The sequence below is a fragment of the Nitrincola alkalisediminis genome (assembly GCF_009821115.1).
Lineage (GTDB): Bacteria > Pseudomonadota > Gammaproteobacteria > Pseudomonadales > Balneatricaceae > Nitrincola > Nitrincola alkalisediminis.
This window is the reverse complement of sequence record NZ_VYTY01000007.1, coordinates 173,015-230,685: the sequence shown is the minus strand read 5'-3', so window position 1 is coordinate 230,685 and position 57,671 is coordinate 173,015. Positions and strand designations below refer to the sequence as shown.

General features: G+C 45.9%; 41 protein-coding genes and 1 pseudogene (1 of these 42 cut by a window edge). 18 read left to right on the top strand and 24 right to left on the bottom strand.

Annotated features, from left to right (window positions below; all coding sequences use genetic code 11):
* Window positions 1-778, top strand: the 3' portion of a protein-coding gene (locus F5971_RS12640; protein WP_193495177.1) for a carbon-nitrogen hydrolase family protein. The gene continues 2 nt to the left of window position 1, outside the view; 778 of the gene's 780 nt are visible here — the last part of the coding sequence; only part of the start codon is in view: it crosses the left edge, with 1 base visible at window position 1; its stop codon occupies window positions 776-778.
* Between the two features lie 16 nt (window positions 779-794).
* Entirely contained in the window at window positions 795-2,450 is a 1,656-nt protein-coding gene (locus tag F5971_RS12635; RefSeq protein WP_036509018.1) for a flavin monoamine oxidase family protein, read from the top strand.
* Window positions 2,451-2,457: 7 nt separating this feature from the next.
* On the opposite strand, the gene ggt is transcribed toward F5971_RS12635, so the two are convergent.
* Window positions 2,458-4,275: a gamma-glutamyltransferase gene (ggt, locus tag F5971_RS12630; RefSeq protein WP_193495175.1), complete on the bottom strand. Its 1,818-nt coding sequence runs from the start codon at window positions 4,273-4,275 to the stop codon at window positions 2,458-2,460.
* A 115-nt stretch (window positions 4,276-4,390) separates the two neighbouring features.
* Between ggt and F5971_RS12625 the strand changes: the two genes are divergently transcribed.
* Window positions 4,391-4,606, top strand: coding sequence for a TIGR02450 family Trp-rich protein (locus F5971_RS12625; protein ID WP_036509026.1), 216 nt, complete (start codon window positions 4,391-4,393; stop codon window positions 4,604-4,606).
* Window positions 4,607-4,613: 7 nt separating this feature from the next.
* Here F5971_RS12625 and F5971_RS12620 read toward each other — a convergent pair whose 3' ends face one another.
* Both F5971_RS12620 and F5971_RS12615 read right to left on the bottom strand, forming a co-directional pair.
* Window positions 4,614-6,590, bottom strand: a complete 1,977-nt coding sequence (locus tag F5971_RS12620) for a methyl-accepting chemotaxis protein (protein WP_193495172.1) — start codon at window positions 6,588-6,590, stop codon at window positions 4,614-4,616.
* A 126-nt stretch (window positions 6,591-6,716) separates the two neighbouring features.
* A complete protein-coding gene (locus tag F5971_RS12615) occupies window positions 6,717-7,334 on the bottom strand; it encodes a DUF1826 domain-containing protein (RefSeq protein WP_193495170.1) in 618 nt (205 codons plus the stop codon).
* Between the two features lie 131 nt (window positions 7,335-7,465).
* Between F5971_RS12615 and F5971_RS12610 the strand changes: the two genes are divergently transcribed.
* From F5971_RS12610 to F5971_RS12600, 3 genes are all read left to right on the top strand, one after another.
* Window positions 7,466-7,987 carry a hypothetical protein gene (locus F5971_RS12610; RefSeq protein ID WP_237748529.1) on the top strand — a complete coding sequence of 174 codons (522 nt, stop codon included), beginning with the start codon at window positions 7,466-7,468 and terminating at the stop codon, window positions 7,985-7,987.
* A gap of 85 nt (window positions 7,988-8,072) precedes the next feature.
* A complete protein-coding gene (locus tag F5971_RS12605; RefSeq protein ID WP_193495167.1) occupies window positions 8,073-9,389 on the top strand; it encodes an MATE family efflux transporter in 1,317 nt (438 codons plus the stop codon).
* A 76-nt stretch (window positions 9,390-9,465) separates the two neighbouring features.
* Window positions 9,466-10,425 carry an alpha/beta hydrolase gene (locus F5971_RS12600; RefSeq protein ID WP_193495165.1) on the top strand — a complete coding sequence of 320 codons (960 nt, stop codon included), beginning with the start codon at window positions 9,466-9,468 and terminating at the stop codon, window positions 10,423-10,425.
* Window positions 10,426-10,435: 10 nt separating this feature from the next.
* On the opposite strand, the gene F5971_RS12595 is transcribed toward F5971_RS12600, so the two are convergent.
* Genes F5971_RS12595 through F5971_RS12585 form a run of 3 tightly spaced genes read right to left on the bottom strand, consistent with a single transcriptional unit; the run spans window position 10,436 to window position 15,013 of the window.
* Window positions 10,436-12,637, bottom strand: coding sequence for a two-component system response regulator (locus F5971_RS12595; RefSeq protein ID WP_193495163.1), 2,202 nt, complete (start codon window positions 12,635-12,637; stop codon window positions 10,436-10,438).
* Complete coding sequence (locus F5971_RS12590; RefSeq protein WP_193495161.1) at window positions 12,634-14,184, bottom strand: sensor histidine kinase; 1,551 nt, start codon at window positions 14,182-14,184, stop codon at window positions 12,634-12,636. Before F5971_RS12590 ends, F5971_RS12595 begins: the two co-directional genes overlap by 4 nt.
* A 22-nt stretch (window positions 14,185-14,206) precedes the next feature.
* A complete protein-coding gene (locus tag F5971_RS12585; RefSeq protein WP_193495159.1) occupies window positions 14,207-15,013 on the bottom strand; it encodes a substrate-binding periplasmic protein in 807 nt (268 codons plus the stop codon).
* 171 nt (window positions 15,014-15,184) lie between these two features.
* Here F5971_RS12585 and F5971_RS12580 point away from each other — a divergent pair, with 171 nt between their 5' ends.
* Entirely contained in the window at window positions 15,185-16,504 is a 1,320-nt protein-coding gene (locus F5971_RS12580; protein WP_193495156.1) for a DEAD/DEAH box helicase, read from the top strand.
* An 87-nt stretch (window positions 16,505-16,591) separates the two neighbouring features.
* Window positions 16,592-18,178 carry an ABC-F family ATPase gene (locus F5971_RS12575; protein WP_193495154.1) on the top strand — a complete coding sequence of 529 codons (1,587 nt, stop codon included), beginning with the start codon at window positions 16,592-16,594 and terminating at the stop codon, window positions 18,176-18,178.
* A 66-nt stretch (window positions 18,179-18,244) separates the two neighbouring features.
* Here F5971_RS12575 and F5971_RS12570 read toward each other — a convergent pair whose 3' ends face one another.
* Window positions 18,245-18,964: a murein L,D-transpeptidase catalytic domain family protein gene (locus F5971_RS12570; protein ID WP_036509050.1), complete on the bottom strand. Its 720-nt coding sequence runs from the start codon at window positions 18,962-18,964 to the stop codon at window positions 18,245-18,247.
* A gap of 170 nt (window positions 18,965-19,134) precedes the next feature.
* Here F5971_RS12570 and F5971_RS12565 point away from each other — a divergent pair, with 170 nt between their 5' ends.
* The 4 genes from F5971_RS12565 to F5971_RS12550 all read left to right on the top strand — a co-directional run bounded on the left by F5971_RS12565 (window position 19,135) and on the right by F5971_RS12550 (window position 25,488).
* Window positions 19,135-20,712, top strand: a complete 1,578-nt coding sequence (locus F5971_RS12565; RefSeq protein WP_036509054.1) for a L,D-transpeptidase family protein — start codon at window positions 19,135-19,137, stop codon at window positions 20,710-20,712.
* A gap of 140 nt (window positions 20,713-20,852) precedes the next feature.
* A complete protein-coding gene (locus tag F5971_RS12560; RefSeq protein WP_193495152.1) occupies window positions 20,853-21,455 on the top strand; it encodes a response regulator in 603 nt (200 codons plus the stop codon).
* A 78-nt stretch (window positions 21,456-21,533) separates the two neighbouring features.
* Window positions 21,534-22,475, top strand: a complete 942-nt coding sequence (locus F5971_RS12555; RefSeq protein ID WP_193495150.1) for a response regulator — start codon at window positions 21,534-21,536, stop codon at window positions 22,473-22,475.
* Between the two features lie 46 nt (window positions 22,476-22,521).
* A complete protein-coding gene (locus tag F5971_RS12550; protein WP_193495148.1) occupies window positions 22,522-25,488 on the top strand; it encodes an ATP-binding protein in 2,967 nt (988 codons plus the stop codon).
* Here the strand turns inward: F5971_RS12550 and F5971_RS12545 are convergent.
* The 6 genes from F5971_RS12545 to F5971_RS12520 all read right to left on the bottom strand — a co-directional run bounded on the left by F5971_RS12545 (window position 25,485) and on the right by F5971_RS12520 (window position 35,414).
* Entirely contained in the window at window positions 25,485-26,705 is a 1,221-nt protein-coding gene (locus F5971_RS12545; RefSeq protein WP_036509063.1) for an EAL and HDOD domain-containing protein, read from the bottom strand. The two genes, F5971_RS12550 and F5971_RS12545, sit on opposite strands and share 4 nt — an antisense overlap.
* A 51-nt stretch (window positions 26,706-26,756) precedes the next feature.
* A complete protein-coding gene (pbpG, locus tag F5971_RS12540; RefSeq protein ID WP_081763756.1) occupies window positions 26,757-27,665 on the bottom strand; it encodes a D-alanyl-D-alanine endopeptidase in 909 nt (302 codons plus the stop codon).
* 23 nt (window positions 27,666-27,688) lie between these two features.
* Window positions 27,689-27,919, bottom strand: a complete 231-nt coding sequence (locus F5971_RS12535; protein WP_036509065.1) for a hypothetical protein — start codon at window positions 27,917-27,919, stop codon at window positions 27,689-27,691.
* A gap of 118 nt (window positions 27,920-28,037) precedes the next feature.
* Complete coding sequence (locus F5971_RS12530) at window positions 28,038-31,631, bottom strand: translocation/assembly module TamB domain-containing protein (RefSeq protein ID WP_193495145.1); 3,594 nt, start codon at window positions 31,629-31,631, stop codon at window positions 28,038-28,040.
* Window positions 31,628-33,304, bottom strand: a complete 1,677-nt coding sequence (locus F5971_RS12525) for an autotransporter assembly complex protein TamA (RefSeq protein ID WP_051514290.1) — start codon at window positions 33,302-33,304, stop codon at window positions 31,628-31,630. The genes F5971_RS12530 and F5971_RS12525 overlap by 4 nt, the downstream gene beginning before the upstream one ends.
* A gap of 214 nt (window positions 33,305-33,518) precedes the next feature.
* Window positions 33,519-35,414 (bottom strand): propionyl-CoA synthetase, encoded by a 1,896-nt coding sequence (locus tag F5971_RS12520; RefSeq protein ID WP_036509076.1) that lies wholly within the window; start codon window positions 35,412-35,414, stop codon window positions 33,519-33,521.
* A gap of 389 nt (window positions 35,415-35,803) precedes the next feature.
* Between F5971_RS12520 and metH the strand changes: the two genes are divergently transcribed.
* Window positions 35,804-39,511 (top strand): methionine synthase, encoded by a 3,708-nt coding sequence (metH, locus tag F5971_RS12515; RefSeq protein ID WP_193495144.1) that lies wholly within the window; start codon window positions 35,804-35,806, stop codon window positions 39,509-39,511.
* A 91-nt stretch (window positions 39,512-39,602) separates the two neighbouring features.
* Here the strand turns inward: metH and F5971_RS12510 are convergent, their stop codons facing one another.
* The 3 genes from F5971_RS12510 to F5971_RS12500 all read right to left on the bottom strand — a co-directional run bounded on the left by F5971_RS12510 (window position 39,603) and on the right by F5971_RS12500 (window position 40,768).
* The gene (locus F5971_RS12510; protein WP_193495143.1) at window positions 39,603-39,779 is read right to left on the bottom strand and encodes a DUF6500 family protein; all 177 of its coding nucleotides are present in this window, start codon (window positions 39,777-39,779) and stop codon (window positions 39,603-39,605) included.
* On the bottom strand, window positions 39,780-40,283 hold the full coding sequence (locus tag F5971_RS12505; protein WP_193495142.1) for a GNAT family N-acetyltransferase: 504 nt from the start codon (window positions 40,281-40,283) through the stop codon (window positions 39,780-39,782). It abuts the gene before it with no gap.
* Between the two features lie 89 nt (window positions 40,284-40,372).
* The gene (locus F5971_RS12500) at window positions 40,373-40,768 is read right to left on the bottom strand and encodes a VOC family protein (RefSeq protein WP_193495141.1); all 396 of its coding nucleotides are present in this window, start codon (window positions 40,766-40,768) and stop codon (window positions 40,373-40,375) included.
* Between the two features lie 440 nt (window positions 40,769-41,208).
* Here F5971_RS12500 and F5971_RS12495 point away from each other — a divergent pair, with 440 nt between their 5' ends.
* Window positions 41,209-42,768, top strand: a complete 1,560-nt coding sequence (locus tag F5971_RS12495; protein ID WP_193495140.1) for a methyl-accepting chemotaxis protein — start codon at window positions 41,209-41,211, stop codon at window positions 42,766-42,768.
* A gap of 87 nt (window positions 42,769-42,855) precedes the next feature.
* Here F5971_RS12495 and F5971_RS12490 read toward each other — a convergent pair whose 3' ends face one another.
* Complete coding sequence (locus F5971_RS12490; RefSeq protein ID WP_193495138.1) at window positions 42,856-44,298, bottom strand: aspartate ammonia-lyase; 1,443 nt, start codon at window positions 44,296-44,298, stop codon at window positions 42,856-42,858.
* A 135-nt stretch (window positions 44,299-44,433) separates the two neighbouring features.
* On the opposite strand from F5971_RS12490, the gene F5971_RS12485 reads away from it, so the two are divergent.
* Together F5971_RS12485 and F5971_RS12480 are read left to right on the top strand one after the other, a co-directional pair.
* A complete protein-coding gene (locus tag F5971_RS12485; protein ID WP_036509087.1) occupies window positions 44,434-45,336 on the top strand; it encodes a LysR substrate-binding domain-containing protein in 903 nt (300 codons plus the stop codon).
* Between the two features lie 66 nt (window positions 45,337-45,402).
* Window positions 45,403-46,038 carry a thiopurine S-methyltransferase gene (locus tag F5971_RS12480; RefSeq protein ID WP_036509089.1) on the top strand — a complete coding sequence of 212 codons (636 nt, stop codon included), beginning with the start codon at window positions 45,403-45,405 and terminating at the stop codon, window positions 46,036-46,038.
* Window positions 46,039-46,058: 20 nt separating this feature from the next.
* On the opposite strand, the gene F5971_RS12475 is transcribed toward F5971_RS12480, so the two are convergent.
* Together F5971_RS12475 and F5971_RS12470 are read right to left on the bottom strand one after the other, a co-directional pair.
* Entirely contained in the window at window positions 46,059-46,910 is an 852-nt protein-coding gene (locus F5971_RS12475) for a DMT family transporter (protein WP_237748534.1), read from the bottom strand.
* Window positions 46,911-46,925: 15 nt separating this feature from the next.
* Window positions 46,926-49,835 carry an insulinase family protein gene (locus tag F5971_RS12470; protein WP_193495136.1) on the bottom strand — a complete coding sequence of 970 codons (2,910 nt, stop codon included), beginning with the start codon at window positions 49,833-49,835 and terminating at the stop codon, window positions 46,926-46,928.
* 306 nt (window positions 49,836-50,141) lie between these two features.
* Between F5971_RS12470 and F5971_RS12465 the strand changes: the two genes are divergently transcribed.
* Complete coding sequence (locus F5971_RS12465; RefSeq protein WP_193495134.1) at window positions 50,142-50,504, top strand: phasin family protein; 363 nt, start codon at window positions 50,142-50,144, stop codon at window positions 50,502-50,504.
* A gap of 104 nt (window positions 50,505-50,608) precedes the next feature.
* Window positions 50,609-51,205, top strand: coding sequence for a phasin family protein (locus tag F5971_RS12460; protein WP_051514294.1), 597 nt, complete (start codon window positions 50,609-50,611; stop codon window positions 51,203-51,205).
* A 58-nt stretch (window positions 51,206-51,263) separates the two neighbouring features.
* Here the strand turns inward: F5971_RS12460 and F5971_RS12455 are convergent, their stop codons facing one another.
* From F5971_RS12455 to F5971_RS18835, 5 genes and pseudogenes are all read right to left on the bottom strand, one after another.
* Entirely contained in the window at window positions 51,264-52,481 is a 1,218-nt protein-coding gene (locus tag F5971_RS12455; protein WP_193495132.1) for a UbiH/UbiF/VisC/COQ6 family ubiquinone biosynthesis hydroxylase, read from the bottom strand.
* 38 nt (window positions 52,482-52,519) lie between these two features.
* Window positions 52,520-53,794, bottom strand: a complete 1,275-nt coding sequence (gene serS, locus F5971_RS12450; RefSeq protein WP_036509095.1) for a serine--tRNA ligase — start codon at window positions 53,792-53,794, stop codon at window positions 52,520-52,522.
* Between the two features lie 193 nt (window positions 53,795-53,987).
* The gene (locus tag F5971_RS12445) at window positions 53,988-55,343 is read right to left on the bottom strand and encodes a replication-associated recombination protein A (protein WP_193495130.1); all 1,356 of its coding nucleotides are present in this window, start codon (window positions 55,341-55,343) and stop codon (window positions 53,988-53,990) included.
* A complete protein-coding gene (gene lolA, locus F5971_RS12440) occupies window positions 55,343-55,978 on the bottom strand; it encodes an outer membrane lipoprotein periplasmic chaperone LolA (protein WP_051514296.1) in 636 nt (211 codons plus the stop codon). The genes F5971_RS12445 and lolA overlap by 1 nt, the downstream gene beginning before the upstream one ends.
* A 20-nt stretch (window positions 55,979-55,998) precedes the next feature.
* Window positions 55,999-57,501: pseudogene (locus F5971_RS18835) on the bottom strand (DNA translocase FtsK); the annotation flags it as partial.
* Window positions 57,502-57,671 lie beyond the last annotated feature (170 nt).

Sequence of the window (57,671 nt, the reverse complement as noted above, 5' to 3'; positions counted from 1 at the left end):
GAAAATCGCTGTTGCTCAGACATCTCCAACGGCACTGACGGATACCGAGCTTTATGGCCTAGAAGCCTTATGCGAAGAAGCCGCTCAACAAGGAGCGGATATACTCGTAACCCCCGAAATGGGCTTAACAGGCTATGAGGCTCCTCTAGAAGCACTTTCGAGCCTGGCACTCTTTGTTGACGATGCAATATTACAAAAGGCCCGAACACTTGCAAAAACCTACCAGCTTGCCATCGTGCTTGGATATGCAGAGATGGATGAGCAAGGGCGCTTCTATAACTCGGCACAATTCATTTCGGCTGAAGGTAAATGCCTGCAAAATTATCGTAAAACCCATCTGTATGGTGACTTAGATAAAAGCCGTTTTTGTGCAGGATCTGAATTAATGGCACCCGTCACGTATCGAGATTTTAAAATAAGTTTAGCGATTTGCTACGATGTCGAGTTTCCGGAGCTTGTCCGCTGGCATCGATGCCAAGGTGCGGATCTGTTGCTTGTCCCAACGGCTAACATGCACCCTTTCACGACGGTCGCTACACACATGATACCCAGCCGCTCAATGGAAAATGGCATGGTGATCGCCTACGCTAATTACACAGGTTTAGGGCGTTCGATCGATTATTGCAGTAGATCCTCCATATGTGCTGCCGATGGTCAGTGTGTAGCAACGCTTGAAGATAGCACGGGCATGCTAATCGCAGATATCCAGCAAAAAGACATCGAAACGGCTCGTAGGCAAATGCCTTACCTTTCTGACCGACGTTTAGACCTATACTGATCTTGGAGATGAACCCATGGATGCCCCTTTTTCAATGTACGGCCCCGACTTTCCGTTTGCCTATGACCACTGGTTAAAGCACCCTGAGGGCTTGGGCAGGATACCGGTCAATCGTCATGGTGCCAAGGTAGCGATCATCGGGGCGGGCATAGCCGGCTTGGTGTGTGGATATGAGTTGATGCGCATGGGCCTTCGTCCGGTTTTTTATGAATCGGGGCAACTAGGAGGGCGTCTTCGCTCGGCATCGTTTGAGGGTGCAGAGCACATGATTGCAGAATTAGGCGGAATGCGCTTTCCAACCTCTTCACGCAGTTTTTATCACTATTTAGATTTGATGAATTTGAAGACAGCGCCATTCCCTAATCCCCTCACTCCCGCGGCTGGCTCAACCGTTATTGAGTTAGAGGGAGAGCGGTTTTATGCGAAAACGCTCTCGGATTTACCGCCTATTTTTCAAGAAGTCGCGCAGGCCTATGATTCTGCCTTAGAAGAAGGTGCTCACTTTAGTTCGCTTCAGGCCGCGATACAGCGTCGAGATCCAAATGCCATCAAAGCCATCTGGAATCCGTTGGTAAAGGCGTGGGATGAACGCACTTTTTATGATTTCATTACCACCTCCAAGGCATTTCGCCACTTGAGTTTTCGTCACCGTGAAATATTTGGCCAAGTCGGTTTTGGTACAGGGGGATGGGACTCAGACTTTTCAAACACTATGTTGGAAATCCTGCGCGTCAATGTGACTGCATGCGACACGGATCAACATTTAGTGATAGGGGGTGTTGAGCAGTTGCCAAAACGTTTGTGGTCTCATGAGCCTGAAGATCTATCCTATTGGCCAAATGGTACCTCCTTACAAAAGCTTAACCAAGGTGCACCAAGACCTGGGGCTGCAAAACTCTTTCGCGACCCTGAGGGTTTATACGTCACGGATCGTCGCGGTCATACAGACCGTTTTGATGCCATTGTATGCACGTGCCAGAGTTGGCTGTTAACCACGGCCATAGATACTCAAGAAAGTTTATTTAGTCAGCCTTTGTGGATGGCATTAGACCGAACACGTTATATGCAGTCCGCAAAAACCTTTGTCATGGTTGATCGCCCTTTCTGGAAAGATAGACACCCTGAAACGGGCGAAGATTTAATGTCGATGACGTTAACGGATCGCTTAACGCGAGGCACCTATTTATTTGATCACGGCCCTGATCAACCCGGTGTAATGTGTTTAAGCTATTCGTGGATGAGTGATGCGCTAAAGGTGTTACCGCTGGATGCCGAAAAACGGACGGAATTGGCACTGAGCGCGCTGTCTAAAATTTATCCCGATGTTGATATCAAGTCGCATATTCGCAGCAATCCAATAACCGTCAGCTGGGAAAATGATCCCAACTTTTTAGGTGCATTCAAAGGCGCTCTGCCTGGGCACTATCGCTATAACCACAGAATGTATGGACACTTTATGCAACAAACGCTCTCGCCGGATCATAAGGGTGTGTTTCTAGCAGGTGATGATATTAGTTGGACACCCGCATGGGCTGAAGGCGCTGTACAGACAGCGCTCAATGCCGTTTGGGGTGTGATGAACCATTTTGGCGGGCAGTCGTCTTTGGCAAACCCTGGCCCGGGAGATGTATATCCCGTATGGGGCCCAATCGACTTAGACGAACTGTCTTAGCGGGGGATTACTCCCCCATCACCACGCCCTCTCTACGTGGATCAGCCCCGCTGAAATAACCAGACTCATCTTTTTGAATGGCTTGTAACCCGCTGGTTAAATCACGCTCTACAACCTCATGGCCTTTGGCTTCTAATGCATGGCGTGTTGCGTCCGGGAAACGCTCGGCCTCAAGCAGGGTGGGCCCATTGAAACTAAGCGCATGGGGAAGACTGATTGCATCTTGTGCATTCAGCCCCCAATCCAACATGGCAATCAAGGTACGCGCTGTATAATGAATAATCGCAGCGCCCCCTGGTGATCCTAAGCTTGCGACAAAGTCGCCCGTCTCGCGATCAAAGACAAGGGTTGGACTCATGCTGGAACGAGGACGTTTACCTGGCTCGACGCGATTCGCGATTAGACGCCCCTGCTCATCTGTGGGCTGAAATGAAAAGTCAGTGAGCTCATTGTTGAGCAAATAGCCACCAGCAAGCCCTGTTCCTCCATCCACAAGCATTCTTGAGCCAAAGGCAGCCTCTATCGTGGTGGTCATTGCCAATGCATGGCCTTGCTGGTCGACAATACTAATATGGCTGGTACCGTATTCGGGTTGGTCTGGCATGCTGACAAAGCTCACCTCCCAAGCGCCGGGATTGCCAGCCTCAGCTCTTCCCATTGAAGACTCACCGATTAAGTTGGCACGCTGCGCCAAATAGTCGGGCGACACTAAGGACTCCCACTGATTGCCTGGTGCTGGCACGAAGTCTGGATCAGCAAGATAAAGCGCGCGATCCGCAAAGCTTAAGCGCGAAGCTTCCGTAAAGTTATGCAGCCATTCGACACTGATCAGCTCATTCTCATATGCGGGCGTCATCATCGGCCGCTGCTCTAAAATACCGAGTATTTGCATAAGCGTTAGATGGCCTGATGAAGGCGGTGGAAAACCACAGACGCGATAGACTTTCCAATCGGTACAAATCGGTTCCCGCACAATGGGTTCATACGCAGCCATATCATCTAGACTGATCGCACCAGCATAGGTTGGATGTTGCTGGACCTGCTCAACTAAATTAGAAGCTATCTCGCCTGTGTAGAAAGCGTCACTGCCCTGCTCTGCGAGTGTTTTAAAAATAGCGGCCAGAGCTGGATTTTGTAATTGATATCCAATTGGCAAGGGGGTTTGTTGCGCATCATAGTAAAAGGAGGCTGCTGCAGGATTGAGTTTCAGAGCGCTTTCATTGGCCAGCAGACCTTGTAGGCGTGGACTGATAGGAAAGCCTTGCTCAGCTAAGGTAATCGCAGGAATAAAAAGCTCAGCCCAAGGTAACTTACCGTGCTTTTTATGGGCTTGCTCAAGCATGCGCAACACGCCAGGTACACCAACAGACAAGCCACTGGCGGCTGCATCCATAAAGCCTAATGCCTCACCTGATTCGGTTAAAAACAGTTCAGGAGTGACCGCTGCGGGAGCCGTTTCTCGTCCATCATATGCCAGCACTTGTTCGCCATCAAAATACATTAAAAAAGCACCGCCCCCGATACCGCTGGATTGAGGCTCAACTAGGGTTAGCACCATTTGAACCGCAATTGCCGCATCTAAAGCCGATCCACCCGCCTTAATGATTTGATATCCTGCATCGGTTGCCAAGGGGTTTGCCGCTGCGACAGCGAAAGTCTTAGTTTTCCAGCCAGGCTTTTCCTGATAACCCGTAGCCGCTTCCGGCTGTATCGGAATTTGGTAACGAAGACCTGTATCAGCAACAAGACCTGATGCACTGAGCAAAAGACCGGTCAGAGCAAGTGTCTTGAATGGAAATCGTGCAGAAAATGAAGTAATTGGCATGCGTCTATCCTTTGATTGCAGAGGATCTTAATTTAAAAAATACAGAGATCCTGATGTATTGTCTTTGCGTAATCTAACAGATACTAACAAATCATGACGGAATCGCCAGAAGACAATGAATAAACTAAACCCTGAGAAGCTACTCAACAGCAAATGGACAGCGGTATCACCTCAAAATAAAGAAAAACACTTTATAGTTATTGAATTAGTCCGCGATGAAAATGAACGGGTACACGCCTGTGTGCTTGAAGCCGTGATGACTAAAAACACCTACCCTATGCCCTGGCAAAGCTTGAAGAACCATGACATATGGCAGCTTGGCTGGAAATAACTCCAGCCTACACCCTAAAGCGCGCCATTAACTGACGTAGATGCGATGAAAGCTCGGTCATCTGCTGACTGGCTGCAACAACTTGATTTGCACTTTTTGAAGTTGAGTCTCCAAACTGATTTATGAAAACCAGGTTTTGATCAATGGTTGAAGCGACCTTGGCCTGCTCTGTTGCCGCACTCGAAATTTGTTCATTCATTTCCACAATGGTATGAACTGAGTTGGCAATGTTCTGGAGTGCGCCTCCAACTTGTGAAGACTCTTGAACGGTGTTGCGTGCTAACTCCTGGCTTTTGATCATTGCCTTTACCGATTGATCAACACTGCTCATCAAACTACTCACCATCAGTTCGATATCTTCAACGGATTGATGTGTTCGATGTGCGAGTGTCCGAACCTCATCCGCAACAACAGCAAAGCCCCGCCCATGATCACCCGCACGCGCAGCCTCAATCGCCGCATTTAATGCCAGTAGATTGGTTTGTTCAGCAACGCTTTTGATGACTTCTAACACTTGAGTAATTTTATAGCTGTCCGCCGCGAACTGATTAATGACCTGTACTGACACCTCAATCTCATGCGCCAGGGTTTTGACTTCGTTCAGGACTTGAGTAACTTGTTGGTAGCCTTGCTGAGTGTGCGTGTCGGCTTCGAGCGTTGATGCCAATGCTTTTTGCCCATAGGTAGACACCTCCTCAACGGAATGTGCCATCTCATTCATGGCAACGGCCACTAACTCAGTCTGCTTTTGTTGCTCTTGCATGGCGACATGACTGTCAATTGAGATCTCAGCTACTTTGGATGCTTGATGATCCACTTCGTCGGCTGTTTTCTGAACGGCTTGGATCAGCTGATGAACGTGATCAATCATTCGATTAAACTCATTTGTAATCTCACTCATTTCATCCCGTGTTTGACTGCAGATACGCGTGGTCATGTCCCCCTCCGCCATGCGGTGAGTAGCTTGCCAAATATGTCGTATTGACTCTTTAACAGAGCGATAAAAGCCCGCATAAAGATACAAGATCAATAGCAATAATAGACTCAAGCTGAAAAGCACGGTACGTAATTGACTGGTTAAGCTCTTGGATCGTTGCTCAAGAATACGATCAACTTGTGGAAGTAATACATTATAAGATGAGGCTAAAGCATTAATCTCTTTAGAAATTAAATTAAAGTACTCCTGCCAATTCATTGATAAAGACATCGCTGAAATAATATGCTCATCCATATGTTCTCTTGCTGTCAAAGAGGCTGATTTCAGCTCACTCGACAGAGCGACATCTGGTAAATTGATTAAACGGGCTGATCGTTCAAAGTTATTTTGAGCTTCTGAAAGATCGTCATAGATTAGGTTGAGGCGATCACTTAGGCTGGATTCTAAAAAATCACCCTGAAGCGCATACATACCAAAGCTGCGCACTTGACCTAATAAATTTAGCAAGGTTGGTAGGTCGCGCATTAATAGTTCTAGCACATGCGCAATGTTTTCATCATGCTCCTTATTCAATCCGCTTCGCTGAACGATGTTGCGTTGCGCTCTGAATAACTCATTAACTAGATTTTGATGGGCGGCAAACTGTGCTTCTATCGCCCCTTGATGACTCACTTCATTGGAAAAATATTGCCAAATAGTGTCGCTGTTAGGCTCCAAATGGGCTTGATAGAGTTGAATTAAGTGCCGTAGCTTCGCCTCTTCTTGATTGGAGAATGCAAGAAGTGAAGCATCATCTCGAAAATAAGTAACGGATTTTATATCGCGGTGTAACATGGCCGCTTGAAGTATTTCGTTTAGAATAATGAGGTCATTGACCCCTTGGCGCTGATGGCGTGCTTGTTGTATTTCAGCAATGTCACTTTCAATCCATACATACGTCGTGATGGAGAGTGGCAACAGGAACAGCACACTCATCAACCAAAACTTGTTCTTATAGTTAAGTTGATTCATCAGGACTACAGCAGGCGTTAAAATACCTCTGATCATTTGTTTCAGCCTATTCATTTTTATTATTCAAAAAATAAGCTTAACTAACCCTGCTTTTATAAAACATAACGTAAATGTTCAATTTTTATGTTTGCCCGATGCTAATTGTTACTTATGCGCATGGGGTTAATTTGCAAAGTCTATCGACAAAAAAAGTCGCCAGTCATCCGGCCCAGCCGATGGAGACCGATGAACGAGACCCTGCCCTTCGTTTTCAAACCAACCTTCTCCCTTTAAAAGAGCAATCTGACCCGGCTCTAATGACTCCCAAGCAGGTTCATATGTTTTGTCTTGACGCCAACTTAGTGTTTGGGACTGATTTAACCACTCTGTTCCTTTACCTTTGAGCGTTGCGACCAATCGACAAGGCACTTTATCCGTGTGAAATTTGGGACACATTGCGTTTTCCAGCACCCCCATGCGAAAGCCAATTCGTTCTAATTCAAAAAGATAGGCAAACATTTCAGCTATGGTTTGAATTTCATTTATAAAAACGGGCCGTGCCTCTGAATTAGGCAGCGCAGATGCCAGATATTCACTAAGCGCTAATGGGGCTATGACCTGTCTAAGTGACAGATTGCCTGCTCCTTGCCTTAAGGTCAGTGCATACTCCAGAACGTCTTGACTGAACTGAGGGTTCCAAATGCATATCTGCGTGTCTGGATTGTATATCTCGGTTAACACTGATGCGTCGGTTCCCGATACGGCGTAACGAGAAAAAGTAAGATTCTGTTCTAAAAGCATTTTTTATTGTCTCTGATAATGTTGTTTTTGTTATAGTATAACATACTAAATAAAAAGCCAAATTCGACTGATAATGGAGCAAGATTTGTATTTTCATCTTCCACAGTAGTATATTCAGATGTTTTCTCTAAATGATGCCTTCAAGCATGATGAGTCCAAGTGAATCTGAAAAAATTAAATTAGAACACGAGGCTGCGCGCTTATTTATGCGCCTTTATGAGGCTGCATTTCAGTTGCCCATGCGCCACATCTGGCATAATGAGCCACGAAAGCCAGATGTTTCGTGTTATCTTGACAACCAAAAGCTGGATTTAGAGATTGCGCATCTCTATGGCAGCGAAGCGGAAGCCATGCTTATCCTAGGCAGAGAAATCAACGAGCAAACCTTATCGGCCTTGCACCACCTGTTGCTGAGCCCAGTAGAAGATCGTCTATTGGAGGCACTCAATACACTTTTGTTGAGCAAGGCTCAAAAAACCTACCACAGTGAGCGCGTTTGGTTAGTCATACGCAACGCAAACCCGCTCTGGAATAAAGAAGAGTTAATACGCAATATACATCTAGTACATTTACCGGATAGTCATCCCTTTGAACAAATCTGGGTTATTGGTGATATGCAAGGCAGCTCAGGTATCATTAAACTTTACCCATAAATACACGGTACATATTAAGTATTTTTAATACATTTCAAGGTGTGTTGAACTCACACCCCTGAATCCGCAATAGGCAAAAATACAAATGGATTTAAAAACAACCTCGTTACGCAAAGCTTTTTGGCACTACACCCTTCCATCCATTGCGGCTTTGCTGGTGAGTGGAACCTATCAGATCATTGATGGAATTTTTGTTGGGCATTTTATCGGTCCATCGGGACTTGCTGGAATTAATCTCGCATGGCCCTGGATAGGTATTTTACTTGCCGTCGGCATGATGATTGGCATTGGAACTGGCGCTCAGGTGTCTATCGCAACGGGTGCGGATAAGCATGACCTCGCCAAATCCTTCTTAGTCAATGGGCTCGCCTTACTGTGTATCGTCGGACTCCCGCTTGCACTTATCCTTCACCATAATAGTGAGTGGTTTTTATATATTCAAGGTGCAAGAGAGGATGCGGCCGCACAAGGAAATGCCTATCTTGGCATTATCGCCCCATCGGCTCCCATTATTCTAGCGAGCATTGCTTTGCCTTTTCTGGTTCGTAATCTGGGAGCCCCACGCATAGCAACCCTTGCCATGCTCACAGGAGCCATCAGCAATATTCTATTAGATGCCCTGTTTATCGCGTGGTTGGGCTGGGGGTTGCGAGGAGCGGCACTGGCAACGGTATTGGGTGAAAGTCTTTCAATTCTAATCTGCCTGTTTTTTTTGATGGGGTCGCGCAACCCTCTTAAGCTGTCACTTAAGGATCTCAAAATAACCCTTGGCCAAATCAGCCGCATTGTGAGCACAGGTGCTTCGAGCATGCTAATGTATTTATACATCAGCTTTTCAGTCATCTTGCACAATGTGCTCTTATTAAAATATGGCACCGCCATTGAGGTCGCCGCGTACAGCATCTCGGGTTTCCTCATGGCTTTTTACTATCTAACAGCTGAAGGCATATCTGGCGGCATGCAGCCTTTAGTGAGTTATTACTATGGAGCCCGTCAATTCCAGCGCGTTAAAGATACCTTTAAGCTGGCCGCCCAGTACGGAATTGGCATTGGGGTTGGTTTTGTCATCATGATTTTATGGGTGCCGGATTTCTTTGTCGGTTTTTTTAGTCGCGGAAACCCTGAGCTCGAAGCTGTAGCACGCTGGGCAATCCGCTTGCAATTATGCGGTTTGTTCTTAGATGGCTTCCTAGTCTTGGCTGCCAGCTGGTTTCAATCCTTGGGACTGGCTAGAAAAGCTACTTTAATAACACTCTTTAACATGATGATTCAGATACCTTTCCTACTAACCTTGCCTTGGCTTTTGGGGCTGAATGGTGTTTGGATTGCCGTACCGATTTCAAACTTATGCCTTTCAATGTTTGTAGCCGTTTTGCTTTGGAAAGAGTTCAAGCGACTTTAAACCTTGCTCTTTAAGGGCACAAAATAGATGAACAAGTGTCATAAAGGAACAAAAGTGGCCGAGATTAGAGAGAGCTATGCGCAAGACAAGCCCATTTAAAAAATTCAAATATCGTCTGTTGCTCTGGAGCTTAGTGCTACTTGCTCCATTTTTTACTTGGGTTTTCTGGTCTGAAACACATCCATCGACCGAACGTGAGGTGCGTCTGCAGATGCACGAATGGCTAGAGGTACAATTTCCAGAACAGATGTCGTTAGAGGACGGCTGGCATGGCATGCACACCAAGCACACAACTGACGCCCTCCAGCCTATTGGCGTCGTTTTAATTCACGGATTAGATGAGCCGGGAAACATCTGGCAAGATTTACTACCGCAGTTGCAGGCGCTAGACCTGAATGTGTGGGAATTCCACTATCCGAACGATCATGCCGTGGACATGAGCGCCAACTACTTAGCAGAACAATGGCCTAGTCTTCCAAAAGATGTAGATCTTGTTTTGATTGGACACAGTATGGGAGGGCTTGTTGCAAGAGAGTTTGTTTCAAAGCATCGACATCCAGTATCCGAAACTGAACTTGTTGATGGCGCAAGTGTTAAGTCCATTATCTTAATCGGAACCCCCAATAACGGTTCAGAATGGGCAAGAATGCGCGGTTTCCTTGAGTTGCGAGACCATTTAACACTAAACAATGAGCGCCACTTAGATGCTTTCTCAGGGCTCAGAGACGGAACCGGAGCGGCAAAGCTGGACTTAAGGCCAGGAAGTGAGTTTTTAGAGACCTTGAATCAACGCGCATGGCCCTCTCAGGTTGAAACACACGTCATCGCGGGTAAATTACTGGATCTTGATGATATGATCGGTGATGGGGTTGTACCGCTGGATTCTGCCCTGCTTCCTGATGGTGCAGCATCAGAAGTTGTTTTAGATGCTTCACATCGTGGGCTCTTGGTAAGGCTTATGCCCTCACAGGATACACCACCGGCCATCCCGATCATTCTTGAGCATCTAAAGCACTTAATAGACGCGGGCGCATAAATTGCGCCTGCTATGAATCCATGAGCATTTGCGTAATGATGTGCGCAGGTTGAGGACGTGAATAAAAATACCCTTGCGCCTCGTCGCAGCCTAATGAACTGAGCAATTCACCTTCAGACTCCTCTTCAACCCCTTCGGCAATCAGCGTTAAATCGACCAAATGCCCCATTTCGATCATTAACTTTACCAATTGTTGATCTTTAATCGATGCAGACATGCTAGAAACAAACGTACGATCTATTTTTAATCGATTGACAGGTAGTTCTTGAAGGTACTTTAACGATGAGTAACCTGTACCAAAATCATCAATCGCAATCGTAATGCCTCGATCTTGAATTGCTTGAAGTATCAAAATCATTTGGGACTGATCATTCATCATCATAGACTCTGTAATTTCAAGCTCCAATTGGGCGGGGTCTATACCCGTGCGGGACAGAATCGCGTCAAGCGTGTTCAGAAACCCAGGATCAACAAGCTGACGGACGGATACGTTGACAGCTACGCGCAAACTGCGACCCGTTGCTTGAAGCCAGTTGACCTGCTGCAAACAAGCTTGCTCCAGTATCCAGGCCCCAATCGTAATAATTAACCCTGATTTTTCAGCGATGGGAATAAACACAACAGGGGAAATAAGCTGACCTAAATGATGCCAGCGCACTAATGCCTCAACCCCACTGAGGGTCTTTGTTTTAAGGCAGTACTGAGGCTGGTATTCAATACGCAATTCATTTAGCTCAATGCAATGACGTAATTCAATGGTTGTTTTTAAGCGCTGCTGAAGCTCTTGCTCAAAACCTTCACCAAACACAACATAGGACCCACGTTTTTCTGCCTTAGCTTTTTTGAGTGCAATGCCTGCATTTTGCAGAAGTGAAAAGGCATTTAAGCCATGGTTTGGATAAACAGCCACACCAAACGTTAAAGAAACGGGAACTTCGTAATCCTTAATGCTAAAGCCCTGCCCTAAAGACTCTGACACGGAACTCATCAAGTCTGGCAATGAATCATAGACATCAATGGGTAAGATAATGGCGAAGTTGTCTGATGAAATACGCCCTATAGGACAGCTTGCACCCAGCACACGCTGCAGATGCTCACGCATACGAATCAGCGTTAGATCGCCAATTCGATGCCCCAAACCATCATTGATCGCTTGAAAATTATCGATGTCAGCCAGCAAAACCATACAGGGGTCTTGATGGCACATTTGCTCTTCAAGATGCTTAATGAAACCGTTTCGATTGAGTCCAGATGTTAGATAATCGTTGAAGGCAAGATTTTCAATACGCTCAAAAAGCGTGACGTTATCAAGTCCAACGGAAACATAGACCGAAAACAAGCGAATGAGACGGATATCGCTCTCCGTCAGGCTTCGGCTAGTGTGCAAACAAATGACCATTTCATCATCAGATGGCGACTTAAGGTACAAGATCGCAAGGTGTTCATTGACTGAGTTTTGACGAGTTTGCAACACCTGCTCGATCTGACTGACGAGCACTTTATTGGCGATGTTATCAATAGAGTGCCCTACCATCGACGCATAGGGCCCAAAACCCGCAATCACTTGTACACGATGCGCATTGTCTTGGCGTAGGCACAGCATGGCATGATGCTCAACCTCAAGCAAACTGCATAACTGGACTAGCACGCCTTCTGAAAAGGTCTCGATAGCATGCTCAGAGAATATCTGAGCCGCGCCTTGAATAATCAACTCCAGGCCTTCACGATGGCGATTAATCATTTCAAGTTGTTGGAAAGATCGACAGGCCGTGCTTAGTGTTACAATTAGCTGCGTCGTCGTCAGCTCTGTTTTTTGCTTGTAATCGTTAATGTCATAGTCATGCACAACCTGAAGCTCAGGTGCATACCCGGGCTGGCCCGTCCGAATCACAATACGCGTGGAATGCTCATTCAAGTCGCAGCGAATAAAGTTTATGAGGTCTAAACCTGCATGCTCTGTTTCCATGACAACGTCAAGTAAGACGCAAGCAAAACGCTTAGGCTGTTTAAGAATGGCTTTCGCCTCAGCTGCAGAGTAAGCACTGGTAAAGGATAAGGGTCTGTCCAAAACCAAACTCCCCTCTAGCGCAAACCGAGTTGCTTCATGAACCTGCTGCTCGTCATCGACAAGCAATATCTGCCAAGGCTCTCCTGCCGAGACGCTTTCGAATGCATCGTCTTCAGGCGCAAATTCAAATGTATCGTTCGTCACTGTTTCTCACTTGATACTATAACTGTCTCAACAGAGCTTACCTGAAAAGGCATCCTAATTTCCATTTCCAAACCCGGATTATTACGAATAATAATCGATCCTTTCAGAATTTTCGTTACAAGACTGTAGACAATATATAAGCCCAAGCCTGATCCGCCTTTACCAAACTTTGTGGTATAGAAAGGGTCGAATAATTTATCGATCGATTCTGGTGCCACACCGCACCCGTTATCACCAATGATCAACACCAGTGTTTGCGCATCATCGGTGTAGGCCTTTACGTAAATGACACCCTGCGATTGGTGCTCGAAACCATGCGTCAAACTATTATTGACTGCATTCAAAATAATTTGCCCCAAAGGGCCTGGATAACTAAATAGCGTAAAATTCTCTGGAATGTCAACATCTAGCTGGACATTCAAATGCTTCAGGCGCGGCTTTAGTGTGCTTAAAATTTCATCAACGACGGTCTTGAGATTAAACTCTCGACTGAGCATGCTGGTTTGATCAACGGCAACCTGCTTAAAGCTATTCACCTGTTTGACGGCCATTTGCAGACTGGATGACATAATTCGCAGACCATCTTTAAACTCACATATGAATTCCTCTAGACTGGATTTTTTTAATCCACCGGCTTTTATAAGAGCATCAAAGTTTTGTAGTTTTATGTCTAAGGATGTACTGATGGTTTTGGCATTGCCAAGTGGCGTGTTAACCTCATGCGCGATACCGGCTACCATTTTACCCAGTGAGGCCAGTTTTTCTGTCTGCACAAGCTGATTTTGTAAGTTTTTTAAATTTTCTAAAGCGATGTGCGCCTCATCCCGAGCCTTCGCTAAGTCTTCTTCAGTTTTAACTTGCAGTGACAAGGTATTATTGTAATCTTTTATCAATAAGCCTAGCTCATCGTTCGATGACCAGTCCACTGGGTGCCGAACGCCAGTGGATTGATAAAATTTCAAGGAGTTCGATACTTGCTCCAAAGGTCTAAATATTATCCAGCGAAACAAAGCGGTTGTAATTATAACCAGCGTCAGAACCCCAGTAATCAATATTAACATCAAGCCTTTAATACTTTGCATCAAATGAGCGATGAAGTTCCCTGTTTGAGGACGGTAATGAAGGTATAAATCAGCAACACGCCGTGCTTCACCAAGCCCCTCGTAATGCACTGGACTGTGAAAGACTCGCACGTCTAAAACCGCTGAGCCACAATTACCAATTGTCAGAGGTTGTGCATTTAGCACTATACCTGACACATGCTCTAAGACGATACAGAGGGTTCCTTTATCCTCTAATGAGGCGGTCAATATGTTTGCAGTAACATTATGTGCCAATTGCCACACGGGTTCAGCTAATTGCCTTGCCAGCGTGTCGACCCGTTGCTGAACATACTGGGCTTCTAATCGCTTCGCTTGTTTGTTTTCGTAAACGACCAACAAGCTGGTTGCAACCAGCATGACAACGACCAGCAGTGGAATCACACCCAATAAAAATTTTTTGGTTAGTGAAATATTGAACGTCCTGTGCTTGCTGTAGTTAAGCATGGTCCAGTGTGTACCTTTTTATTTAATTTTGAGAAAAGTAGGCACTGGCTTTAGCAAGATAATAGGACTGCCGATCCTCTTCTTGGATAATACGTAATGCATCACTAATTCGATGTTTGAGCGACTCACTGTTGCATTTTGATAATTTAGAAAAGGTTAAAAAGAGTTTTTGCTGAGTAATTGCACGGGGTAAAGCCCTTATATTCGAGACCCCTAGCTTTTGAGCAAAGATCAGACCCGGTTGGTCTTCATAAATGAGATAGTCCGCTCGCTGACTGGCCACCATGAGCAAGCCTTGCTCTAGACTGCCCACCTCTGTGATGCTTAGATGTGTTTTTGCAAACTGATCGAATGCTTGGCCAAAGCTGTTGTAAATCACAGTGACGCCCTGATAGGGAATTAAATCGCGCCACTCAGAGTAGTTGATCTCTTTGTCATCGGCGGTCCAAACAGCTGTTTGAGTCAGCATCAAACTGGGCTCTAGGTAGTCCATCCACTCACTTCGAGCTGAAGTAAAAAAGGCACCTGCTATCAGATCAATTCGTCCTGCTGCAACCTCCTCTTGTGTCCGTCCCCAAGGTCCGCTGTCCACAACACGAATAGGAAGGCCCAGTATGTCAGAAAGGTCATCCATTAAGTAGCGTACCGCTCCAGCCAACTCGCCCGGACGATTCGGATCACGCCATAAATAGGGAGGGTATTCGGCATTTCCACTTGCAGTGAGCTCACGGCATTGGTCATCTGAGGCATAGGCTGACGTAATGCCCAGCACAGATATGGCTGCTAACAGCATGGATGTTTTTACAATCTTAAGCCTACTACTTCTCATACGCAGCGCTTCCTAGATAATTAACCCCGTAAACCTTCTCAGTTTAGATGAAAGCTATTGAGAACACAAAAGCTTATATCGTATTGAATCAAATGATTTTTTTGGATGCAGAAATTACATGATTATCCTGATAAACTATTGTCTATAAACTAACCTCTCCTGAGCGTCTTTATGTCTGGATTTGATTTACTGAACTTGTCACCTGAGCTCCAATTCACCTTATCAGAGCTAGGGCATCAGCAACCCACCCCCATTCAACAGCTTGCAATTCCCTTGATTCTTCAAGGAGTCGATGTCATGGCACAGGCACAGACTGGAACAGGAAAAACCGCCGCATTTGCACTGCCGATGATCGAGATGCTGAGCAAAAAGGTAGCAGACCCAGACTATCATGCGATACGCGGGCTGATTTTAACGCCCACTCGTGAACTGGCCATTCAAGTCGGAGATAGTACCCTCGCCTATGGTCGTCGTCTTGGCATGCGAGTGGCATCGATTTATGGTGGTGTACGCTTCGACAATCAAATCCGAAAAATGAAACGTGGTGCCGACATTTTGGTTGCAACACCTGGACGCTTGTTGGATATGCTGGCGCAAAACAAACTTTCAATTAATCAGTTGGAAATTTTAGTGTTTGATGAAGCTGATCGCATGCTCGACCTTGGCTTCATCGACGACATTCGCAAGCTCATGCGCTATATGCCAAGCAAGCGTCAAACCTTGCTATTCTCAGCGACGTTTTCTCCTGAGATCGATGTGCTGGCTGAGCACCTGCTCAATTCACCACATCGCGTCAATGCGTCCCCACCCAACTCTGTCGTCAAACTCATCAAGCAGCGCGCCTTTGCGGTTGACCAAAAAGACAAATCCGACATCCTGAGCTACTTCATTAAAGGGCTGCAATGGACTCAAGTATTGGTATTTACACGCACACGCCAAAGAGCCGATAGTGTTGCAGAGTACTTACAATCTGAAAATATAAAAGCAAGTGCTTTACATGGCGACAAAATACAACGCGAACGCAACATGGCCTTGCAACAATTCGCTGATGGTGAAATCAACGTGCTCGTTGCCACCGACGTTGCCGCGCGCGGCCTGGATATCGATTCACTCTCTCAGGTGGTGAACTATGATATACCCAACCAAGCTGAGGCCTACGTACATCGTATTGGTCGAACAGGGCGAGCGGGAAAGTCAGGGGTTGCCTACTCTTTCGTCGCACCCGATGAACGCGTTTACTTATCGAAAATTTGTGAACTTATTCAAAAAAACATCCCGCTAGAGCCTGTACCAATCATTGAAAGCGGAAAGATGCAAGGGGCTCGTAGTGAGACGAAGACTGTTTCCAAAAAAACAAAAGGCCGTCCCGTTCAGTCTAAACCCAAGCGCCCCGCTGCTAAAGCACCCACCCCAGCGATATCGAGCCAAAAGGATGTGAAGACAAATAGCCGAGATAAGGCTCGACGCAGTTCATTGTTTGATAAACCCTAAACAGCCTTCATTGCGAAGGCTATTTTCGCTATAATTAGACATTTATACGCTCGTCGTCTCACTTACTCATTCTGAAAGGCAATCTTCTTGATCTCAACCGCTAATCTCACGATGCAGTTTGGCCCTAAGCCACTGTTTGAAAATGTTTCCGTTAAATTTGGCAACGGCAACCGTTATGGTCTTATCGGGGCCAATGGTTGCGGCAAGTCAACCTTCATGAAAATCTTAGGTGGGGATCTTGACCCCTCCTCTGGCCAAGTGATGCTGGCACCCAACACTCGCTTAGGTAAACTGCGTCAGGACCAGTTTGCCTATGAAGATTGTACCGTCATCGACACCGTTATTATGGGCAATGAAGAGCTCGCACGCGTAAAGGCTGAGCGTGATCGCATCTACTCCTTGCCTGAAATGAGTGAAGACGATGGCATGGCGGTTGCCGAACTAGAAGTGCTGTTTGCTGAAATGGATGGGTATACAGCTGAATCAAGAGCCGGGGAGTTGCTCCTTGGACTGGATATTCCATTATCACAGCATAATGGTCCAATGAGTGCCCTCGCACCGGGTTGGAAAATCCGTGTCCTTCTTGCTCAGGCGTTGTTTTCTGATCCTGATGTGCTGCTATTAGATGAGCCAACCAACCACCTTGACATCAATACGATCCGCTGGCTTGAGAATATACTGGTTTCAAGAAACAGCACCATGATTATCATTTCGCATGATCGTCACTTTCTAAATCAGGTTTGCACCCACATGGCCGATTTAGACTATGGTGAGTTAAGGCTCTTTTCGGGTAATTATGACGAGTACATGATCGCGGCGACGCAAGCGCGAGAAAGACTGCTCAGTGACAATGCCAAGAAAAAAGCACAAATTGCTGAGCTTCAAACCTTTGTGAGCCGCTTCTCTGCGAATGCGTCCAAAGCAAAACAGGCCACCTCGCGCGCCAGACAAATTGATAAAATTCAGCTGGAAGACGTGAAGCCATCCAGCAGGGTCAGCCCGTATATTCGCTTTGAGCAACAAAAAAAGCTGCACCGTCAAGCCGTCACGATCAAAGAGCTTTCTAAGCAATTTGATGAAAAACCACTTTTACGCAACGTTAACTTACAAATAGAGGCTGGTGAGCGTGTTGCGATCATTGGGCCCAACGGCATCGGTAAAACCACACTTCTACAATGTTTGGCAGGCAATCTTCCCCTCGACAGCGGTGAGGTAAAATGGACAGACAGCGCCGAAGTTGGCTATTTCGCACAAGACCATAAAGATGATTTTTCGAATGACATGACCTTAATTGACTGGATGTCCCAATGGACACAAGGCGGTGAGCAAGTTATTCGTGGAGCGCTTGGGCGAATGTTGTTCTCAGGGGACGATATACACAAATCGGTTAAAGTGATTTCGGGTGGTGAACAAGGTCGCATGCTATTTGGCAAGCTTACGCTAACCAAACCGAACATTATGATGATGGACGAACCAACCAATCACTTGGATATGGAGTCCATTGAATCCCTAAACTTAGCGCTTGAAAATTATCCAGGCACGTTGATTTTTGTCAGCCACGACCGCGAGTTTGTGTCTTCACTTGCAACACGGATCGTCGAAATCAGTGCAACAGGGATCACGGATTTCAGCGGCACTTATGATGATTACTTACGCAGTCAAGGCATTATGTAGCTAATGGGCTTTGGGACGATGACGATACATCCTCCCAAAGCACTCATTAAAATCAAACAAAAACGCTTAACTGTCGGCTCTTCTTAAGGGCGCAATATAGCTTGCCACACGATCGGGCTGACAGTTTAGGTAGGCAGAATTATCAAGCCAGTCCTGATCAGGAAAATATGAGAACATAAATTGCCCTCCTTTTAATTGATCAACCACTTCCTGAGCAATCTCTGGACGCACCGCTGGACACCCTTGGCTTCGCCCAATACGCCCCTGACGTGCCACCCACTCTGGATCGACATAATCGGCTGCATGAATCACAATCGCACGCTCCCTAGCCTTATCATTAACACCAGGCTCTAGACCATCCAAACGAAGAGAATAGCCATGACGGCCAAAATAGCTTTCTTGTGTACGAAACAAGCCTATACTGGACTGATGACTGCCAACGATGTTCGAAAACTCAGTTGCAAAATTATCGCCAGAGTTTTGTCCGTGCGCGACAAGTTCTTCCATTAATAAACGTTTTTTTGATAGATCAAAAATCCAGAGACGCGGTTCAGATGAAGGTTTAGAGAAATCAATAATCGCTAATCGGTCAGAAGGCGTCAAACCATTACTGGTTGCACACTGCATTGCGGCAATCGCTTTATCCAACACAACTTTGTTTAACGCCGGAGCCTGCAAGGATAAAGAATAATTTAAGGATTGATCAAAAGGAGAGGCCACAACTGACGATGACATGATCACTAGACTGGAAACTGTCAGCATCCACTGACGACAGCGCTGAAACATGATATGGTAATCCTCCTAAAATTATGTGTTAATCAGCCGATAACCTACAAAAGACGCCTACGTATGGCCTTCAGGCCAACGTTTGCTCATGCAATAACTAAATCGACTATACTATCTAACGGAACTGTGCTGAGAAGCATTCTATCAGGACCTGACAGGGAGCAAAACCATTGATCAAAAAAAGTACAGCAAATGTCGTTGCTTTTTTGCTGATTTCGACCGCTTCAGCATTTTCGCATGCCGAAAACTCAACAGAAGCTCTTGAAGAATTGAACTCATCACTGTCAATGATGACCTTTTCGCACACACTGACTCTCCCCTTCGATCACCCTCTGTATGCTTTGTATGCAGAAGTCGGATTTGAGCCTTTATGGACGTCGAAAGACAAATTGCTTGAGTTGGTTCATGAGCTAGAAGCTCTACAGTTTGATGGACTTGACCCACGTCGCTACCACATAGAAGAGCTTTATCTGCGTATTCATCAGACTGAGCAGACTCAAACGATGAATGAAGATCTTGAATTGCTTGCAACGGCCAGCATGTTAAAAGCTTTATCGCATCTTATGTATGGAAAGCTAAAAGCAGATGAAATAGAACCTATGTGGCGCTATGAGCGAAAACGCCCTATCGATCAACGTCATCAAGCGCTTCTGATTAAGCATCGATCCAATATCTCAGCGGCATTTGAACACGCCCGCCCTGACTTTCCTCTCTATCAACAACTGCGCTCAGGTTATCAAGCATTGTTAGCAGAGCTTAAGCTTCATGAGTGGCCATTTATTTCAGAAGAGCGCCCTTCTATCCGCCTTGGCGATCGTGATCCACGCGTTGTGTTGATTCGAGAACGATTACGTCCGTCAGTAGATCATCCCGATCCAGATCTATATGACGAGGCCTTGGCAGATGCCGTTATTGAATTTCAGAAATCCTTTTTACTGACAACTGACGGTATTGTTGGACCGGCCACCTTAAAAGCCTTGAATATGTCTCCGGCCGATAAGCTTAATCAAATTCAAGTCAATCTTGAACGAATGCGCTGGCTGGCAAATGAGATGGAAGCGGAAATGGTGCTGGTCGACATAGCGGGTGCAAAATTGGTTTACTATGATGAGGCACTGCCCGTATGGGAAACACGAACCCAAGTGGGTCGTCCTGCACGCCCCACCCCCTTGATGAAGTCAAGAATCACGCACTTTACGTTTAATCCTACTTGGACAATTCCACCGACGATCTTGCGCCAAGATAAACTTCCTGAGATTCGACGAGATATCAGCTATTTACAGCGCAACAACATTCGCGTCATAGACTCTTCAGGTGCTGAATTACAGGCGAGTGAGGTGGACTGGAACAATCCCGGTGGCATCATGCTTCGACAAGACTCAGGCCCTGCCAATGCCCTTGGACAAGTTGTGATTCGCTTCCCTAACTCAGAAGCCATCTATTTGCATGACACACCCAGCAAACGGCTTTTTGATAGAGATCAGCGGGCGTTCAGTTCGGGTTGTGTCCGTGTTGAGAATGCACTGGATCTCGTGTCTATCCTAATGGAATCCACGCAAACCCCCGAAGCACAACAGATAGACAGCTTACTGAACAGTCGCCAAACTCGAAACGTAAGTCTTCGCTCATCTGTTCCCGTTCTCTTAGGCTATTGGACAGCCGAGGCTGATGAAAATGGACATATCATTTTCCGTCCGGATATCTATAATCACGATCAACGTATACTGACCGCTTTAAATGCCCACTAGCCACCCTTATTCACCCAGTGAGGAGAGAATTACACCTCCTCAGGACGTGTTGAGGGTTGGCACTAAACCATTTATAGCTATTACTTATTTAACTTTAGATCTTTGATTGGTAAAATATTAATTTTGAGGATACTACGCACGTGAAAGACCAAATCTGTACTAGCCGTAAAGCAGCTGAGTTACTCGGCGTAACTCCACGAACAGTTCAGCTTTGGGCGGATGCAGGTATACTTGATGGTTGGAAAACTCCCGGTGGTCATCGTCGCTTCAGTACAGCTTCTGTAATGAAACTTGCGGATGACATCGTAAATGGACAACATGACTCCCATGATGTGCCGGCTTCATCTGCTCGACCTCGCGGTGCCGAACCCGTTAGAATCCTTGTGGTCGAAGATGATAAGACGCTCACCCGACTTTATGATTTAACCCTTAATAGCTGGGGGTTACCTGTCGAAGTGATCTTAGCGAATGATGGCTATCAAGGTCTTATTGAAGTTGGGCGTTTCAACCCAGAACTCTTGATTTTGGACATGCAAATGCCAAATATTGATGGTTTTTCGGTGATTGAAGCTCTAAAAAAACAAAAGCTTCTTAAAGGCATGCACCTGATGATTATCACTGCACTGACTGAACGAGAGGTCAAAGAAAAGGTATCCTTAGGTCCTGATGTGACCTTTATTCAAAAGCCTATACCCTTCCTCAAGATTCGCAACAAGGTTGAAAGCATTCTCGTCAGTCGTTAATTTTTAACGCTCATTCGTCTTCCGTTTTTTCTGGTTTGTGCTACATTCATATTATAATTAGAAAAAATTGGAGATGACATGAGCGCATTGAACGGGCTAACAATCTTAACTGTCGACGATTCTCATCTTATCAATGAGTACGCACGAAGCATTCTTGAGAAGCTCGGCGCAAAGAAAGTCTTCACAGCCTCAAGTGGAGATGACGCCTGTGTTTGCCTTAGACGAAATAAAGACATTGATCTAGTTATAACCGACATACAAATGGACTATGGAAATGGTTTAGATCTACTCAAATCAATTCGAACAGGTGAAGACAATATCAAACGAGATTTGCCAGTCATTGTTGTTACCGACTTTAGTTACAAAGAAAATGTGATTAAATCACTCCAACTAAATTGCAATGGTTTTGTAAGCAAGCCCATTAATGGAAAAATTCTACTGGATAAAATCAAAGAAGCAACCAGTAAATCGGTTGAACTAAAATCAGTTGAAGAATATGCTCAAATCTCTACCTCCTTAGGAGATTCAAATGCTAAGAAAAGCAAAGAAGAGTCGCAACATAAAGAAACGCTCATTGCAAGAGTAAAGGCTTCTGGTGGGATTTTAAAGGAAACCCCCTCGGGCTGGACTCCTGAATATAAAACAAGAAATGAACATATAGATAAGATAGTCCATCAAATTATCCATCTTCAAGAAGTTCTTCTAAAGCATTTCTCGAATGCATCAAACAATAATAATACCGAGTATATCAATGAGCTATTATTTTTAACGCAAAAATACATCTCTGAAGAAGAAAAAATCCATACAAAAGCTCAATATAGCAAACATATTGATCATAACAATGATCATGAAAAAATATTAAAAATGACACAGATTATTAGTAAAGCAATTATTGCTTCGCACGAAAAGGCAAAAATAAAACTTTACTTACAAAAACTACGTGAAACTTGGCATAATCATCTACTAGATTGGGATCAAGATTTCAATAATAATTGGAAGCTAAGCAGTGACCAACAATAGACTTTCAGATATAAAAACGAGGAAAAGACTCACTAAGTTTTTTTTTATGACTGTTGGTCTTATTTTATTAATTATTATTTTTGCGTTTACATCATATCACTCAACCAAAAATCAACTACTCAATAATACAAAAGAAAAACTCAATGAAGCTACTGTTAATGCAATAGAAATTCTAGAAGAGTTTAGAGTCGATACCATCAAGAAAATAAACCTCTCAAGAAAATCACCAAATTTTGAAAATGCTATTGATATTTTTTTCAAAATCAATTCAGAGTCACAAGATTTTGATATGGCAAGGATTGATATTGAACGAACCATGAATAGCTTTGGATTCAAGCATTATGCGTTAATCGATAATGACTTTTTAATACGTGCACAGAATAGTCCTATTTTTCATTCTGAATTAATAAACAATCTATCGGAAAAGTTACGATCCATTCAAATCAATAATGAAACAGCTTATATTGATGTCTTCAGAACTACCTTTAGCACCTCAGCTACAGAGAATGAACCCTACCTCCTCTTTGCCTCTCATATCTATCAAGACGGCGCAAATGCAATTTTATTAATAGCGATAAATGGAAACAATGTTTTAGATTTTAAAGATCACACCTTCTTTAGACGAATAAATGGTGAGGTTTTACTATTTGATCGTGAGCATAAACTTATAAATAAATCGAAGTATTACGAAGAACTTGTAGATGAAAATATTCTTTCACGAAACCAAGAAAGCAACAGAGGATTAAAGATTGTAATACATAATGACAGCAAACCTGGAAACATTGATTCCTATTTGAACTACTATGGAGCCTCAGTACTGGGTATCCATACCTGGTTGTCAGAATTAAATATTGGCTTGATTCTTGAGGCCAATCTAAATAGCACACTTGAGCCACTAGTTTTTTTTAGAGATTCATTGATAAAATATACGGCGATCATAACAGTTTTATTGATAATATTTTTATTTTTTTACAAATCACTACTTCAAGAAATAGATAAACGACTTCAGTATATGTTTTCAATATTTGAAGCCACCAGTGAAGGAATGCTCATATTCGATTTAAATACGCATCAAATCTATAGAACAAATAAACAAGTGCGTCATCTTTTTTTATTGGACACTTCTCCCGAAAAATTAGAGGACATATTCAGTGACATACAGTTAGACGGAATAATAGACAAAGCTCAATCAAGCTCACTAGATGACAACCTTGCCCCTATTTCTATTTTTTATAAATTAAGAAATGATAGTGAGATAGTATTAGATGTTTATATGAAGTCTTTACCGAAAAGAGGCTCAAAAAGAAACCCTATTCTAATTACCCTAAGGGACATTACAGATCAATTCACCTACGAGCAAGAAATTCAGCTTGCGAGGGAAAGTGCTGAAACATCCAACATAGCAAAGAATAATTTCTTAGCCACCGTCAGTCATGAGCTCAGAACCCCCTTACACAGCATAATCGGTATGATTGAGGCCTTAACCTCAACACAACTTACCGATACTCAAAAATATTATGCGGACATGTCTCAGGAGTCTGCTGATAATTTACTTGAAATTATTGACAACATATTAGACTTCACCAAATTAGATTCAAAAAAATACATTCCAACCTTTTCAACTATTAATCTTGTAACCGAAACAACATCTGCGATTACGATCGCCTCTAGAAAAAACAAAAATAAAAATTCGATTCATAATAATGCTCTAGATACTTTCATCAATACCGATAAAGGTATTTTTAAAAAATGTTTATTAATCTTATTGGATAATGCGAATAAGTTCACAAATGGAGGCTCTATTCAAATATTTACAACTATTGCTGATGATGGAAACAAGCTATGTTTAGAGGTTATTGACACAGGTATCGGTATTCCAGAGACAAAACTCAATCATATATTTGAAGCATTCGGCCAAGCTGATTCGGCGATTACACGTAACTATGGAGGAATAGGTCTAGGGCTTTCTTTACTTAAAGGGTTGGTTACCCAAGCCAATGGTACCATTGATATTCAAAGCATAGAGGGTGAAGGATCTTGCTTCAGGCTTACCATCCCCTGTACATTACCCAATACGACTGAAATCGATGAAGCAGTCAATACATCCCTCAATACTATCACTTATGATTTTGCTCCAAGCGCACAGTCCCAAGAAAAATATGATAAGGAAATATTTTCTAACTTAAAGGTGTTAGCTGCAGAAGATAATGAAATAAACCAAGAAATGCTGACGATCCTACTCTCAAAACTCTATATTAATTTTAAGATTTTTGACAATGGACAACTGCTTTTAGACTATATTGTCAGCCATCAAGAGCAAGCCGATATGATATTAATGGATTGTCATATGCCGGTATTAGATGGATTTGAGACGACACGGAGAATCCGGGAGCTTCCACCCCCTGTATGTGACATACCAATTATTGCGATCACAGCCGATGCTCTTTTCGGGGATAGAGAAAAATGCTTAGCTCAGGGGATGACGGATTATATTTCTAAACCTGTTAAACGTAATGATCTTCGTCAGGTTTTAATTCGGAACTTACCAGATGCATTCCATTCTGAGATAGACTTTTTCGATACCTCTGGTGCAAACCATGAGAACCAAGATGACTTTGATGCAACCATGGCCGATGATTTTTTTGGTATTGATGAAGAAATACAGCCTCAATACTCATCGTTTAACCCTGATGCCTTGATTCAAGAGGTTGGCGATATCTCTATTGCTCTCGATTTGTTTGACAAGTTTAATGACTCTTTAGATAAAGACTTTACTGAAATAACGTCATTAATCCTTTTTGAAAACTACATTGAAGCTAAAAAGCAAGCTCATAAGGTGAAAGGGAGTGCAAGAATGATGGGGTGTTCTGCATTGGCTGAGATGCTACAAAATATAGAGCATGCTTGCATGGACAAAAATACAAACTCACTGCTTGATTTAGTGTCTAAATCTGAGAATGAAATTAAACGGGTTAAAGAGGAACTATCAATTTTTATTAAAGTGCATGCTTAACTTTTCCCGAGTGTTACTAAAATACTCTCCACCCATACAATACTGTTAAGATACTCTCTATTGAGCTCTTGCATATCTCGTAATGATTTCCCCTCAATCATCGCTCTTTCAAACTTTTCAACGAGTGTTAAAATTTTGCCATACTGCCCTTCCCTCATCAGCAGGGCACTTGAGATATCTTCAAAAAAATGAATTGAATCAATAATATAGTCCATTGAAATATCGAGCACTTGATCCATCATAGAAAACAGGCCAACCGTAAATGCAACATCTCCATCCATATTATTAAGATTCTTAGTAATATTTCGACACATCTGAGCTCGAGTCAAAAGTTTTGTAATCATAACCATATTTAAAGGATGATGCATTGCAAGCAGCATGACCGTTGTCATAGCTTTGAGTCTATCCAAGCCAAATAGGACAACGGCCTGCTCAATGTTTTTGATTTTAACTCCCCGTGAGTTACCCGCTGAGTTTATCCTCTGTAGCAGCATGATACATAAGGATGGATCCTGAGAGATAAGCGCAATGATTACGTTAATATTGGGTTCAGATGCATTAAGTTCTTTCAAAAGATTGAGTTCTGCAATTCTATTTCCAGAGCGAACACCTCCTTGCTTTGAGCAAATATTCTCAGGTTTAACAAAGAAAAACCCTTGAAAAAGGTCAAACTCCCTTTCTAAACACCTTTTGAAAATTTCATCCGATTCAATATAACTAGCCATCAAGGTAGCCGTGTACTTTTTCTTGAACTCAGAGACGGATTCCAGTGTTTTGCTGCACCTCACATCAATTTGAATAATATCTGCTATCGTAAGAATTTTGGATTCCAAATGATCTATAAGGACACTGTGAATCGATACTTGATATCCTAATTTTTTTACATTTTGTATGCATTTAATTGTTTCGTCATTAACCTGACTATCAATACCTAGTGTGACAACAATTTGTTCTGAAGGAATCGGAATGATATCGGGTTTCTTCAACCACTGCTCGGACACATTAAAAAACAGAAATCGACTGCCAATTAATTTTTCCAATCCTATCTCATAAAATGCCGCAGAGCAGGATCTTGCCGTTGCAGTGGTGGGGTCAGGGAAGTTAGCAACGTCATCCTCGAATGAAGACCGATACAAGAGCTCATCCGCAACATGTTTAAGTTGGCGATTCCAAACAGCATGCAATGCAATGCAATAATTATTTTTTTCAGTTTGCATAAGATGCCCACTAGGTAACTGGATTGAAATCACTGATCGTATAGGTTCAGATTATATCACTGATAGTCGCTTTAATCGTTCTCTCTGATACACCAGAGCTGAGTCAGGAACAGCTCCACTCTCCCCTGTTTCTAGCCAACGACGAACACGACCTGCATCACCTATCGGGGTTCTTAGGCCATGAGAATCCAAAAATACTAAGGTTGTTAGCTTCCCTTTAATATTTGCAACCATCAGCAAGCAGCGTCCTGCCTCTTCAATATAGCCTGTTTTACTTAAATGCACCTGCCAATTGGGATTTCTCACCAGAGGATTTGTATTGGTGTAAGACAAAGCATGTGATGGATTCACAAAGTGCATATCGGCCTGCCCAATGGTGGACAAACGCCTGATTTCCGAATGCTGATAGGTTGCAGACGCTAGCTTTACTAAATCATTGGCCGACGAAACATTTGATGGAGAAAGGCCGCTTGGATCAACAAAGCGAGTTTTGAACATTCCTAAAGATTGAGCTGTCGCATTCATTCGACTCACAAAGGCATCAACACCACCTGGATAGTAATGAGCTAATACGTAAGTCGCCATGTTCTCTGATGACATTAATGCCATGTGCAGCAAGTTACGACGCGAAATTTGCGCCCCGCTTCTTAAACGACTGTAGGTGTTTTTTCCTGAATTATCACGATAGGGAACCAACGTCAGGCGCTCATCTAACGACTGACCGCTTTGCATAACAACTAAGGCCGTCATCAGCTTAGTCAAGCTTGCAATCGGCATTTGGATGTCTGCATGTTTGGAGTAGATAGGCTGATTGACCCCAAATGGAACAATCACCGCGCTGACAGACGCAAGTGATAAACCGGCTGGATTTGCCGCGAGTGTATGAACAGGGTATGCGATGGAGATGCAAGCGACAACGGCAGCGCTCAAAAAGCGCCTTCTGCTAAGCAATGTTTTCATTTTTATGCCTTAAATACGATAGTTCAGCGTGACCAAGCTTTGACTTCTTTCATTAACTGACTGATATCCAGTCCTAAAGAGTTAGCCAATTGTTCTGTGCTGTTATAGCTAGGGGATGCAGGTATTTTAAATTCACTTTTCTTTTCAGTTTTTTCGCGTTGTCGTTTCTCAATAAGGGTATTAACCTGCAATTCCACTGCACATAGTTGCTCCATAGAGAGACCGCTGAGATACTCAAGTACAGGGTCAGACATAGATGTTCTTACCTCGTTATATAGGGTATTTGTTTTATCTGGCATGCTTTACGAGCGTAGGGAGAACCACAAGGTGAACTCTCCCTATAAATCAAACCTGAACGTTTGATGTTGATATTTAACGCTCACGGGTATAAAAAATATCGGCGCCACTGCCTAAGTTACTACTTTGTGTTTCAACACGCCACATTGAAGATAAGCGATAACTTAACGTTAGCATTTCCATGGATTCTAACAAGCTAATTCCATAGCGAATATAAAGCCTTGGTGTTAAATATTTACCAATAAAAAATGCTGAGTCTCCAGCATCATCACTGGCAAACCCGAACTCATCTAAATTAAGACCTTGTTGGAGCTGGCTTGTGATTGAGTTTCCACCTTGAAGCGTAAGCGCCATAGCGGCTTGCATCATCATTGACTGCTCTGAAGCGGACGACTCGCCAGGACCACGCCCTAATACAAGATACGACATAATACTGCTATCTGACATAGCAGGCACGGAAAATAACGTCATTTCGGGTGATCGAATCGTGCCAGTAATTCTAGCACCGGCCTCGACCGTGCCAACAAAACGGCTGACACGTAAATCTAAACCGGGATTATCTATTGGACCACCTGTGTACACAAGACTACCTCGGCTAATATTTAAGTCCTGTCCGAAGAGTTTGTAATCACCACTTTCCACTTGAATCGAGCCTGATGCCCGTGTGGTGGTTTGTGCATCATCTGTGATTCGTAAACGGCCAAGCAAGCGCCCTTTAAAGCCGAAGGCATCCACTTCAACCGAATCACCGAGTATCACTGACAAGTCAGTCAACAGTGGTAAGTTACGCTGAGTTAAGCCTTCATCCTCATCCACTGTAAACACCACATCCTCAGACGCGCGGACAACGCTTTGCATCTGCTGCTTCGGTGGGCTGATTCGAGCGTAAGGAATCGTGACACTGCCGCCTAAGCGAATGGCTTCCTCATCAATTCTGACGTTTAAATCAGGTGAAATTCGAACACTCACCTCAGTATCAATTGCTTGGAAACCATCGCCTTTCAGCGTTAAATTGCCCGTCTGACGTTGCAAATTATACTGCCCTGCCAGATTGATCTGCCCGCTTCCAGATCCAATCAAGCCAGTAAGGCTCAATTGCTCTGATTGATCGCCCTCTGAAACCAGTTTTACACTCAGTGGACTTAGGTGTATACCCAGTGCTGGCAGTTCAGCCGAACCATTTACATACTCAAACTGACCGCTCACAAGAGGCACACTCAGCGTTCCACCTAAAGTGAAGTTGGCAATCAACTGTCCCAATAGGTTCTGCACATCCGGAACAAAAACAGAGACGATGCTCAAATCGCTCATATTAATGTTCAGACTACCTTCTAATGTTTGCTGCGACGACAATTGCCCTATGTTCACATCCGCAAGAATACGGCCATCCATGGCTGAAAAATCGCTTTCCAAACGTGCTGTCAAACGATCATTCATCAATTGCGCGGTGAGAAGAATGGGGTCAAGTGAAAGATCAGGCTGTTCGCCTTGCGTATCCACACGACCGGCTGTCGTGCTCAAGGTCACGTTGGCTTGCGGTGCTTGACTGCCCTGCTGGCGATAATCCGCTGTGAGATTCAACGACGACTCAATTGATGCCCCCGCTAACCAAGGATCTAAAAGAGACAAAGACAGATCGGACAAGGCTAAGTTCGCACGAGTCACGCCGCTGGCTTGCTGTGCCTCTAAGCACAAACGTGCCTCTCCATCCTGCTGCACCAAACAGGCATTGCCTAGGTTAAAACCTGACGCGCTGGCTTGAACCGGTGTTGGATTGCTTAATCTCCAACGCCCAATCTCTTCACGACGCAAAGACAAAGCCCCTAGCAACCCCTCCCAGCGCTCATTTTGCCAAGCCCCCGACACCGCCAATGACAAATCCAGAGGTGCGCCCACAAGGCTTATCTCGGCGTTATGATTGTTAGGGTATCCAGACGCGAGCAGCTCAAGACGCTCAAACGCTTCTCCTGCGGCACTGATATCAGAAAGCAGCAGTTTGATGTTAGACGCCTGATTGCCCGCCAGATCGGTGTAGACATCCCCTGATATCGAACGAACACGGTTATCTTGGAAAGCCAAACTGTTGCCATTAATACGGGCATTAATCGCAGGCGTCAATAAGGGACCCTGGACATCTCCCGCCACACTTAACAGCCCCGACGCATCCGGTAAAACGGCTGAAAGATCAGGAACATTTAAACGAAAAGTTAAGGCAAGCCGCTCATCCACGGTTCCTTCAAGCTGTACTGAAGCAGCACCTAAGCGCACAGCGAGATTATCAATTTGCGTTCGTTGCCCTTCTAGTGAAAAAGAACCGCTGCCCGAGAGAGATTGCTCTCGTATTTCGCCACTTAGAGAATCAAGACGTGCCACCAAAGAAGGCTGAGAATCCTCATTTAATTGCCCCTGAGTAGACAGGTTCAGAGACAACTGCCCAGGCCAGTCGGGGGCGAATACGGCGGGATCCAACTCGTGTGCTTGTATGGTTATATCCCAGACAGGAACAGGCATCCAACCCGCGCGGCCTGCGACAGTGACGCGCCCCCCTAAGGTGTTTGCCACAAGATTAAATGCCTCTAACGCTTCGGTGTGGCCTTTAGCATTTAACTGCAATTCTGTGTCAGGGATATCGGCACCTGAAACGCGCGTGGATAATCCAATATGCACTTCACTTAGGTTACCAGAAAGCGTCAAAAGCCCAGAAGGTGATGCAATCAAGGCCGGCTCTACGCGATTCACAAGCGGGTAAACAAGGCCAGTCCAGTTTGCACGGATATCAAACTGAGGGTCACCAAAGTCCGTCACAGACCCGCTCACCAACAACTCTGAAGGCGCATCACCAACGCTCGTCAACAGACGCGTGATATTGACCGCCTGTTCAAATGGCTGAATTTTAGATTCTAATTGAATGTTAGCTGGGCCTGTCTCGGGATGTGATGTTGCCAGTGATAGCCCAACAAACACATCATCCGCATCGCCATCAAGACTGATCTGGCTCACCAGCGAACCGAGTTCTAGTTCAGATACATCCAACCCTAACAGCGACTCTAGATCTTCGGGTTTGAAATTAATATCGATAAAAACATCGTGAGAAAAACGCTCAGACAGATCAACCCAGCCCTCAACATTAATGAAGCTTTCGCGATGTCCAATGCTCAGCGTCTCCAAGGCTATTTTATTTTGATCCGTGTTCAAGACCAAACTAGCGTGATCCAGCTGATACACCTGATCCCCTAATTGAAGATGCAGACGCTCTATTTGTATCTCGCTTAAAGAGATATCCAGTGGCAATTGAATTTCCGGCAGCTCAAATGCCGTTTCATCTGGCTCTGGCGTTTCACTTGAAAGCGGCAGGACGATATTAATATCGCTGACACGTAGACGGTCTAAACAAAAGCGTTGATGTGCAAAACACATCGGCGTCCAGTCCAACGCAATTTGCCCAACCGACACTAAGGTTTCGTTGTCTTTAAAATCGAGGCCATTAATCTGTAAAGGACCTGCAAACGCACCCTCAATCGATTCAATTTCCAGATCTAGCGGCAAATAGGGTTTTGCTATCTTATACGCCAAACCCGGTGCACCGGGTAAAAAAAACACGCCCAATAAACTAAAAAAAACCAATAAAATCAGAATAAAGGGCGATATTAATAAAAGCTTTAACTTCACAAATCAGGTCCCAACGTAAAATGAATTCGAACACCCGAATCTTGTATGGGCGTAGCCAAGTCTAGCCTCACAGGGCCGACAGGTGACTGCCATCGCACACCAAAACCAGCCGATGTTTTTATCTTCTCGTTAAAATTATCAAATGCATTCCCTGCATCGACAAATCCAGCAAGACGCCAGTTCGGAATAAACTCATAATCGACCTCCAGACTTCCAGCAATCAAATGCTGACCACCGATCACCTGCCCTGAACGGCTTTTAGGCCCCAGCGTCTGATAATCGTAACCTCGAATACTATTGTCGCCACCTGCATAAAAACGCAGAGTGGCAGGAACACGATCAAAGTCATCTGTATAGGTTGTCCCCACCTCGACTCTTGATAAAAGCCGCCAGCGCTCACCCAACGAATCCACTCGCTTTCCACTGGCATTTAACTGCAGCAGACTAACATCGGATAACAGTGCCTCAGATGCAGCCGCAACACCGAACGAAATTCGATATCCTTTCTGAGTGTTGAAGCGGTTATCTGAAACGGTTTTTGTCATTTGCAGACGGGGAATTAATAATCGCGTTTGTGTGGTGTCTTGATCAAAACTAAAGCGCTCTTGCTCCAAATCTAAGGATAAAACACCTTCCCACTCATCGATTTGTTTTTGCCAAAAACCACCAAAACTGAATCGACTGGAATCGATAGTCTTAGAATTTTCATCGTAAAAACCCGTCCGCAGACCAAACTGGTCAAAACGCGGATTGCGCCCAGGGATAATATAGCCAGCGGTTATGTCGTTGCGAATTTCAGACAAGCGCATGCGCGCATCAATCTTGTGCCCTGATGAATTCACATAGCGACGATTTAAACCAAGCTGCATACGTGCACCCGTATCGGTCCCAAAGCCAAAACCTGCCTGATACAGAGAGCGAGGGCGTGGGGTTAGATTCACTTCGACAGGAACGGAGCCTTCGGTAAACTCCTCCATAACAGGACGCACTTCAACATCTGCAAAGTAATCGCTGTCAATCAAAGCGCCTTGCAGGTCAATCAATTTCACCACTTCTAGGTAATCGCCTTCCTCAAACCTCGGGTAGCGTCTTAGCAAGCGCTCTTTGATGGGATTCTCGGAAAAACGCAACTCACTAATACGCGTGCGCTGCCCTGTGTTAAAGGTTAAGGTAATTTCAGCTCGATTACGTTCACGATCGACCCGTATGCGTTGTTCTGTGAAGCGACCTAGATAATAGCCTCTTTCCGCTGCCAATGATTGAATTTGACTTTTAAAGCTTTCATACGTGGGGTGATATAAAGCCTCACCCATTTTGAGCGGATTGGATGCCAATAGTGCGATAAACTCAGGGTCTTGCTCGCCTTCACCTAGAATTTGCACGGTCACACGGCTAATTTGCGTTTGGGGGCCTGGCGTAATTTGATACACCGCTCGCCAACCCCCCTCCTGACTTTGTAAGGCGAGATCAAGTTCAGGATTGTAATAGCCAAAGGGTTCTAATGCTTGGCGTATTTCATCCTCTGCGCGCCTATGCAAATACATCAAACGACTGACGCTGGTGACTTCTTGGTTTTCAAGTGATTGAATACTCAAAAAACCACGGACATTATCAGCAATATTATCAGGGACACCTTCAACTCTTAACGTCAGTTCTGACGCCGATAGACACATTGAGCTGGAAATGAGTGCGGCGATGGCGATGGGCTGCAGCTTTCGAAGCCTATTAAGAACTAGAATAGTGAACCTCCCTGCTACAGAAATGCAAATGGTCTTAGCTTAAATGAATATCAATACTATAGCATCGCATAGTTTAGCTAAAGTTTTCCATAACTCCATAGCAATAAAGGCAGTAAAACTGCCTTTATTTTGGAAGATAAGCTGATGATTATGCTTTATTAAGCATACCATGCTCCATCATGATGCCTTCTATTTCGGACAAGCTTGTTGGATCGTCAATCGTTGATGGAATGGAGTATTCTTTTCCATCGGCAATATTGCGCAACAATTTACGCAGTATTTTACCGGAGCGCGTTTTAGGTAAGCGCTGAACAACAAGCGCACGGTTAAAGCATGCAATCGGTCCAATCTCTTTACGGACCATTGCTATCAGCTCTTTCTCTAATGTGGCTTCATCCACTTCGATGCCATCTTTCAACAAGACCAGTCCGATTGGCGCCTGCCCTTTAAGAGGATCATTAATGCCGATGACAGCGCATTCTGCAACCGCAGGGTGTGCCGCAACAATCTCTTCCATTTCACCCGTGGATAAGCGATGACCCGCAACATTGATCACATCATCTGTGCGTCCCATGATGAAGACATAGCCCTCTTCATCCATGTAGCCACCGTCACCCGTTGTATAGTACCCCGGCGCTTCAGCAAGGTACCCAGTTCTGAAGCGCTCAAAGTCACCCCAGACAGTTGCCAGACAGCTCGGTGGCAATGGCAGCTTGATGGCGATTGAACCCTGCTGCCCTCGTGGCAACTCATTTCCCTCGGTATCTAGAATTTGGATGTTATAACCAGGAATCGGTAAGGTCGAAGAGCCTGGCTTAGTGGGCTTGGGTTCAATGCCCATCAGGTTGCCGCAAATGGCCCAACCTGTTTCGGTTTGCCACCAGTGATCGACAACTGGCTTGCCTGTTTTTTCCACTGTCCAATCATAGGTCGGCGGATCTAAACGCTCGCCTGCCATGAAAATGGTTTTCAATGCGGATGTGTCATACGACTTGAAGAGCAAGGCTTCGGGATCTTCTTTTTTGATGGCGCGGAATGCTGTCGGCGCCGCAAACAAGGCTTTTACCTTGTATTCGGCACACACACGCCAAAAGGCACCCGCATCCGGTGTGCGAACCGGTTTACCTTCATACACGAGCGTCGTGCAGCCAGCCAATAAAGGCGCATATACAATATACGAATGACCCACAACCCAGCCGACATCAGATGCGGCCCAGAAGACCTCACCCGGATTCATGTCGTACACCGCTTTCATTGAATACTTCAGCGCAACAGCATGCCCGCCATTGTCCCTTTGCACGCCTTTTGGCTTGCCAGTGGTGCCCGAGGTATAGAGCACGTATAAGGGATCGGTCCCTTTAACGGGCACGCAATCAGCAGGCTCAGCGTTTGCCATAGCCTCTTGCCAATCGATATCTTGCTCAGGCAACAACGCTGCCAGCGCTTGTGGGCGCTGCAAAACAATACAGCAAGCGGGCTTGTGTGCAGAAAGGCGCAGAGCCTCATCAAGCATCGGCTTGTACTCAATGACTTTTTTAACCTCAACACCGCACGAAGCTGACACCACCACTTTTGGCTCCGCATCTTCGATGCGAACCGCCAGCTCATGCGGTGCAAATCCGCCAAATACCACTGAATGAACCGCACCTAAGCGTGCAACGGCTAACATGGCCACTAGGGCTTCTGGAATCATGGGCATATAAATAACGACACGGTCACCTTTCGACACCCCTTGAGCCTTTAGAACACCCGCAAACAGTGCGACCTGATCGCGCATTTGCGTGTAGGTGAACATTTGCTTGGTGTCGGTCACCGGGGAGTCAAAAATAACAGCGGTTTGATCGCCCCGCCCTTGTTCAACATGATAATCCAAGGCCATGTAAGCCGTGTTCATTTCGCCATCTGCGAACCATCGGAGCATTCCGTTTTCATCTTTAGACAGAATCTGCTCAGGCTGCTTGTACCAAGGTAAATCGGCAGCTTTTTCCGCCCAAAACGTTTCCGGTTGTTCAACAGACTTTGTGTATTCAGCATGATAGGACATAAAGCGGGCCCTTTTTATTGGTTTGTATAACTCGTAATTAGGGCTTTTTTATAATTGTAGACAGTTAGCCCTGCTAGAAGCGCTACTTTAACCAAACTTATCCATACTTTAACTAAGACAAAAGGCTAGTAAAACGTCACAAATTCAATTAATACTAGAATATTCATACACTTAATTAAAAAGACAATACTAATTTAATTTCAGTCTGTATTTTTCAATGTGTCGACAATCATTATCCTTATAGGATCGACATCCTAACCCCGCTCATCTCTACCAAGGCTTTAAGATCAGTTTTTTTCAAGACAACATGAATCAGGTTCAACAAATCACCCTACTGTCTGAGGTATAATGCGGCTAAGTAAAGGTTAATCTTCAAAGGCATAGCAAACGTGAGCAAATCAGCAGTATTTACCTCTCTAGAACACACCCTGAATCAGCGCATCATGATTCTTGATGGCGGCATGGGGACAATGATCCAGAATGAAAAACTGCAAGAAGAGGACTATCGGGGAGAGCGCTTTAAAGATTGGCATGTCGACGTCAAAGGAAACAATGACTTATTGGTTCTGTCTCAGCCGGATTTAATTCGTCGAATTCATACCGACTATCTGCTGGCGGGTGCAGACATTATCGAAACCAATACATTTAATGCCACTGTGATTGCCATGGCAGACTACGAGATGGAATCGCTCAGTCGTGAAATCAATTTTGCGGCCGCGCGTCTGGCACGTGAGGCCTGCGATGCTGTCACACAACAAACACCCGATAGACCGAGATACGTTGCGGGCGTTCTTGGCCCAACTAACCGTACAGCCTCCATTTCGCCTGATGTGAATGACCCTGGCTATCGAAATGTATCTTTTGATGAACTGGTCGAAGCCTATACCGAATCCATCGATGCCCTCATCAAAGGCGGATCCGACATCCTGTTAATTGAAACCATTTTCGATACCCTGAATGCCAAAGCGGCTATCTATGCCGTTGAAGATTACTTCGATACCCATCACCTTCGTTTGCCCGTTATGATTTCAGGCACCATTACTGATGCATCTGGGCGTACCCTTTCAGGTCAAACCACAGAAGCCTTCTGGAACTCGGTTCGCCACGCTCGCCCCATCAGTGTCGGTCTGAACTGCGCACTCGGCCCGAAGGAGTTACGCCAATACGTTGAAGAGCTGTCTCGCATCTCTGAGACCTATGTCTCGGTTCACCCGAACGCGGGTCTTCCAAACGCCTTTGGCGAGTATGATGAAACCCCAGAGCAAATGGCCGTCGAAATCAAAGAATGGGCTGAGTCGGGTTTTGTGAACATTGTGGGCGGATGCTGCGGCACCACTCCGGACCATATTCGTGTGATACGTGAGGCAATCGAAGCCCACCCTCCTCGCCAGTTGCCAGACATCACCGTTGAATGTCGTCTTGCAGGCCTAGAGCCGCTCAATCTTGGCGCTGAAACCCTCTTTGTCAACGTAGGTGAACGCACCAACGTCACTGGGTCTGCTCGCTTTCGTCGCTTGGTCAAAGAAGGTGACTATGAAACCGCTTTAGAAGTTGCGCGCCAACAAGTTGAAGCCGGCGCTCAAATCATCGACATCAACATGGACGAAGGGATGCTCGATGCGGAAGCAGCGATGATCCGCTTCTTGAATCTGATTGCCTCTGAGCCGGACATTTCCCGCGTGCCGATCATGCTGGATTCGTCCAAATGGGAAATATTGGAGCAAGGGCTCAAGCGCATTCAGGGCAAAGGCATCGTTAACTCAATCAGCCTTAAAGAAGGTGAAGAGAACTTTATTGAGCAAGCGAAAAAAATTCGACGTTACGGTGCCGCCGTCGTGGTAATGGCCTTTGATGAAACAGGCCAAGCGGACACCTACGCGCGTAAAATTGAGATCTGTGAACGCTCCTACAAGGTATTGACCGAAAAGGTTGGCTTCCCACCGGAAGACATCATTTTTGACCCCAATATCTTTGCAATCGCCACAGGGATTGAAGAGCACAACAACTATGCCGTTGACTTCATCGAAGCCACGGGCTGGATCAAAAAGAACCTCCCCTATGCACAAATTTCGGGGGGGGTCTCTAACGTGTCCTTCTCCTTCCGTGGCAATGACAAAGTACGTGAAGCCATTCACTGTGTCTTTCTTTACCATGCCATCAAGCAAGGCATGGATATGGGCATCGTCAATGCTGGCCAACTCGCAATCTACGACGACCTTCCCAACGAATTAAGAGAGCATGTTGAGGACATCGTTCTTAATCGGCGCGACGACGCAACAGAGCGCATGCTGGAACTGGCTGAAAAATATCGTGGCGATGGCACCGTCGCAGCCGTTCAAGATGCTGAATGGCGAAGCTACTCCGTTGAAAAGCGCTTAGAGCATGCCTTGGTCAAAGGGGTCACTGACTTCATTGACGAAGACGTTGAAGAGTGCCGACAATTGTTTGAGCGACCCATTCAAGTGATTGAAGGGCCGTTGATGGATGGCATGGGCGTGGTCGGTGACCTTTTCGGTGCGGGCAAGATGTTCTTACCTCAGGTAGTAAAATCGGCTCGAGTGATGAAGAAAGCCGTCGCTTATCTCATGCCTTTTATTGAAGCAGCCAAGGCCGATAATGCCAGCACCTCGGCAGGCAAAGTGGTGATGGCCACCGTTAAAGGCGATGTTCACGATATTGGTAAGAATATTGTGGGTGTTGTCTTGCAATGCAACAACTTTGAGGTCATTGATCTGGGTGTTATGGTCTCATGTGAAACCATTTTGAAAACAGCCAAAGAGCACAATGCCGACATTATTGGCTTATCCGGCTTAATCACACCCTCTTTGGATGAGATGGTACACGTCGCCAAAGAAATGCAGCGCCAAGGCTTCACTATTCCTTTAATGATCGGCGGTGCAACAACCTCAAAAGCGCACACTGCGGTTAAAATTGAGCCAGGGTACAAAAACAATCAGGTTGTGCATGTCACCAATGCCTCACGCTCGGTTGGCGTTGCCTCTTCTCTATTATCATCTGAGAAAAGAGATCAGTTTATCAAAGAGATACGTGATGAATATCAAGCGGTGCGTGAACGTCATGCCGAGCGTCAAAAAGACTCACGCCGAGTGACACTCGAAGCCGCACGTGCAAACCAGCACAAAATAGATTGGGACGCTTACACCCCTCCTCAACCGATACAACCGGGCATCCACGTGTTTGAGGACTACGATCTCAACAGGCTTCGTGACTATATCGACTGGACGCCTTTCTTTCAGTCATGGGAGCTCGCTGGGCGTTTTCCACGAATCCTCGATGATGAGATTGTGGGTGAAGAAGCCCGCAAACTCTATGAAGATGCACAAGCCATGCTAACCGACATCATCGACAACAAGCGCCTGCAAGCGCGCGCTGTGCTTGGCCTCTTCCCGGCTAATAGTGTCAATCATGACGATATAGAACTCTATACCGATGAGAGTCGCGAACATTGTCGCATGCGCCTTCATCACTTACGCCAACAAACGCAAAAAATGGAAGGCAAAGCCAACATGTGTCTTGCCGACTTTGTTGCGCCCAAAAACACAGGAAAGGAAGACTGGGTTGGTGCCTTTGCCGTCTCGACAGGGTTTGGTGTTGATGAATGGGTTGAGGAATTCGAGTCTCGACAAGACATCTACAACAGCATCATGGTAAAAGTGTTAGCCGATCGTCTAGCCGAAGCCTTCGCTGAGCATCTACATGAACGGGTTCGCAAAGAGTTTTGGGGATATGCGGCTGACGAAGCGCTCGATAATGAAGCGCTCATAAAAGAGAAATATCAAGGCATTCGTCCGGCTCCTGGTTACCCTGCCTGCCCCGAGCACACAGAAAAAGGCCTACTCTGGCAACTGCTGGATGTGGAATCAACAACAGGCATCACCCTGACCGATAGCTTTGCCATGCTGCCCACCGCAGCCGTCAGCGGCTGGTACTTCAGCCATCCAGAATCGCAATACTTTGGTGTCGCCAAAATCAGCGAAGATCAGGTTGAAAGCTATGCCAAACGCAAAGCCTGGACGATGGATGAAGCTGAACGCTGGCTGTCGCCTAACTTGGGATATGAGCCAGAACAGAACTAGTGATGAGGCTCCTCGGATCCGTTTGTTTAAGGATTCTGGGAGCCGATTCTGTCAATATATCTATAATCAAAGCCCACGCTCTAACATCCCTTTAATTTTGATCGAGCTCGTGCGTCTGAATCCACCAAGTCGCAGCCTCCATTAACAGCTCCGGATCAACATTCTTATTGGCAAAGAATGCATAGAAAGAGACACCTACCGAATCGCCTTTAGACGCTATCTTTTTGTTGCAGATTTCGACAATTTTGGACCTGAGCGCGCTTCTCATTTAAAAGGCCATCCGATACACACGCACATCCCATCCGCCATATTGCGTTTCAGAAAATGCTTGAAATCCGATCTTCTCAAGCACTCTGATAGATGCAACGTGACGAAGTGAGACGATTCCCACGATTGACTCGACATTACATTTAGCGAAGCCGTACTCAAGAACCTTTCTCGCAGCTTCCGAAGCTAAGCCCTTACCCCATTCGGCCTGAGCGAGGCGGTATGCGACTTCCACTACTTCGCCCCCATCCACAGTTGCATTACTTAAACCACAGAATCCAATAAGAGCCCCCGATTGCTTATCGATTAAGGCCCACTGGCCATACCCCTGCTCTTGATATGAACTTCGACAGCCTTCGATGAACTTTGCAGTATCCGCTTCTGTCAATACACCCTTGCTCGAGAACTCCATCACTGATGGATCACCAAGTATCTTGCTGAGCGCTGGCGTATCACTGTTTTCAAGCTCTCTAATCAGCACTCTTTCTGTTTCTGTAACCATCATTCATCATGATCCTTATGTAAACTACGGCCGCAAAGGCTTGTAAACATCTTATGCTCGTCATGTTGCTGACGATTTAACGGCACCTATACTTATAGGTCTTGTATGTTCGAGTAGGTTGAGACCTCAATAAGATTTCCATCGGGATCTCTGAAATAAAATGACGTGATTGAACCTTTCGCACCTGTACGCTTTACAGGCCCCTCCGTGATCGTCACACCTTGATTCCTTACATGCTCCATTGCTTCAAAAAACTCGGTGTCAGTAATGAAGCACAGGTCGGCACTTCCCGTTCTAACATTTTGTGCTTTAGGTTCAAACTCATTGCCGAGCTGATGAAGGTTGATCTTCTGATTTCCAAACTTTAGGGCAACTCGTCCTTCCCCAAAGCTAACAGCTTTCATACCCAACACTTTTTCATAAAAACTGACCGTTGTTGGAATGTCGGCAACCGTGAGTACTAAATGATCGAGGTGGCTGATCTTCATTAAAAGCTCCGCTGGCTGGGATAGTCTTATTCTGCACCAGCTCTTTAAAATCCCACAGCCAAACCATGAGCATACGGGAAAAGGTCTCACTGAATATATGTACTATTATAATCTGGAAAGGTTACACACTGCCAACGGCAAAAAAGGCCTGTGGATTATGAAAATGAGCTAAAAAATGTGTCCGTTGATAAGTTGACTAGTACACACATCTACAACGTTATTATCGATAAATTGAGTGGAGTCGGCTTTAGCAACCTGCTCAAGTGTTAGTTTTGAAAGGTATCTTGTTACTTTGTATCTATTTCCAGATTTTCCAAATTCACTCTGATATACTATTTTTATATAATGAGTTACTAATATGATCGAAGCAAAAAGGAGGAGCGAGATCCGAATAGGTTGGGAATGCACCATCTTATAGAATAGGCTCTCGCATAGACAGCATGAAAGACAATGGCCCAGTTACACAGAAAGAACAAAAATTTGACTCCTCTGACAAACTCATTTCTTCAACTGACTTGAAAGGGGTCATCACACATTGTAATGATGCCTTCGAAAAGATCAGCGGTTACTCCCGCTCGGAACTTATTGGCAAGAATCATAATATTGTTCGACATCCTGACATGCCTGAAGAGGCATTCAACATCATGTGGTCACATCTGAAATCTGGACGCCCTTGGATGGGTATTGTAAAAAACAGGTGTAAAAATGGGGATCATTACTGGGTCAGCGCATATGTAACACCCATTACCGAAAATGGTGAGATTGTTGGTTATGAGTCCGTTCGTTCATCGCCTTCGGCCAGTGATGTTGCAAGAGCTGAAAAACTCTATAAGCGTCTCAAGCAGAACAAAAAAAGAATATCGATACCCAAGTATTTAGTCCATTTTATATTTGCAAGCGTGCTAATACTCCCCGCCTTTCTATTAGGACGTTATCACACCCTTTTGGCGAGCTCATTGTGGCTATCAATAGCTGTCTTGGCGTTTGGCGGATTGCAGTATCTGCAGTTCTCCCGAGACCTTAAATTGATTAAGGAAGAGCTTAGCGGATTCTTTATGCACCCTCTCGCAGCTGAAACATATACAGACAAGCATGGCTCTATTGGTTTAGCGTTGGTTGGCGTCATGAGTCTTAAAGCCCATCTTGATGCAGTTTTAGTCCGGATACAAGACGCATCAAGTGAGGTCTCGCAACAAACAAATGTGGGTCTTAATCTATCCGAGACAGCGTATCAAGAAATCAAAACACAATCTGAGCAGATTTCGATTGTGGCCACCTCAATGCATGAAATGTCATTGGCCATTAATGAAATTTCTGAAAAGGTACAAAGCACTGCAAGTTGCGCAACCAGTGCTCAGCAACTTGCCATGGATGGAAGTCAGTCTTCACAAATTACTCGAAATTCAATAGTAGATCTAAAAAATACAGTCACTTCAATTGGGCAAGCCGTCGACACCCTATCAGTGCAGAGTCATAAAATTGCGGCTGCTGCTGAAACCATTGAAAAAATATCGGATCAAACCAATCTCTTGGCCCTTAATGCAGCGATAGAAGCTGCTAGAGCTGGAGACCATGGCAGAGGGTTTTCTGTTGTCGCAGATGAAGTTCGCGTATTAGCTACCAATACACGAGAGTCTGCACAAAGCATCAGAATGATAATCGATGAGCTCTTAACAAACACGAATCACTCAGTGCAAATTGCAAACCTCGGTGTTGAAAAGGCTGAGGAAGGATTGCAACGCGTTGTTGAAACAGAGGGAATGCTAAATGAAATAGCCGAATCGGTTAATCAAATCTCTAACATGGCTGAACAAATGGCCTCTGCAGTTGAACAACAAGCCATTGTATCTCAGGAGGTCAATGGGCAGGTTGAGAATATCAATACTTTAGCTGATCGGAGCTTATCGAGGACTGAAAGTAGTGCTGATAGCATCAAACACTCAAGGAAAGTAGCCGAACAACTTCATGAACTGGTGAATCGGTTTAAACAAAAACACTGATGCACTCCCCCTATTAGCCTGATGCTCGGCTAATAGGGGACTTTTCGTTGAAGGCTGCAGTTTCAACCAAAAGCATTACACGTGAATTCAGATCACTATAGGTCTTGGATTAACCATATTCTCAGGCTTAAGAATCTCTTGTAAAAGCGCATCGTCAATCAAGCCTTCCTCTCTTACCAGCTCCAGAACACCCTTGCCAGTTTCAAGCGCTGTACGTGCAATGCGCGTGGCGTTGTCATAACCGATGTAAGGGTTTAGTGCGGTAATCAAGCCAATGGACTGGTTAACCAGCTCAAGGCAACGCTCACGATTCGCGGTAATGCCAACAACACAACGTTCACGAAGCATATCCATCGCACGTCGCAGCAAGCGCATAGACTCTAAAATCTTATAGGCGATCAATGGCTCCATTACGTTCAACTGCAATTGGCCGTTTTCAGCCGCCATGGTGATGGCCATATCATTGCCCACAACCTGATACGCAACTTGGTTAACAGCTTCAGGTATTACAGGGTTTACCTTGCCTGGCATGATCGACGAGCCTGGCTGTTGTGCTGGCAGGTTGATTTCGTTAAAGCCCGTTCTTGGTCCACTGGACAACAAACGAAGGTCGTTGCAGATTTTTGAAAGCTTGATCGCCAAGCGCTTCGTCATCCCAGAGAACAAAACAAATGCACCCATGTCAGATGTCGCTTCAATTAAATCTGCAGCCAAGCGCATAGGGTGTCCACACACATTGGACAAGTGCGCGACGGCTAAGTTGGCGTATTGAGGATCAGCGTTGATGCCCGTACCAATCGCCGTTCCTCCCAGGTTTACTTCACGCAGCAAATCATACATGCCAGCGATGCGTTCAATATCTTCCCCCAAGGTGGTAGCATACGCACCAAACTCTTGCCCCAATGTCATGGGCACTGCGTCTTGCAACTGAGTACGCCCCATTTTAATAACGTCATGAAACTCGTCACGCTTGCTCGCAAAGGCGCCTTGCAACAGAGCCAAACTGTCGACCAACTCGGCGTGCGATAACTGCAAGCCAACGCGGATAGCCGTTGGGTAAGCATCATTGGTTGATTGAGACATATTGACATGATTGTTCGGGTGCAAATGCTCATATGCACCTTTTGCATAGCCAAGGTATTCCAGACCAATATTGGCAATAACTTCGTTCGCATTCATATTGGTTGATGTGCCCGCACCACCCTGAATCATATCAACAACAAACTGGTCATGATATTGACCATTGATCAGGCAGTCGCACGCATAATGGATAGCCTCTAAATGTTTAGCTTCCAAATGGCCTGTGTCAAAGTTAGCGGACGCAGCGGCTTTTTTAACCATTGCCAAGCCTACAATCAACTTTGGAAAATGCGCTAAAGGAACACCCGTAAGCACAAAATTCTCTAATGCGCGTTGCGTCTGAACCCCATAGTACGCTTCTTCTGGAACTGCCAAATAGCCCAACAAATCTTTTTCAATACGGTGTGGTTTTTGAAGAATTTCGTCCTGACGCGGAATATCTATAATCATGATGGCTCTCAATATGGATGGTATAAATCAGTGCGACAACTGACTGCATGCGCATTTTCGTACAATTACAGCACTACAATCCAATGCTATTATCAGATATATTATGCAATAAATGCATAATGTGGAGCCTAAGCTATGGATTTTGAAACACGCTGGCTTGAAGATTTTTTAGCCTTGGCGTCGACACAAAGCTTTTCTAAAGCCGCGGAAAAGCGCCATGTAACGCAACCGGCGTTTAGTCGTCGAATCAAATCATTAGAAGAGGCTGTGGGTGTGCAACTGGTGGATCGCACCCGAACCCCGATTAATTTGACGGCTGAGGGGCAGTTATTTTTAATCAGCGCGCGCAGCATCGTCAGTCAATTGCACGAAACTATCACCCGACTTCGAGGCCTTTCCCCACATCAGCAGGATATCCTAGAGGTTGCAGCGGCCCACTCACTTGCCTTCACGTTTTTCCCCGACTGGTTGAACTCACTAGGCAAGCTGACGGATGAAATTTCTATTCGCTTAGTCGCAATGAACGTTGAAGATGCAGTGCATGCCCTGCGGGATGGTCAATGCGATATGATGCAGGTCTACTATGATTCCTATGCAACCTTGCAATTAGACCCCGTCATCTTTCCATCGATACATCTACTCGATACGTCCATGATCCCCGTGTGCAAACCCGATCTCGACGGACAGCCAATGTATAGCCTAAACAGCCCTTCTGATGAACCGATTCCTTTTCTGTCCTATACATCAGGTGCATTTTTAGGCAGAACAGTGCGACTGCTGCTCAAACATCACCCGATTCGTTTACGCTTAAAAACAGTGTACGAAACAGCGATGGCCGAAGGCTTGAAAGGCATGGCCTTGCAAGGGCATGGCATTGCCTGGATGCCAAAGCTCTGCATAGAACGTGAACTGGCGGAGGGACGTTTGGTTGCGTGCGAAGGTGAAGAATGGCAAACACCGCTGGAGGTACGCCTTTATCGCTGCACCTTAGTGAACAAACCCATCGTGAATGCCTTATGGAAAAAGCTAAAGACCTGAATCTCATCCAAAACTAGGCTATGATAGCTGCTATATTAACAATCGATAATAAAAAGGAGTCTAGACTTGGAGCATCAGTTTTGGAAAGACCGCTGGGAGCTAAACCAGATAGGCTTTCATCAAACCGAAATTAACACCTATTTAAGCCAACACTGGAATGAACTCGGCCTATCGGACAATGCGCCAGTGTTTGTGCCCTTGTGTGGCAAAAGCTTAGACATGCTATGGTTGCGCGAGCAAGGACACGATGTATTAGGAATCGAGTTATTCGAGGTTGCCTTAGATGCATTCTTTTTTGAAAATGACATTGTGCCTGCCAAAGAACGCACAGAGCGCTTTGTGGAGTTTAAAGCGGATCGCTTAAGACTTTTAGCGGGTGATTTTTTTCATCTACAAGCAGAAGATCTTGACGGAATTAATGCCGTGTACGACCGTGCGGCCCTCATTGCTTTCCCTCCAGAGATGCGAGTGAAGTATGCAAACCACATGAGCCAACTCCTCAAACCCGGCGCGCATATTATGTTAATCGCAATGGAGTACAAGGACGGAGTGTTAAAAGGCCCACCCTTTTCCGTCAATGAGGCCGAAGTTCATCAACTCTTTGCCGAGCACTTTGATATTCAGCTGAAAGGCGCCTTTGATCGCGCATGGGTAAAAGAGCGATACGTGACCGAGAAAGTCTATTCACTGACCCGTCGCTGATAACATAACGGCGTCCCCTCTTATGAGGCGGGACGCCCTTTCCGCAAGGTCATAAACCCAGCTATACACACCAGAGTAATGCCCGCAAAGGTGTAGATATTGAGTTGCTCTCCCCATAATAACCAACCCATCAATGCTGCAAAAATCACAGATGAATAGGTAAAAGGGCCTAATTGTCCGGCCGGAGCCATGCCATAGGCTCTGCTCAGCAAGAGTTGTGCAATCGTAGAGCTTGCCGCCAAACCCACCAACCACATCCACTGAACCGGTGTTGGCGTGACCCAGTTCAATGCAGCTGGTACTGCCGCTAACAGGCTTCCGAAAAAAGCAAAGTAAAACACAATTTTCTGTGGCGATTCGCTGCTGCGCATGGTTCTAACCGATACCTTGGCCATCGCACCAAGTACCGCCGCAAGCAGCCCCACCAACACAGCATGGTTAATCACCCCTTCATCAGGCTGAAGGATAAATCCAACCCCTGCAAATCCGACGATAATCGCCCATTTTAGGGCTGGATCAATTGACTCTTTAAGCCACCACAACGCAATAATCGGCACAAAAAAGGGTGCCATTTGCTTCAGCATAGCGGCCTGTGCTAAGGGCAAATGCGTCCAAGCGTAAAACAGGCATGTCATCGCGCTCACCCCAATCAGTGAGCGCATAAAATGCAAATGCAAACGCGAGGTTGGCAGTTCTTTTCGCCCTCTTCGCAAAATCCAGGGCATTAGCCAGATCAAGCCCAGCAAGTTGCGCATTAAGACAACGACTTCCAGCGGCAAACCGTCGCCCAGCTGACGAACGAAAATACCACTGGTGACCAGAAAAATTTCGGATGCAACAATTAATGCTGCACCCATGGCAAGAGGACTCAATTCACACTTCCAATGCTAAATTTCGATGCGCTCAAAGCTCTCAGAAAGTGATTCTGAATTTTTGAGGTTGGTAACAACGGCGATACTGGCATGATCAAGATTCAGCCATTCACCTGCAACGCGCTTAAGATCCTCAAGCGTTACCTCAAGTATGCGCTTACGGAATTCTCGACGAAGCTCAGGTGTACGCCCAAACAAACTGGCGTGATAGGCTTGCTTCGCCTCGCCCGCGGGTGAACCCGGTTTGTCGATTGAGCTAATCACACCCAAAATTGCCTCTTCTAGTTTTTTAGGGTCATGCTCTTCTTTGAGCAGCCAGTCTCGCGCTTTCATAAAGTCATCCAGTGTTCCCTCAATGCGCGGGTCACGGTATGAAAAGAAACGGAAGACCGCATCACCATTGTCTTGCCCGGCACCGGCACCGTAGGCGCCGCCTTTTTCGCGAATGGCTCTGTGTAAATAGCCATTGCGTAAAAAATCACCTAAGACGCTTAGTGCAGCGGCATCGGGATGCTGTCCCGTCACCGTTGGAAACGCCATGGCACAGAAGTTAACCTGGGTACTGGTGAGCCACAACTGCTTAACCGACGAGCGCGTTGCTGGCAATCCGAAGGGGGTAAAGTCATTTGTGCTGGGCACATCTGCCCATATGGCTTGCAGACTGTTTTGAACCGCTGCCAAATGATCGTCTTCCGCCACCAATAGGAAACGTCTTGGAGCCAGAGCTATTTTAGCATGCAGCTGTTGCAGAGCCGTTCCTAGAGCGGCCAACTCAGTGTCATCGTCTAGACGCTTATCCAAGGCTTTAACAGATTGGATGCTGGCAAGACCGCTGTTCAAATGTGCCAAGCGCGCAGCAGGGCTCATTCCGGCGCAAGCTGCCATCATCGCGTAACTGTGACCTCTTCCAGTAATGGACTGTTCGCGACGCGTGCGCTGCTGTGCGACGATTTCACGAATCCTGGGCAATTCATCAAAACGTGCATTGGCGAGCGTGTCTTGCATTAAGCTTAACAGTTCTTGCTGCTTGACTTGTAAAGCTTTACCAGACATTACCAAAAAGGCCTTCACGTCTTGCTCGTTGTCTGGCAAACCACGAATACTAACGTGTGCCGAAAAGCTCCCTGCCACTTCACTTTGCAAGGCTTGATTTGCACGATAGTCGAGCTCACCACGACCCAGTTCGGTCAAACAGTGTGAGTATAAGGGTAGCAATGCCAGTTCATCATCCGTAAGCAAGGGTAAATCGATAATCGCTTGCTGATAAATCAAGCCATTGGTCCCCGCACTGTACCAAGTGGCATCCAGCTGGGATAAAGGCAATGCTTGCGACTCCGGCAATTTCAAATCCAGCGGGACATCATCAAGCGTTACACAGGGCAAAACCGAATCATCGTCCACCTGCTGTTGGCGTGCCTCTAAGGCATGCGCTTGATCAATGACCGCTTGAATTTCATCGGGCGTTAGTTGCGATTTTTTGAGTGCAAGTGCTTCTTTCTCGGCAGCATCCTTTAAGCGGCTGATTTGATCATCTGGACGCAAGGTGACGCGCACGCGATGGGGATTATCCAACAACCAGCGCTTGATCAGCGAAGGGATATACTGGGGATCTTGGATTTTATTCCTTAGCATTTCCAGGATCGGATCAATATTAATCGCCGCAAGCGGATCGCCACGATGAATCGCGGATGACAAACCTGCTAAAATTAACTGCAAGCCGAAGGGGTAACCATCACCGGTAATTTCACGCTGACTTAACTCAAGCTGGTGCAATTGCGCCTCGACCATACGCAAGTCGACACCTTCGTCGACAACACCTTGCAGAGTATCCAAAACCAGAGTTTCAAACTCTGATGCTTTATCAACCTCGCTGCCCTCTATACCGCACATGAAGCTCATTTCACGATTGGAGTCTTCAAGGCCACAGAGTGGCGAAGGACCCGACCCCAATCCACTCGACTCTAGAGCTGCCCGTAATGGTGAGCTTGAGTTATCGAGCAGAACTCGTGACAAGAGGTGAGCTTCCATCAACGCCTCTGTATCAATGGATTTAGGCAGCAGCCATCCCAAAACATGATGTGTATGCTCTGATAAATCGGCCTCATCGCAGGCATATGCCTCTTCAACCCTGACAGGTGAAAAATAGCGTTTTTCATCAGGGACACTTAGGGTGATTGGGCTGGCTTCAAAACGATTCAGCGCCTGTTCGTGCATTTTTTCCTGCAAAACCTCGACAGGAATATCACCGAACGTCATGAAGACAGCATTGGTCGGGTGGTAATGGCTTTTATAAAAATCGAGCAGTTGCTCGTAAGTCAGATCAGGGATACACGCAGGCTCCCCCCCTGAGTTATGGTGGTAGGTCGTCTCAGGGAACAGGTAACGCGTCAGAGTCTGCCACAAAACAGATGACGGCGAGCTCATGGCTCCCTTCATTTCATTAAATACAACGCCTTTGTAGACCAACGGCGTGCTTGGATCATCGGCTTTCTCGAACTCAACTCGGTGCCCTTCTTGCGCAAAATCCAAAGGGTCTAAACGTGAAAAGAAGGTCGCATCCAGATAGACATCAAGCAGGTTAAAAAAGTCTTTGCGATTCTGGCTTGCAAACGGATAGGCCGTCCAATCGCTGCTGGTAAAGGCGTTCATAAAGGTATTAAGTGAACGGCGCGTCATCATGAAGAAAGGATCACGAACAGGAAAACGTTCACTGCCACATAAAGCGGTGTGCTCCAGTATGTGCGCTACCCCTCTTGAATCTTCGGGAACGGTTCTGAACGCGACCAAAAAAACGTTTTCATCACGATTCGCCGCAATATGGTAGTGCAAAGCCCCTGTTTTACGGTGTTTGTACTCAAACACTTCAATATCTAACGACTGAATAACCTGAGAGCGAAGAAAATCAAAACTGGCATGTGCGTTCATAAATGAAGAAATTCCTGCCTTAATACTTAGAGTATCAAAATGAAATAGGGATCAGATGTCGAAAGGGTGAACCCTGCAAAAGTGAATCAAGCAGGCGCTTCGTATGACCTTTCAATTTATATAATGTTGATTGTATAGATTCAGATCATGAATTTCAGTGGTTATCAGGATTTTTTCACAATTATGTGTTAGAAGTGAACCTAATCTTGCTTGTGGATTCATATGCAATAGGCACGTAAAAAACGTATACTCGTTCTTTCAATTTTGCTGCAACGCAGCATGACCAACCAACAAGGGGTGTTGACTATGTATGAAGAACTCAAAAACTCTATGCAACCAGTGATGGAAATGGCTGAAATTAACAAAAAAACAGCGGAAAAGCTTATCGCATTGCAGTCAAAATACGTGAATGAGTTTGTCAGCTCAAGCATGGCGCAAATGAAAGCGCTGACGGACATCAAAGATCCTAAAGAAGCAATGGAAGCGCAGCTCAAGTACCTCAAAGAAATTGAGGCCAAAATTGCCGATGTTGCGCAGCAAGAAGTCTCTGCGTTAAGTGAAGCCAAAGCTCAATTAACTGTTTTGATGGAAAAAAACTTGAAAGAAGCGGCTGACAAGTCGTATTTCGCTGAAATGGAAAAGATGGTAAAGAACTTTACCAAGAAATAGTTTTTGTGCGGTGCAATAATTTTGTGCTTGACACCCTTTCCCATTTGAGGTTTCATAGCCTTAATGTTGCAACGCACAATATAGAATTTAACGAGGGATATCTCATGACTGATCCACTTAAAGACCTTCAAGACGCATTCAAACCGATGACTGAATTGTCAGAAAGCCTACTGAAAAATGTTGAAGAGCAGTTAGAGCCTGTTAAGGAAAAACTCAAGCCCGCATTAGAAATGGCTGAAGTCAACAAAAGCACGGCAGAAAAACTGATTGCCATTCAATCAGACTATGTATCCGACTTTGTGAATACCAGCCTTGCTCAGTTTAAAGCGCTCGTTGAAGCCAAAGACCCACAAGAAGCACTGCATCTTCAGGTTGAATACTTCAAAACACTTGATGCTAAATTCACGCATGTTGCTGAAAAAGAATTAGCAGCGTTGACTGAAGCAAAAGACAAAATTACAGAAATTGTTGAAAAATCCTTTGCAGATTTGGGCGATGTTCCTTTTCTAATGCCTGATCTGAAAAGCATGGATTTCAGCAAGTTCGACATTAGCAGCTTAATTCCAACTGCGAAGAAAGTTGAAGACGTTGTTGAAGAAGTCAAAGACGCCGTTGAAGAGACCGCAGAAAAAGCAGCGCCAGCGAAAACAACGCCAGCTCGCAGAGTCTCTGCACCAGCAAAAGCAACACCAACGAGTTAATGTAACGCGACCTTATTGCAACCTCTTTTTTGGCCATGATGAAAATCATGGCCTTTTTTTAACCAACTCTTCGCGAAAGCTCAGGCAAGCGCCCTTCTATCCCCATCGCCAAACGCATGACATGCTCCTTCGCAAAAGGAAGCCGTCCTGCAACCCCTAATCCTATATTGCGCAAAAGTTTAATTGGCAAAACACGATTGCTGAATGCTCTATAGAAAAAATCCATAGACTGCATCATTAGCAAGTTGGGATGACGACGCTCTTTCTCATAACGAGCCAGCCAAGCCATGCTGTAAAAGTCGGAATGATCCTGAGCATCCAATAAGCAAGCCGACAACGCCGCTGCATCTAAAAAGCCAATGTTAACGCCTTGCCCGGCCAAAGGATGTATCATGTGTGCAGCATCGCCGACCAAAGCCACACCGTCATCAACGTAGCGATGCGCATGCTGACGACGCAAAGGGAAAAAACCTCTTTCCAAGATTGCATCTATCTTGCCTAGGCAGCTTGGAAATTGATCGTGAAGGGCTCGACTAAAAGCATCATCATCCAATGCTAGCAACCGCTTAACGTCATTGGGTGTGTTATACCACACCAACGATGCATGGGCGCCAGATAAGGGCAAAAACGCCAAGGGGCCCGTCGGAGTAAACTGCTGCCAAGTGATGTCCTGCTGGGGATAGGCCGTTGTTACAGACGCAATGAGCGCATGCTGAGCATAATCCCATTTTGTAACACCGATTCCCACCGCCTGACGAACATTGGAGTGACCGCCGTCTGCACCAATTAAAAGTCGTCCTATCAGCTCTTGTCCGTCGTCCAAGGTAACAATACTCGACCCAGGCGAGTAGTCGATGGATTGCGTTTTAACGGGGCATAACAAATCAATGTTATCAAACTCAGACAGTCGCTCAAGTAAGGCTAACTGAACGATACGATTTTCGACAATGTTCCCTAGGTAGGGCTCATTAATATCGGCTGAGTTAAACTCAGTTGCGGCTTTGTCCGCATCGGACTCCCAGACTTTCATGCGCTGATACGGGCACAGGCGTCTTGAGGCAATACCTTCCCACGCACCTATGTTTCGCAAGAGGGTTTCCGATGCCACGCTAATGGCCGACACACGTAAATCGTGAGGCTGCTCGAAACTAAAAGGCGCAGGGTACTGGTTTTCCAGAACAGCGACCGAGTAGCGCGACCCGCCCAATGCACATGCAATGGCTGAGCCCACCATGCCGCCGCCCACGATAATAATGTCATATTGACTTTTTTTCATCGCCAACTCCTTACGCCTTCCACTCAAAAATTTGAGTATTAAATTTCTGTAACGCCACCCATATAGGATTGCAGAACGTTTGGAACTTTAATTGTGCCATTGGCCTGCTGATAATTTTCCAAGACAGCAACCAAGGTACGCCCAACGGCTAATCCAGAACCATTCAGCGTATGCAGAAGCTCCGGCTTACCTGTTTCGGGGTTACGCCATCTGGCCATCATACGACGTGCTTGGAAATCACCCATCAATGAGCAAGATGAAATTTCACGATACTTTTGCTGGCCTGGTAACCAGACCTCAATATCATAAGTTTTCACCGCACCAAAGCCCATGTCACCGCCGCAGAGGCACACAACTCGATAGGGTAACTCGAGCAACTGCAAAATACGTTCAGCATGCCCCGTCAGTTCTTCCAATGCCTGCATCGATTGCTCTGGAGCAACCAAATGCACCAGTTCAACTTTTTCGAACTGATGTTGGCGAATCATGCCGCGCGTATCCCGTCCTGACGCACCCGCTTCTGAGCGGAAACAGGGCGTATGCGCTACATACTTGAGGGGCAACTGGTTGGCGTCGATGATTTGATCACGCACCAGATTGGTGACAGGCACTTCAGCCGTCGGAATCAAGTAATAGTTACGATCGCCAAACGGCACTTTAAAGAGATCTTCTTCAAATTTCGGCAACTGACCTGTTCCTTGCAGGGAGTCAGCATTCACCATGAAGGGCACATTGACTTCTTCGTAGCCATGGTCAAGCGTATGGGTATCGAGCATGAACTGAGCCAAGGCACGATGTAGGCGCGCCATCGGGCCTCGCATGACAGCAAAACGGGATCCGGTCAGCTTTGCGGCTGTTTCAAAATCCAATGCAGCGTTGCGCTCACCCACAGCGACATGATCTTGCACATCGAAATCAAAATCGGCCGGAGTTCCCCAACGTCTGACTTCAACGTTGTCATTTTCATCGGCACCTTCGGGCACAGATGCATCAGGAATATTGGGAATCCCTAAGAGCAGATCGTCTAATTGTGCTTGAACCTCTTGCAGGGCCGCCTTGGCTTGGTCAAGCTTTTCACCCAATTCACTGACTTCAGCTAAGAGCGGGGCAATATCCTGTCCCGACGCTTTTGCCTGACCAATGCTTTTCGAGCGGGTATTGCGCTCATTTTGTAAACGCTCTGTTTCGACTTGCAGAGTGCGGCGCTGCTCTTCTAATGCATTGAAGGCCGAAACAGGGAATTCAAAACCCTTTTTTTTCAACAAGCGAGCAACTTCTTCTGGATTGGCACGAACTAATTTTGGATCAAGCATTCAAGACTCTTCCTGGGCTCAATATATCCAGTCATCATCGACCGGAAAGGTCAGAGGGTTAGTAACTAAGAACTGTACGCGATGAACCGCATCAATGAATGAGGAGCATCATATAAAAATCAGACGCATGAGAACATGGCCACTCAGGAAATGTTACCATATTCCGACACAAATATTGCTGCAAATCAGTTTTTTAAGAGGTTGAATAACGCTTCTTTGCGCTTTGTGCATTTAAGCGTTGCAGGTGTTCGAGTTTTTCACCGATGCGTATCTCGAGCCCACGAGAGACCGGTTCATAGTAGCGACGCTGATAAATAGCTTCGGGTAAGTATTCCTCACCTGCGGCAAAAGCGTCTGGCTCATCGTGAGCATAGCGATACTCAGCACCATAGCCCTGCTCTTTCATCAGTTTTGTGGGTGCATTGCGCAGATGGTTGGGCACTTCATAGCTTGGATCCGTTTTTACATCCGCCAAGCATTGGTTAAACGCACGGTAGAGGGCATTGCTTTTGGGGGCACATGCGCAATAGACCGCCGCTTGGGCAATGGCTCTCTCACCTTCAGCAGGCCCAACCCGTTCGAACGCATCCCACGCGGCAATGCAAACCTGCATGGCTCTTGGGTCTGCATTACCGATGTCTTCTGAGGCTATGGCAACTAAACGTCGAGCTATATAAAGCGGGTCGCAGCCACCGTCTAACATGCGGCAATACCAATACAGCGCTCCGTCCGCAGACGAACCACGCACCGATTTATGGAAGGCTGAAATCATATCGTAAAACTGGTCACCTCCTTTATCGAAGCGTCGCCCACCCGCTTTTAAAACCTCATCCATCGTGTCTAAGCCGATCCGCGCTTCATGCGTCTTTGGATCCTGTGTAGCAAGGTCAGACGCAATTTCCAATAAGTTCAGCGCCCGGCGTGCGTCACCATCGGCGGCTTGAATAAGCTGCTCCATCACCCCTTCATCGAAGTGCCATGTCGTTTTGCCGAGCCCCCGCGCAGAGGTTAATGCACGTTCCAGTAACTGACCGATATCCTCCGCAGTTAAAGACCTCAGCAAATAAACCCTTGCGCGGGACAACAGAGCATTGTTGAGTTCAAACGATGGATTCTCGGTTGTAGCACCGATAAATACGACGGTACCATCTTCAACATAGGGCAAAAAAGCATCCTGTTGCGATTTATTAAAGCGATGCACCTCATCGACAAACAAGAGAGTTTTTCGGCCTTTATGGGCTCGAACCTGCTGCGCTTCTTCAATCGCCGCTCGAATATCCTTAACGCCCGATAAAACGGCAGACAGAGTGATAAAGTGCGCATCAACATGGGTCGCGACCAATCGCGCCAAGGTGGTTTTGCCCACCCCCGGAGGTCCCCACAAAATCATGGAGTGTACAAACCCCTGCTCCAGTGCGCGACGCAAGGGCTTACCTTCACCCAGAAGGTGCCCTTGGCCTACGTACTCACTGAGCTGGTTTGGCCGCATTCTAGCCGCTAGCGGCTGATAGGCCTGTTCTTGCATTTCATCTGCAAACAGATCGTGCATTAACGATCACTCTCGTAGAGAACGTCGATATCATCAGGCGGCGTAAACGAAAAAATCGACTCATCCAACTCAGGGTTCAATTGCACCTCTGACAGCATGATGGTTGAACGCTGACCCAGAGTGTCGTCCAACAAAAACTCAGACAAAACCGCATCTTTGAACAACAAGCGAATTCTGGAGAACATCGCCTCTTGTGGAATTTTTGGAATAAGTTCAAACACCTCCATATCGACCGACCGTTGCAAAAGCGTAACCTCGTACATCCGATCCAACTCATGAATACGGCCATTCAGAATCAGGGCTGGCGCACTCTCTGTATTTTGATCAGCAGATTTGCGTGTGGCTTGCTCAAGATCCGTATCGTAGATCCATATGTACTCGCCATCCGACACAATTTCCTGCGGAAAAGGTGTTTCGGTGTTCCAAACAAATTTATCCGGACGCGAGACCGCCAAGTATCCAGACGTCACCTCACCACGTGTGCCTTGCTCACCTGATGAGAACTGCTCAAATCGAGCACTAAAACGCTCATAACCCGTTAATAAAGACGCCAACTGATCAAGCGCATTCGCGTGAACAGGCAACGCCGACATAAACACAAGCCCTACAGCCAGCCTTCGTAAACCTTTAAACATAGACTTCATATCCTCAATTTTTAATCTCTAGGTGGCGGAGGCGCTATCACTTCACGTTGACCATTGGATCCCGCCGGTGTCACAACACCAGCGGCTTCCATGGTTTCAATCATTCTTGCTGCACGGTTATAGCCAATTTTCAACCGACGCTGAACCGCCGAGATGGATGCTTTACGACTTTCCGTGACAAAGGCAACGGCTTCGTCATACAGCGCATCTTGCTCATCATCGAACATTCCACCTGAACCGGCGCTAAACGAGCCCTCTTCCGAGCCCTCTGACACAATTTCGTCAAGATAGTTCGGAGGCCCCAATCGCTTCCATGCCTCAACGGTACGGTGGACTTCATCGTCGCTGACAAATGCACCGTGCACACGGTTCGGAATGCTCGTGCCTGCCGGCAGATACAGCATATCACCATGACCCAGCAGGTTCTCGGCGCCTGATTGATCAAGAATGGTTCGAGAGTCAATTTTGGACGATACTTGGAAGGCTATACGTGTCGGCACGTTCGCTTTAATCAAGCCGGTGATAACATCAACGGATGGACGCTGCGTGGCTAAAATTAAGTGAATCCCTGCCGCCCTCGCTTTTTGGGCAATACGCGCGATCAACTCCTCGACTTTTTTACCCACCATCATCATCATGTCGGCAAATTCGTCAATCACCACGACGATATACGGCAAGGTTTCCAAGCAGGGAGCTGGCTCATCGGCTGGCAGTCCGTAATCACTGGCATTCCACAAAGGATCTCTTAGTGGAACTCCCTCCTCTTCTGCCTGCAACACCTTGTCGTTAAAACCTGCAAGGTTTCTAACACCCATTTTTGCCATGAGCTTATACCGACGTTCCATTTCACCCACACACCAGCGCAATCCGCCAGCGGCTTCTTTCATATCGGTAATGACGGGTGTCAACAAATGCGGAATGCCTTCGTAAATCGACAACTCCAACATTTTTGGATCCACAAGAATCAGGCGCACCTCTTTAGGCGTTGCTTTGAACAGCAAACTGAGCAGCATGGCATTGACGCCAACCGACTTACCCGATCCGGTCGTGCCTGCAACCAATAAGTGAGGCATCTTGGCCAAATTCGTAACGACTGGATTACCTGCAATATCGTTACCTAAGGCTAAGGTTAATTTGGATTTCGCTTCCGTAAACAACGAAGAACTTAACACTTCGCTCAAGTGAACAATCTGGCGGCTTTCGTTGGGTATTTCGATCCCTACAACGGATTTGCCCGGAATAACTTCAACAACACGGACACTGGAAACAGCCATGGATCGAGCCAGATCTCGGGCAAGGTTACTGATCTTACTGGCTTTTACACCTGGTGCAGGTTGAATTTCAAAGCGGGTAATCACAGGACCAGGATTTACTTCAACAACTTCAGCTATAACACTGAAATCCTTAAGTTTTTCTTCCAGAAGGCGTGACATGTGCTCTAACTGTTCTTCCGTGTACCCCTGCTCACTTTTCATTTCAGGCGGGTCCAGAAGCGCTTCGACGGACGGGAGCGTAATACTGGCTTCACGCGTTGCTTGAGAGATTTTACCCGCCCCTTCCAAGTCAAGATCTGTATTGGCGATGGGGGTATGCGTCTCTGACAGCGGCACGATCTTCAAATGTTTCTTAGCTGCCGTCAGGGTGTCTTCTACCATGCGACGAGCGGTAAAGGGCACGACCTTTG

Bases quoted from the DNA above. Each gene is read 5' to 3' on its own strand.
- ggt (WP_193495175.1), bottom strand. From the start codon at position 4,275: ATGCCAATTACTTCATTTTCTGCACGATTTCCATTCAAGACACTTGCT.
- F5971_RS12580 (WP_193495156.1), top strand. From the start codon at position 15,185: ATGTCTGGATTTGATTTACTGAACTTGTCACCTGAGCTCCAATTCACC.
- F5971_RS12585 (WP_193495159.1), bottom strand. From the start codon at position 15,013: ATGAGAAGTAGTAGGCTTAAGATTGTAAAAACATCCATGCTGTTAGCA.
- F5971_RS12605 (WP_193495167.1), top strand. From the start codon at position 8,073: ATGGATTTAAAAACAACCTCGTTACGCAAAGCTTTTTGGCACTACACC.
- F5971_RS12555 (WP_193495150.1), top strand. From the start codon at position 21,534: ATGAGCGCATTGAACGGGCTAACAATCTTAACTGTCGACGATTCTCAT.
- F5971_RS12445 (WP_193495130.1), bottom strand. From the start codon at position 55,343: ATGCACGATCTGTTTGCAGATGAAATGCAAGAACAGGCCTATCAGCCG.
- F5971_RS12550 (WP_193495148.1), top strand. From the start codon at position 22,522: ATGACTGTTGGTCTTATTTTATTAATTATTATTTTTGCGTTTACATCA.
- F5971_RS12535 (WP_036509065.1), bottom strand. From the start codon at position 27,919: ATGTCTGACCCTGTACTTGAGTATCTCAGCGGTCTCTCTATGGAGCAA.
- F5971_RS12625 (WP_036509026.1), top strand. From the start codon at position 4,391: ATGAATAAACTAAACCCTGAGAAGCTACTCAACAGCAAATGGACAGCG.
- F5971_RS12495 (WP_193495140.1), top strand. From the start codon at position 41,209: ATGAAAGACAATGGCCCAGTTACACAGAAAGAACAAAAATTTGACTCC.
- F5971_RS12455 (WP_193495132.1), bottom strand. From the start codon at position 52,481: ATGAAAAAAAGTCAATATGACATTATTATCGTGGGCGGCGGCATGGTG.
- F5971_RS12620 (WP_193495172.1), bottom strand. From the start codon at position 6,590: ATGATCAGAGGTATTTTAACGCCTGCTGTAGTCCTGATGAATCAACTT.
- F5971_RS12490 (WP_193495138.1), bottom strand. From the start codon at position 44,298: ATGATTATAGATATTCCGCGTCAGGACGAAATTCTTCAAAAACCACAC.
- lolA (WP_051514296.1), bottom strand. From the start codon at position 55,978: ATGTTTAAAGGTTTACGAAGGCTGGCTGTAGGGCTTGTGTTTATGTCG.
- F5971_RS12520 (WP_036509076.1), bottom strand. From the start codon at position 35,414: ATGTCCTATCATGCTGAATACACAAAGTCTGTTGAACAACCGGAAACG.
- F5971_RS12570 (WP_036509050.1), bottom strand. From the start codon at position 18,964: ATGTTTCAGCGCTGTCGTCAGTGGATGCTGACAGTTTCCAGTCTAGTG.
- F5971_RS12465 (WP_193495134.1), top strand. From the start codon at position 50,142: ATGTATGAAGAACTCAAAAACTCTATGCAACCAGTGATGGAAATGGCT.
- F5971_RS12485 (WP_036509087.1), top strand. From the start codon at position 44,434: ATGGATTTTGAAACACGCTGGCTTGAAGATTTTTTAGCCTTGGCGTCG.
- pbpG (WP_081763756.1), bottom strand. From the start codon at position 27,665: ATGAAAACATTGCTTAGCAGAAGGCGCTTTTTGAGCGCTGCCGTTGTC.
- F5971_RS12635 (WP_036509018.1), top strand. From the start codon at position 795: ATGGATGCCCCTTTTTCAATGTACGGCCCCGACTTTCCGTTTGCCTAT.
- F5971_RS12460 (WP_051514294.1), top strand. From the start codon at position 50,609: ATGACTGATCCACTTAAAGACCTTCAAGACGCATTCAAACCGATGACT.
- F5971_RS12615 (WP_193495170.1), bottom strand. From the start codon at position 7,334: ATGCTTTTAGAACAGAATCTTACTTTTTCTCGTTACGCCGTATCGGGA.
- F5971_RS12470 (WP_193495136.1), bottom strand. From the start codon at position 49,835: ATGAACGCACATGCCAGTTTTGATTTTCTTCGCTCTCAGGTTATTCAG.
- F5971_RS12505 (WP_193495142.1), bottom strand. From the start codon at position 40,283: ATGATGGTTACAGAAACAGAAAGAGTGCTGATTAGAGAGCTTGAAAAC.
- F5971_RS12590 (WP_193495161.1), bottom strand. From the start codon at position 14,184: ATGCTTAACTACAGCAAGCACAGGACGTTCAATATTTCACTAACCAAA.
- F5971_RS12525 (WP_051514290.1), bottom strand. From the start codon at position 33,304: ATGTGTCTATCGGCGTCAGAACTGACGTTAAGAGTTGAAGGTGTCCCT.
- F5971_RS12500 (WP_193495141.1), bottom strand. From the start codon at position 40,768: ATGAAGATCAGCCACCTCGATCATTTAGTACTCACGGTTGCCGACATT.
- serS (WP_036509095.1), bottom strand. From the start codon at position 53,794: ATGCTTGATCCAAAATTAGTTCGTGCCAATCCAGAAGAAGTTGCTCGC.
- F5971_RS12600 (WP_193495165.1), top strand. From the start codon at position 9,466: ATGCGCAAGACAAGCCCATTTAAAAAATTCAAATATCGTCTGTTGCTC.
- F5971_RS12510 (WP_193495143.1), bottom strand. From the start codon at position 39,779: ATGAGAAGCGCGCTCAGGTCCAAAATTGTCGAAATCTGCAACAAAAAG.
- F5971_RS12545 (WP_036509063.1), bottom strand. From the start codon at position 26,705: ATGCAAACTGAAAAAAATAATTATTGCATTGCATTGCATGCTGTTTGG.
- F5971_RS12610 (WP_237748529.1), top strand. From the start codon at position 7,466: ATGATGCCTTCAAGCATGATGAGTCCAAGTGAATCTGAAAAAATTAAA.